The sequence below is a fragment of the Variovorax paradoxus genome (assembly GCF_024734665.1).
Lineage (GTDB): Bacteria > Pseudomonadota > Gammaproteobacteria > Burkholderiales > Burkholderiaceae_C > Variovorax.
On sequence record NZ_CP102931.1, the window covers coordinates 874,118 to 930,080 of the forward strand.

Consider the following 55,963-nt stretch of genomic DNA (forward strand, 5'->3'; position numbering starts at 1 on the left):
TTTCTTGACCGAGCGGCGACCGGGCAGCGTGGCCACGCGGCGTTCGGCGGCCGAGAGGTTGACGCGGATGTTGTCGAACCAGCCGGCGTCGAAGGGTTGCGCGGTGTTGCGTGCGATGGGGTGTGGCTTTTTGTCGTGCGTCGTCGCGGTGGCAGCGGCTGGAGGCGACGCAGTCGCGGCGGCCGGAATGGGGCGCGAGCGCACCGCGCCGCTGGCGCGAACGAGGGAAGTGGAAGTCATGGAGTGAAGGGCGCCGGGGCGCGCAGGCGCCGCGTGAGCGGCAGGCAGGCAAGGGGCATGTCTTTGTCTCCGATCGTTGTGCAGGCCGCCGTGCAGGGCCGGTGGCGCATTGGCGTGAATGTTATTTCAATAACATTTATCTGTGCAAGATGTTTTTTAAATAACATTTTCGATGCCCGATACTAGGGTGAATCGACATTCAAACGGGGCCGCGTTGGCCCGCTTTGCACCCGGATGCGCGAAGGGCGGCGCAGGCCAGAGTCATCTCTGGCCAAGCCGCCCGACAAAGCAGGCGGGTGCAAAGCGGGCCAACCCGAAGGGAAGGACGAATGCCGGGCGCAGTGCGGCGTTGCGGCTCGCTTGCGTAGCTAAGCTACGCGGCGCTCACCGCGCCTTGCACTGCACCCGGCATTCGTCCTTCGCGGCCCCGTTTGAATGTCGATTCACCCTAGGGCTTGTGGACCAGAGGAACCAGAACATGCGAAAGACCGCCGGCGCCGAGGCCCGGGCCTTGCGCCTTGCAAAGATGCAGGAGCTCGTCGAGGCCGGCGGACCGTTGCCGATCAAGCAGGCCGCCCAGCGGCTGGACGTGACGGAAATGACGATCCGCCGCGACCTGTCGGCCGCCGACTCGCCGCTTACCGCCCTCGGTGGCTACGTGCTTGCCACAACGCTGCCGGGCGCCGACAGGTACTCGCTCGACGAGGCCAGCGACCAGCACGCGGCGCACAAGCGCGTGGCCTGCGAACGCGCCGCCACGTGGGTGCAGGCGCACGACAGCCTGTTCATCGACTGCGGCACCACCATGGTCCATTTCGCGGAGGCCTTGCCGCCCGACATGCCGCTGAGCGTGGTGTGTTACTCCACGAACATCGCGTCGATCTTGAGCCGCCGGCCGAACACGCAGTTGATGCTGCTGGGCGGGCTGTACCACGCGTCGTCGGCCACGTTCTTTTCCGACGAGGGGCTGCAATATCTCAACCGGCTGGGCGTGAACAAGGCCTTCATTTCAGCCGGCGGACTGGACCTGGAGCGGGGCGCGAGCTGCTCCAATTTTCACGAAGTGCCGGTGAAGCAGGCGGCGATCCGCAGTGCGTCGCAGAGCTTCCTGATCGTGGATGAAAGCAAGCTCAACCGCCTGCGGCCCGCGTTCTTCAGTCCGCTCGATGCGTTTGCGCGCATCGTGGTGGGCGGGGCGCCCGTGCCGGGTCTGCGCAAGCAGTTCAAGGATTTGCCGATCGAGTTTGCGCGGCCCACAACCGCTTGAATCAAGACGCGCCCGCAGTCGGCCGCAACGCAAAAGGCGGCTACAGCCTGAAAGCCTTCGCCATCTCCACCGCCGCCTGCTTGTCGAAGGCATTGATCTCGTCGATCAGCTCGTTGGTGAACAGCCGGTTCGGATCGCCCAGCTCCTCGGCCAGTTTGGGGTTCTTGCTGCTCTCTGCGGTCATCTCGATGTTGGCCTTCCACTCGGCCAGCGACGACGCGCCGATGCGCTGGTCGGGATCGTCCGGCCGGCGCATCCAGCTGTTCTTGCGGTCCTTCAGGACGAACGCCAGTTCCTTGCGCACCTCTTCCTCGCTGCGGCCCTTGGGCCGGCTTTCGGGGTACACGGCCCAGTGCAGATCGATGCCGACATCGAGGTTGTTGTGCGCAAAGATCGTTGACTTCGCGATGCCGCGGAACAGCGCCACCAGCGCCTTGCGCTCCTCCTTCAGCAGCTTGCGCGGCACGCAGATCCAGCCGGACCCCACCTGGGCGAACTTCGGCGTGATCGGTACGTAGCGCAGCTTCGTGCCCATCAGCTCGATGCGCGCCGCGGCGGTGTCGAAGCTCACCACCACGTCGACGCGATCGTTGTCTATCGCAGCGCCGGCCGGCGCACCGTCGCCGATGGCGATGTATTCGCACTTGTCGTCCTTCAGGCCCAGTTCGGCGAGCATGGTCTTGGTGACCACGATGCCGCTGTCGCCCTGGCTGCGCACGCCGATGCGCTTGCCCGCCAGGTCTGCCGCCGACTTGATCGGGCTGCCCGGCTTCACCACGATCACGTTGGCATTGCGCGGCAGCCACTTGTACACGCTCACCAGGTCCAGCGTCGGGTCCTTGGCCATCGCCGGCAGCAGGATGCCGGGCACGGCGGGCCCGAAATCCACGTGGCCGCCGCGCAGGCTTTGCAGCGCCTGCGTCATGTTCGACATGTTGACGTACTCCACGTCCACGCCGCCGGGCTTGTAGAAGTTCAGCTTCGGATGCTGGCCCGCAGTCACGAAGCACTGCTGCGGGTCGTTGACCGCCGCGGTGTTCGCCACCTTCATCACGCGCAGGTTCTGCGCCAGTGCCGGCAGCCCGCCGGCGAGTCCGAGGGCACCCAGCCCCAGGCCGAAATCACGTCGCGTCAACATGGTCCACTCCTTGCCGGCACGGGGCCGGCCACGTTGGAAGAAAACAGTCGTTCGTGCGGCTGGAGGCGCCCGCCGCACAAGGGCGAGTCAAACGTTCACGGTGCGCTGCGAGGTGTCGGCAGGCATCCAGTGCAGCACCCGCCGCTGCACGCGGCGCAGCAGTCCTGTCAGCAGGATGCCGATGACCGAGAGCACGACGCATACCGCGAAGCTGCCGCCGGTGTCGGCCTGCGCCTCCATCTGCAGGATCAGCACGCCCAGGCCGGCCTGGGCGCCGACGAACTCACCCACCACCGCGCCCACCACGCTGAAGGCGGCAGCCATGTTCAGGCCGGCGAAGATGTAGGGCAGGGCACTCGGGAACTTGGCCTTGCGGAAGATCTGCCAGCGCGTGGCAGACAACGACCGCAGCAGGTCGATGCGGTCCGGATCTACTGCCTTGAAGCCCGCGATGCCGGTCACAAGCACCGGGAAGAAGGTGAGCAGGCAGATGATCACCACCTTGGAGCTGATCCCGAAGCCGAGCCAGACCACGATGATCGGGGCCACCGCCACCTTGGGCACGCTCTGCAGCGCGGCCACGTAGGGTTCCAGCAGCGCCTCCAGCTTCGGCATCTGCGAGACCACGATGCCGATCGCCAGGCCGATGCCGCTGCCGATGAAAAAACCCAGCAGGATCTCGGCGAGGGTCACGCCGCCGTGGTACCAGAAGCCGTCTTTCGCCATCGGCCCGGTGGCGAAGCCACGCCAGAGCGCGACTGCGATGTCGCTGACCGGCGGAACCAGGTGCCTGGGCAACTTGAACACCCGCACGGCCGCTTCCCACGAGCCGAGCAGCGTGATCAGCAGCAGGATGGATTGCACGCGCGTGGAGGCCAGCGGGTTGGCGCGGCGCGGGCGCGGCGTCTTCTTGGGCGGGGCGGCAACGGCGTCGGGCTGCGCGGTGGAATCGGAGGTCAACGTGGCGGTCGTCATGGCAGCGTCCTTTCAGTCGAATGAAGCGGCGTGCGAGAAGCGCTCGCGGATGGAGGCGGAAGCCGACGCGAAGGCCGGATGCGACATCGCCTCCATCGTTCGCGGCCGCGGCAGGTCGATGGGCAGCACGCGCTCCAGCGTGCCCGGGCGAGGCGACATCACGAACACCTTGTCGCCCAGGAACACGGCCTCGGGAATGGAGTGCGTGATCAGCACGACGGTCTTGCCGCTCTCCATCCAGATGCGCTGCAGCTCGAGGTTCATGCGCTCGCGCGTCATCGCGTCCAGTGCGCCGAAGGGCTCGTCCATCAACAGGATCTTTGGGTCGTGCAGCAGCGCACGCGCTATCGAGGCGCGCTGCTGCATGCCGCCGCTCAACTGGCGCGGCAGCTTGTGCTCGAAGCCGTCGAGGCGAACCATGTGCAGCAGCTGCATGGCGCGCTCGCGCGCCTTCTTCGTGTCCAGCCCGATCACCTCGGCCGGCAGCATCACGTTCTCCAGCACCGTGCGCCAGGGCAGCAGGATCGAGCTCTGAAACACCACGCCCACGTCGCGCCGCGTGCCCTGGATCGGCTGGCCGTCGAGCATCACGCTGCCGACCTGGTAGTCGAGCAGCCCGGCCAGGATGCGCAGCAGCGTGCTCTTGCCGCAGCCGCTGGGGCCGACGATGGTGACGAAGCTGCCCTGCTGGATGCTGCAGTCGATCTGCTAGAGCGCGAGCACGCCTTCGCTGCCTGCGCCGAAGTGCTTGGACAGCCCCTCGATCCGGATGTAGTCGGTGCTGTTCATGCCTTGGCTCCTTCAGGCTTCAGGAAGCGGATGAGGTGATGGGCAAGAACCTCCGGTGCCTGCATGGCTGCCACATGGCCGATGGCCGGCAGCAGCACGGCATCTGCTCCATGGATGCGGCCGGCCATGGCCAGCGTGACCGCAGCCGGCACCACGCGGTCGAGTTCGCCGGCCAGCACCAGGGTGGGTGACACGATGTCCGCCACGCCGTTCTCCAGGGCCGTTGCCACGGTGGCCGTTCGCCGCCGGGAGCGCGCCGACTCCGGCCGGGCATTCGCGAACACGCGCCGCAGTTCGGGCCGCTGCTGCAGATAGGCCTCGGGAAAGAACCAGGTCGCCAATTCGTCGGCCGTGCCGGGCAGTCCGTTGCGCAGTTCGGCCAGGCGGCGCGCCTCCGGGCACAGCTCTTCATACGGCCGTGGCAGCGGCCAGGTGCTGGCCAGCACCAGGTGGTCGATAGCCCGCGGATACAGCAGTGCCAGGGCCTGCGCCACCCTGCCGCCGAACGACGACCCGAACACGTGCGCACGCTTGAGCCCGAGCGCCTTGATGAACTGGTGTGCGTCGCCGGCCAGGTCCGCCAGCGTCGCCGTGCGCTCGGGCCCTTCGGTGTCGCCGCAATCGCGCTGGTCGTACGAGATCACGGTGAAGTGCTTCAACAGGTGCGGCACCAGCGCGGCGAACATTCCGCGCGTTGCTTCCGCGCCGTGCATCAGCACCAGCGCAGGGCCCTGTCCTTCGCGTTCGAAGGCGACACGCACTTCGCCGGCCTGCACGAAGTCGGTCATGCCGCACCGCCTTCTTCTTGATCCAGCCAGAAGGTCATCTCGATCTTCAGCCCGCGCGGGTCGTTCAGGAACAGCTGGTGAATGTCCCAACCGGGAATCGGCGCCTCGGTGTACGGCACCCCCAGCGCACCGAGGTGCTCGCGCATTTCCTTCAGTCCGCGCGACCGGAACGAGATGTGGTCGACGTGGCCCGTCACCGGCTGCCTCGCTGCGTCAGGCGTCGCAAGGTGCGCATACAGGTGAACGATCGGCTGGCCCTCCGCATAGAGCCAGGCCCCGGGCGCGGGGATATCCGGCCGCGCCCCGACCTGCAGGCGCATCACGCGTGTGTAGAAGTCGATCAGCGGCGGCAGCTCGTCCGGCGTGCAGCGGATCGTGTAGTGGTGCAGTGCGGTGACGGGCATGGCATCAGTCCAGCAGCCTGGCGAGAACGGCGGACAGTTCGGCGGTCGGGTCCGACGGCGTCCACGGCATGCGGAATGCCACGTGCCCGTCCGGCCGCACCAGCACCGCGCCGCGCAGGCCGAGCAGCAGCCCGTCCTTCTCGTGGGCGTCGTCCAGCTGGTGTGCCTGCACCAGGCGCCCGCTCTTGCCGGAAACGGCGCGCGCCGCTTCCATCCACCCGTCTGCCTTGGGCCCTGCGACCAGCACGAACTCCCGGTCGAACCAGTCGAGCGTGGTGTGGCGCCGTGCCAGGTCCAGCCACAGGTGCGGAAAGCGCGCACCCGGCCGGTCGGTGGGTTCGTACCAGCGCGGGCGCATCACATGCCTGCCCGTGCCGTCGGGAACGACCGCGCCGTCTTCGTAGCAGAAGCCCAGCGACTGCCCGATGCTGTGGATGTGGTTGTCGCTGTCGCGAATCCAGAAGTCGATGCGGTCCTTGTTGCCCGAGCGCAGCGCCTCGTCGCACTGGGTGAAGCGCGTCGCGTTGTGCAGGCTGAAGTCGGCATTCGATTCAGCGACGGGGCGGCGCTCCTGCTCATAGCTGTCCAGCAGGCGCGGGCTGGCGCGCCCCGTGAGCACGAACGCCAGCTTCCACGCGAGGTTGTGCGCGTCCTGGATGCCGGAGTTCATGCCGTAGCCGCCGTTGGGCGGAAAGCGGTGCGCCGAGTCGCCCACCAGCAGCACGCGGCCTTTGCGGAAGCTCGCGGCCACTTGGCGGCTCATGCGCCACACCGATCTGTTGATGACCTTCACATCGAGGTTGGGTACGCCGGAGACCGTGCGGGCGAGGCGCACGACTTCTTCATCGCTGCGCTCGCCGATGCGTTCGTCCACCTCGCGGCCCACGGGCAATAGATTGAGCCAGCGGTCCTTGCCGTTCGTGTTGAGCACGGTGGTGATGGGGTAGGGCGACTCCTTCGCGTAGACACGCCAGCCCGCGCACGTTTTGGCATCGCGCACGTGGGAGAGGTCGGCCTGCCAGAACTCGTTGGCCATCACGGCGAGCGTGGCCGGCCCGCGCATCTCGATGTCGGCCTGCCGGCGCACCGAGCTGGCGGCACCGTCCGCTGCGATCAGGTATTGCGCCTGCCAGGTGAGCATCTCGCCCGTGTCCAGTTTGCGGCTGCTCACGGCGATGCCGTCGGCGCCTTCTTCGTACTGCACGAACTCATGGCCGAAGAGGAACTGCCCTAGCTTGCTCTTGCGCGCATGGTCCAGCAGTTCCACCTCGACCGTGTCCTGCGACTGGATGATCTTCCAGCACGGCGAGTGGCCCACGTTGGGCTCGGGGTTGGTGCGGCCCCACTCGTGGCCGGTCATCGATTCGCAGAACGCGAAGAAGTCCGCGCCGTCGGGCAGCGCGTGCCGCTTCATCAGCCCGTCGATGCCCCACTGCCGGAAGATCTCCATCGTGCGCGTGTACGTGCCGCGTGCCTTGGGGTGGTCGGTGGTCGTCGGGCTGCGTTCGAGCAGCACGAATTCGATGCCGAAGCGCTGCAGGAGGATGGCCATCGACAGGCCCACCGGGCCGCCTCCGACGATCACGACAGGAATTTTTGTTGGCATGGTCAGCTCTCCATCGGCGAAGTGAAGGACATATCGGTGAAGCGGTACGCGAGCCCGGGCGCGGCCGGCACCCAGCGCGCCGCGGCCAGTGCCAGGAGGCGGATGCCCAGCACTTCGTGCGGCTGCCATTCGGGGCGTGTGCCGAAGACATTGAACGTGGCGTAGCAGACGGTGCCCCGGAGCAGGGGAACGTTGATCACGCTCTGCAGGCCATACGGGCGCATCTGCTCGAAGTCGTCGAAATGCGGTGCCACGGCCTCCGCGCCCTCCGCCACAAACACCCGGCCCTGCACGAAGAGGCATTGCGTCCACGGCGTGAGCGTCTTGCGCTTGGTGCCGCCCGCTGGATAGCGCTCGGCCTCGGACGAATAGAAGCGGCGCAGCCGGATCTCGCCCGCCGGGTCGTGCGCGGTCGTCACGTTCTGCTGGATGCTGAAGATGCCGTCGCCTGCGATCAGGCTTCGCATGCGGTCCACCTGGCGCAGGGCTGCATCGGCGCTGCGCGCCTCGGCGAGCAAGTCCAGCAGCTCGTTCGTGAGGGCCGTGGGCATCGATGCGGTGGCGATGGGCATGAAGAAAGTCTAGGCGCCGTAATTCACCGAAGTGCATTAAATTCTGATGACCCGATAACCTGGGAGTTATGGCCATGCCGACCGCCCGCGACCCCGCCGCCGACCTGCAGCACACACTGCTCTCCCGTCTGAAGCTGCGGCAGTTGTCGCTGCTGCAGGCCATCGATCGCCATCGCACGCTGGGCCGAGTGGCCGCCGAAATGCGGGTGAGCCAGCCGGCCATCACCAAGGCACTGCGCGAGGCGGAAGACATCTTCGGCAGCAAGCTCTTCGAGCGCACCAGCCGTGGCCTCGTGCCCACGCCGGCCGGAGAGGCCGTGCTGCACTACGCGCAGCGCTGGCTCGCGGAGCTGGAGGCCACCACGCGCGTGCTCACCTCACTGGAGGCGGGGCGCAGCGGCCGCCTGCGGCTGGGCCTCACGCAGCAGGTGCCGCAACAGCTGCTGTCCGCGGCACTCACCCATCTGCTGGATCGCACCCCGCGCATGGCGGTGATGACGCGCGAGGGCACGACGGACGAACTCGTCGCCGGCCTCGTTGCGCGCGAGCTCGATTGCGCGATCGGCCGCTCGTACGACGGCGATGCAACGGGGCTGGTGCAGGAGGCGATCTACCAGCAGGAGCCCTGCCTGGTGGTGGCCGCGAAGAGCGTCAAGCGGCTCTCGCGTGGGCCTCTTGACTGGGCGCGACTGGCGCAGCTCGACTGGATCCTGCCGCCGCCGAACACGCCCATGCGCAGGACCTACAACGCGATCTTCGTGGGTGCCGGCGTGCAGCCGCCAGTGCCGATGCTGGAGACCACGTCGATCCGCAGCATGGAGATGGTGCTGCGGACCGAGCCGAACGCGATCGCCATCCTGGCGCGGGACGTGGTGGCCGACATGGAGCGCGCAGGGCACTGGGCGGCGCTGCCCTACAGGTTGAACTGGAACCTGCCGCCGGTGAGCTTCTTCACGCTGAAGGAGCTGGAAGGGCATCCGATGGTGCAGTCGCTGAGGGACGTGGTGGGCAAGACCGCGCGGGAGATGCAGCGCAGGACGGGGTGAGGAAAGGAAAAGGAAAGGAGAGGCCCTGCAGACATTCGGCATCGGCGAGACAATTGCCGCGCCTTTGTCCGCCCGGCGGGCGGGCGGCAACAAATCCGAACCCTTCTGCGCATGTCAATCCCGCCCGCCGCTTCGACCTCTTCCCCCACGCCTTCGTTCTCCCTGTGGCGCATCGCCGTACCGGCCTTCGCCCCTTCGCTGTTGTTCGGATTGGGCGAGGGCGCCATCCTGCCGATCGTGCCGCTGACGGCGCGTGGCCTCGGTGCTTCCGTGCCCATGGCCGCGCTGGTGATCGCGATGATCGGCATCGGCTCGCTGCTCAACAACATCCCGGCCTCGATGATCACCATGCGCTGGGGCGAGCGCTGGGCCATCGTTGCGGCGGGGGTGTGGAGCGGTCTTGGCATGCTCCTGTGCGTGCTCACCTCGCATCTCGGCCTGTTCGCCACGGGGTGCTTCATGGTGGGCATGTCGCAGGCGGTCTACAACCTCGCGCGCCAGAGCTACATGACCGAGGCGGTGCCCATCGAATACCGCGCGCGGGCGCTGTCGACGCTGGGCGGCGTCATGCGCATCGGCATGTTCGCCGGGCCTTTTCTCGCGGCCGGGGCGGTGCACGTGTTCGGCCTGTCGGCGGCCTATGTGGTCGGCATCGTGGCGGTGATGGCGGCTGCGGCCATCGGCGCGCGCATTCCCGACCTCGAGGCGCCGCCGCTCCCGGCCGGGCAGGCGGCGCCGGCTTCGACGTCCGTTGTCTCGACGCTGCGGGATCACCGCCATGTGTTCCTCACGCTCGGTCTCGGCGTAGTGCTGGTCAGCGCGGTGCGCGCTTCGCGCCAAGCCGTGATCCCGCTGTGGGCCGACCACCTGATGCTTGCTCCCTCGGTGGCTTCGCTGATCTACGGCCTGGCCGGTGGTGTCGACATGCTGGTGTTCTACCCGGCCGGCAAGGTGATGGACCGGAAGGGCAGGCGCTGGGTCGCGGTGCCGTCGATGCTGATCATGGGGCTGGCGATGCTGCTGATGCCCCTGACTTCCGGCGTTCTCACGCTGTTGATTGCTGCACTGGCGATCGGTTTCGGCAACGGTATCGGCTCGGGGATGATCATGACCCTCGGCGCCGACCACTCGCCGCGGCACGGGCGCGCGCACTTCCTCGGCATATGGCGCTTGATGTCCGACATCGGCTCCTCGTGCGGCCCGGCGTTGCTGTCTCTTCTGGCGGGTGGGCTGTCCCTCGCTGCGGGAATCGCGGTGACCGGACTGATCGCCTTCGCTGCGGCGGGCACGCTGGCGTATTGGATTCCGCGGCACGGGCGCTGAATTCCATAAATTCGGCGGTGATCAATTGCATGACCCGCCAACTCGCACTAGACCTGAGGGTCTCTAATTCCGCGTCCGCAATCAGGTCGGGGTAGGGCCGTGCCTCAGAGGATTCATTGATTCCGTGAATCTATTGCTGCCGAAAAACGGCGCACTTGACGCAGCAATTTCCGTTCAGAACTCCACAGGCAGAACTCCATCTCCAATTTCCAGACAGGAAATTCCGGAGGCGAAGCCCTGCGCGAACCGATCTCCATCCGCGGGGTGGCAAGGCTGCAGTTCTACCTGCAAGCTGTCTTTCGAATTCCTTTCGAATTAGTTGCTAATCGTCTTCTAATTCCATGGTCAGCTTGAGGTCAGTTAATTCTGGAAGCAAAGAAATTACGGATCGGTACGTGCTCCGTGAATTGGACATTCATCGCTCTTTTGACACATGAATGTCACCCGTTATTTCTACATTCCTCCTCGATCTGGCGCTTCTTGTTGAAAAAGACGATGCCCAGCTGTGCCTTGCCGGTCGGTAAAAACCATCCATAACTCACTGCCCCAGGATATACATGCTCATTCTCAATAAAAAAGCTTTGCTCACGTCATTGACGACGGTTGCGGCTTGCGTGCTCGCCGCTTGCGGGGGAGGAAACGACGGGGGCGGCGGCTTCTTCCCGATCACCACTCCGCCCGCCGGCACTCCCACCAGCACCAGCACGACCTTCAGCGGCGTGGTGACCGCCAGCGGCTACGTGCCGGGCAGCACCACGGGCAACCCGACCCTGAAGCCTGGCTACTACCAGAAGGCCACGGTCTTCGTCGATGCCAACGGCAATGGCGTGCTCGACAGCGGCGAAGTCTCGACCGTCACCGATGCCAGCGGCAAGTTCACGCTGACGACCACGCAGACCGGACCGCTGGTGGCCGATATCGGCACCGCCGCGATCAATACCGCGACCGGCGCTACCGTAGCCAGCCACCTGATCCTGCGCGCTTCGGCCGCCCAGATCGCCGACCAGGGCGCGGGCAAGATCGTCATCAGCCCGCTGTCGAGCGAAGCGCAACGCCTGGTGGAAGCCAACGGCAGCAGCTACGCGGCCGAGAAGGCCAACCTCGTCGCACGCCTCAATGGGCCGACCTTCAATCTGGGTACGGCCGCGTTCACCGATCCGCTGGCAGACGTCAACGCCCTGGCCGGCGCGACCCAGTACGCGGCGCTGTATGAAGACAACCAGCTGACCAACCGCTACACCTACGCGACGACCAAGCTCGACCGCAAGGACCTGTTCCCCGACAACCTGGCCGTCGCGGGCGGCGACCCCCGCCTCGTCGGCCTGTCGAGCGTGACGCTCACCAACAGCGATGGCAGCAAGGCCACCCCCACGGTGCCGACGCAAAAGCAGACGCCCATCACCTTCGCGCAGGCGCAGCAGGCGGCCTTCAACGTGGAAGGCGTGCCGGCATACGACAACATCTTCGTCATCGTCGAGGAAAACAAGTCGACCGACGTGATCGTCGGCAACCCGCGTGCGGCCAACATCAACTACATCCTGAACAACTACAACCAGCTGAAGACGTACTACTCGACTGGCAACCCGTCCGAGCCGAACTACACCGCGCTGGGTGGCGGCGACGACTTCGGCATCACCGACGACAACTGGTTCGGTTGCGGCGCTGTCGCTCCCTACGACATCAAGGACGTCGCATTCGCCGGTGGCACGGCTTCTGACGGCCAGACCATGCCCGCTCAGGGCAAGCTCCCGCCGGCGAACAGCCAGAGCCGCTCCCATTACTCCGCAGCCGACGCGACTTGCGGTGATAACCCGACCGGCGGCACCGTGCACAACATCCCGGGCAGCAACCTGTTCACGGCGATGTCCAAGGCGGGCCTGACCATCCGCACCTACAGCGAGTCGATGAACCCCGGCCAGGACGTGCGCGCCGACAGCATCCTCGACAATGTCGTTACCGCCACCTACGACTCGAGCAAGCTCAAGGGCGCCACCAACCTCGACGGCTCCGCCCCGGCCACCCTCGTCGGCTCCCCCAACTTCCCCGCGCAAGGTGGCCTCTACAAGGTCAAGCACGGCCCGTCGATCGCCTTCCAGGGCGCCCGCAGCCTGCCCGATTTCGTGGCCAACAACCGCACCATCTTCGGCACGCAGTACCAGGAAGCGGACTGGCTCAAGTCATCGATCTTCCCGGTTCCGAGCGGCTGGATCTACGACCAGTTCGGCAAGGACCTGGACACGGGCGATGTGGGCAACATCAACTTCATCGTTCCGGACCAGTGCGACGACATGCACGGTGTCGGCTCCGACACGAGCTGCGCGAACACCAACAACGACGGCCAGGCCGCCGGCACCGTGCGCGCCGACATCTACCTGGGCATGGTGGTCAACAAGATCCGGAGTTCGGCGCTGTGGAAGAACCCGCACAAGCGCGTTGCGATCGTCGTGATGTACGACGAAGGCGAAGGCGGCAACAACGGCTCCTGCTGCGGCTGGAACGCGGGCGGCCCAGCTTCCGGCGCCGCGCCGGTGACCGTGGACGCGAACGGCAAGGCGACGGCCACCACCCCACCGGCCAACTACGCCGGAGGCAACTTCGGTCACGGCAACTCGATCTTCGGCATCATGTCCAACCAGCAAGACTTGGGCACGGCGAAGAAGCAGGTTGCAGACAGCGATGCCTACAGCCACTTCGCGTTCCTGCGCACGCTGCAGGACATGTTCCAGATCGCTGACCCGGCTGTGGATGCGTCGTACCTGAACCGCACCAAATACACGGAAGCGTTCATCACGGCCAACATCCTTGCGCTGCCGGAATACCAAAGCAGCGCGGACACGCACTTCGACTCCGTGCGACCGATCAACCATGCCTACGTGATCCCGGCCAACTACACCCAGAAGCTGTACGCGAATGACATCGTCGGCGTGCAGGACGCCGCTACGGGCAAGCTGGAAGGTCAGATCACCCCGCAAGTCGGTCCCGACGCGAGCCAGAACAACGTCTGGGCGACCAAGTAAGCCAAAGGCCGCCCCCCAGGCGTGCGGTGTTCCAGGCGGAATCCTTTGCGGGGCCCGCCTGGAACAGCTTTTTCTGGCCTTCGAGCTCGCGCAAGGCGAACTCATCCAAGGCGACAAGGCAGCTCTTGCGAGATGCAACGGTGAATGATGAATCTGGTAATGGACAAGACAGTCCCGCTCGTCATGGCGCTCTCGGTAGCGCTATTGGCTTTGGTGGCTTGCGACGGCAAGAGCACTGCAACGACGGCAGGCAGCACCACTGGCCCGCGCAAGCCGGCCCTGAGCCTGGGGGCCCAGGTCGGGCAATTGGCCTTCTTCGACAAGAACCTGTCGAGCGGCAAGAACATGTCGTGCGCGAGCTGCCATGACCCGCAATACGCCTACGGCCCACCGAACAGCATCTCGGTGCAGCTGGGTTCCGACATCACGCAGACCGGCGCGCGCGCCGTGCCCTCCTTGCGCTACAGGGCATCGACGCCGGCCTACAGCGACGACGCGCCGAACCCTGACGGCGTGACCACCAATTCGCCCGGTGGCGGTCTCATGTGGGACGGCCGCGCGGCGACGCTGGCGATACAGGCCGGGATGCCGCTGCTCAATCCGGTCGAGATGAACAACACCTCGAAGGAAGCAGTCGTGAAGGTGGTTCAGAACAGCACCTATGCAGGCTTGTTCAAACAGGCTTTCGGTGCCGATGTGTTCAACAACACCGACAAGGCCTTCGACGCCCTCGGCACCGCTATCCAGGCGCTGGAGACGGAAGACCTGAGCTTTCACCCGTACAGCAGCAAGTACGACCTCTATGTCTTCAACAAGATCGGCGGCACGCTGACGCCGGCCGAGCGGCGCGGCGAGGTTCTGTTTCACAGCACCGGCGTCACCAATTGCTCGGGCTGCCACTACACGGGCGCCAACTTCAATGGCAGCACCGGCCTGATGACCGACTTCACCTACCAGACCCTGGGTGCGCCGCGCAACGACAGATCGATCCCGAACAATCCGGACCCGATTCCGGCCAACGACGACCCGAAATACTTCGACATGGGACTGTGCGGTCCCTTCCGCACCGACCACATGCCCGCCATGCCGGACACGGCAAACCCGTACTGCGGCATGTTCAAGGTTCCGGTGCTGCGCAACGTGGCGACGCGGGGGGCCTTCTTTCACAACGGCGTGCTCCATTCGCTGGAGCAGGTCGTCAACTTCTACAACACGCGCGACACCAACCCGGAGTACTGGTATCCCGCCAACAACGACGCCGCCGGTGCGCCGCAGGCCAACCCGGGCTGGGCGCTGCAACCCACCCATGTGCCGGGCGCAGCGGTCAACAAGTACAACGACCTGCCGGCCTCGCAGCAGGGCAGCATCGACGAGGAAGTTCCGATGGGGACCGGCGAGGGCGGCGACAAGACGCTCGCCAGCGGCACGCAGCCACGCGCGCCCGGCTCCCCGCCGGTGATGACCCCGCAGCAGATCGCCGACCTGGTCTGCTTTCTGGGCACGTTCAGTGACGGCTACCAGCCTCCCTCCGCCGCACCGACCACGGGCAGGTGCGTGAAGTGAAGACGAACACAGCCTCAGCCCTTGCCCTGCGCATCGGCAGCGCCGTGTCCGTGCTGGCGCTGCTGGCCTCGCTGGCCTTGCTCGCCGGGTGCGACAACGAGCAGGCGCGCTTTCCGGACCGCGACAACTTCACGGCGACGGTCAACGACTATCTCGCGCAGCGCGGGCACGTGTGCCTTGCCAAATACGCCTGGCCGATCACGGTGCCGGCCGGATCGCACGAACCCGATGCGCAGCAGATGCCGGTGCTCGAGAAACTGGGCCTGGTTACCGGCAAGGATGTCGCCATCACCGTGCCGGCCCGCGAATACGCGCTGACCGATGCGGGGCGCAAGTACTACCTGCAGGTGCCCGTGGTGATACGCACCACGACGCAGACGGTCACGCACCCGGCCGACTTCTGCGCGGCCACCCTGAGCCTGGATCGCCTGATCGGCTGGGACCCGCCGCAAACACGCGATGGCCGCACCGCGACCTCGTTGCTCTTCACCTACCGCATCGCGCCCGATCCCTGGGCAACAGCGCCCGAAGTGCAGCAGGTCTTCCCGCTGTTGGCGCGCGCCATCCAGCGCGAAGGAACGATGCAGGTGCGGCTTGGCGTTCACCTCACGCGGCGCGGCTGGGTCGCGGACGAGCTGGATGCGCACTAGGTCCGCGATCGCCATGCACTGCTTGCTACCCGTAAATCAACCAGAGACCCCATGAATCTCCGCTCTATCAGCCTGAGCCGGCATACCCGGACTTCGATCAAGACCCTGACGGGCATCGCAATCGTCTGTGCGCTGGCCGCGTGCAGCGCCAGCCACGATGCCAAGGCACCCACCGCCGAGAACCTCGCGGCTGCACTGGATGACCACCTGGCCCAGCGTGGCGACATCTGCCTTTCAATGTTCGACTGGCCGATCGACCTGACCGAAGCCGAGGCCGGCTCCGGCGCACGCCACGCCATCCAGTTTCCGGTGATGGAACAACTGGGCCTGGTGCACAGCACCATCGTCTCCGTACCGAAGAGCAGCGAGAACCCGGACGGCGCGGTCAAACGATTCGAGCTGACCGACGCCGGCCGCAAGTTCTACAAGCCGCATCCGTACGCAAACCACGGCACCGAGCACGCCAACGACTTCTGCGTGGCGCATCTCAAGCGCGAGAAGATCGTCGACGTCAAGGTCGATGCATCCGACGCAAGCCATCCGCTGGCGGTGGTGAGCTACACCTACCAGATCGACACGGCGCCGTGGATGCAGAGCGCCGACGCGCAGCGCGTGTTCCCGATGATCACGCGCATCACGAATGGCGCGGGCGGGCAGCTGCAGCTTCGCCAGGGCTTCACGCTCGGCGACAAGGGCTGGGTCGCCCGGATGGAGCCGGTTTGACTCGCACCTGTGGTGACTCATGAGCACCGTCATCCGCTTCTCGCCTGATCTGGGCCGCTGGCTCACGCACAACCTCGATGCAGGCCAGGCGCCGCAGGCGCTGGTGGCCACGATGCTCAAGCAAGGCATGAACGAGCGCGCGGCGCAGGCCATCGTTGCGGCCTACGTCGATGCGCGCCAGCGTGGCGCAGCGATGCCGGCCGACGCCATCGAACTGCCGGACGAGGCTTCGTCCAGGCCCGTGGCACGACTCGCACCGGGCACGCGGATTTCGGCAGCCGACCGCGAGATCGTCGTGCACTCGCGCGGCGAAGACCCGGTCTTTGCTGCGCTCGGCAACGTCGTGGACGCCGACGAATGCAAAGGCATCATCGAAATGGCGCGCCCGCGCCTGAAGCCTTCCACGCTGGTCGATCCGATGAGCGGCCGCGATGTGGTGAGCGACAAGCGAGCCAGCTGGGGCATGTTCTTCCGCCTGGGCGAGAACGATCTGATCGCCCGTCTCGATCGGCGCCTGTCGGCGCTGATGAACCTTCCGCTGGAAAACGGCGAGGGGCTGCAGGTGCTGTACTACCCGACCGGCGCAGGCAGCGAGCCTCACTATGACTACCTGGCGCCCACCAACGTCGCCAACCGCGAATCCATCGCGCGAAGCGGCCAGCGCGTGAGCACCCTGGTGACCTATCTCAACGACGTGGCGGACGGCGGCCAGACCGTCTTCCCGCAACTTGGCCTGGCGGTTTCGCCGATTCGCGGCAATGCCTGCTACTTCGAGTACGCCGATGAAAACGGCCGCGTCGACACGCGCTCCCTGCACGCCAGCGCGACCGTGACCCGGGGCGAGAAGTGGGTCATGACCAAGTGGATGCGCGAGCGCCGCTTCGTGGCCGCCGGAGAAGTCGCGAGGCCCTTCGCGGGGCTTTGAAGATCATCTTCGTGCCCATCTGGATCTGGATTTCTGCAGGTCAGCGCAAGACCCGTTTCGAGGCACCAACGATCGTCAGCTCGACATAGCTCGATCCGTTGTGGCTGCGGTCGGAAAAGCGCACCACGTACCCGCCGAGATCGAGCTCGCGAAGCCCTTCGAGGCCTCGCACGAGGCTCTCGCGCGTCGGGGACGGGCCAGCCTGCTGCAATCCTTCGACGAGCACCTTGGCGGACACGAAGCCCTCCATGTGGTTGTAGCCGACCTCCACTGCCTTGCGGCTCGCAAGGTCGGAGAGCTCGCGCGCAAGCTTTGTGGCGTTGCCCCACGGGTAGGGCATCACCTGGGCGATGGCGACTCCCTTGCTGCGATCGCCAAGGGCCTGAATCAGTTGCTGGGAACTGACCACGGACAAGGCATAGAACTGCGCGCTGGCCCCGGACGATTGATAGGCCGCGATGAAGTCGCTCGTGACCTTGCCTGCCGTGGCCAGGATGATCACCGGCGGCCTGGAGCGCGCGAGGTCTTGCGCCGCCTCTTGCAGCCTACTGCCGTCGATCTCCAGCGGCGTTGCTGCCGCAAGTGCCACGCCGCGTTTGGCGGCCGCGCTTTTGACGGCATCGAGTCCTCCCGCGCCGAACGAGTTGTTCAGATAGGCCACGCCCACGCGATCGATGCCCAGGACGCCGAGGTGCTGCACGATCTTCTCGATCTCGTCCGCATAGCCCGCACGCACGTTGAAAACGTACTTGTCGAGGCTGCTGCGCAGGACATCGGTTCCGGTGAAGGGCGCGATCAGCGGCACCTTGTACTCCCGCAATACCGGCAGCGCGGCCAGGGTGGTCGGCGTGCCCGCGAGATTGAAGAGCGCGAAAACGCCATTCTTCTCGATCAGCTGCCGCACGTTTTCTGCCGTGCGCTTGGGGTCGTAGGCATCGTCGAGCGCGACGAGCCTGATCTGCCGCCCGTGCACACCGCCCTTGGCATTGACCTGCTCGAAGCACCACCCGGCGCCTTCCTGGAGTTCGCGCGTCAGCGGGGCGAGCGGGCCGCTCAGCTGGCACGACTGGCCGATCAGGATCTCGGTGTCTGCCTCGGCGCGTGGAGCCGGCGACGCCCATGGCGCGGCAACCAGCGCCGCCGCCCCAGCCCCCATGGCTTGCAAGGCCCGACGTCGCGTTGCCGTAGCTGCGGTCGTCACGGCGTGCAGGTGAAGCTGGCCGCAGAGTTGACGTCGCCCGTCCCGTTGTAGCGCGGATACTTCGGCGCCTCGCAGACCGGCATCGTGCGGGCCGTGGCGCCCACCCTGAAGTTGTAGGTCAGCTGATCCGGCGCCTTGCTGTTCTCTACCCAGTCGACGATGGCGCTGAGCCAGTCGACCTCGGCCAGGTTGCCGCCCGCCCCGTGGGTCGAAGCGGGAACGATGAACATGCGGGCGTTGGTGCGAGGGTCGGTCAGCCCGAACGTCTTGGCGACACCGGACATGGTGGTGAAGTTGCGAACGTGATCGTTGACCGACAGCAGCGGATCTCCTGCGTCGTGCCACGAGAGCAGCTTGCGGCCCGACGCCACGTAGGCCGCGATGGCGTTCTTGTCGTGGTCGGCGCCGATGCGTTGAAGGCCGCTGCTGAAGACGTAGTAGTCGCGGTTGATGTCGAAGCTTGCCAGGTTGGGGGCCGGCGCCGTGCCCGGGGGAGGCGCACCGAACCACAGGGGATCGTTCGTCGCCAGGAACGCGAAACCGCCGCCCAAGCCGCCATAGCTCGTGACGCCCAGCGCCGGCACGCCGGGAATGGCGGAAGCAGGAGCGAAGTTGGTCCAGTTGTACTTGCTGTACGCGGTAGCGCCGGTGGCCAGCGTCAGGTCGCCGAGCAGGCCCGCGAGCGTGGGAACCTGCGCAGCCGACAGGCACAGGGTGGGGTCGGCATTCGCGCCGGGCTGGCCGCATTGCAGCGACGCGGCGGGGAGGGTGCACGCGCCGGGGTTGGCGAGGTAGCCATCGGTCGCGCCGTCGCTGGCGTCGCAGGCTGTCACTGCGGCTGTGTAGGCGGCGGCGTACTGGGCAGGAGTGATTTCGGCTGGCGTGGCCACCTTCGCGGCCGTGTTCATCAGGCCAGTGACGGCCCCGCCCATGTCCATGGTTTCACAGCCGGCGACGATGCCATCGAACTCCTGGGGCCAGCGCTGCGCTGCGATGTAGGCGTTGCGGCCGCCGTTGGAACATCCGTTGAAGTAGCTGTGCGTCGGCGCCTTGCCGAAGAAGGCCCTGGCGACGGCCTTGCCGAAACGCACCGTGGTGCCTCCCGCGGCGTACGCGTAGTCGACGGCCGACTGCTGGCCATCGGGCGTGCCGCTTGCCCAGACGCCCGGCGCCGCCTGCGCAGGAACACTGGCCCGGTTGCCTCCGTTCGATGCCGCGTACACCGCGCCCTTCAGGGCGAGCGTGGGGTCGACCGCGGTCACGGCACCGCCCGCGTCCTTCGTCACAACAGAGGCGATGCGTCCGTCGAAGCCACCGCCGCCCTGCTGCCAGTAGCGTCCGGTCCAGTTGTCCGGCACATCGATCTCGATGTCGAGGAAGGGCGCGCGCGTGCCGAGCACTTGGCAAAAGCCCGACGAATAGATCGGCGCCTTCGCCTCGAAGCGCGCAGTGCCCGTGACGGTCACGCCCTCGATGACCTGTCCGGTGAGCGCGTTGCAGGTGGCCTTGAGTTGCTCGGCGGTGGGCCCCGCAGGCGGCGGCGGTGCAGGGGGCGCAGGAGCAGGCGCGGGCGCAGGAACGATCGGCAGAAAGCCACCGCCTCCTCCTCCCCCGCCGCCTCCGCAGGCTTGCAGGGCCAGGCCCGCAGCCAGCAGCAAGCCCTTCGGCAGCAGGGCTCGGGGGACACGTTTTTCGTCGCGCATGGTCGTCTCCAATGTTTGTTTTGTGCACCGGATATCCGGTGCCTCTCGTTGGGTCGGGTGATCGTCAAGATGCAGACCGACCGGTCGGTAATGGGTTGGGCGAGACTAACGCAGGAGCGCGAATACAGGCAAGCGGCGAAAGCTCGGGACTAACCCCTAAGATCGGCGATCGCGCTGCCGCCGCCTGGCGCAGGGCTCATCCATCCCGACCCATGACCGTTGACTCCCCCTCTTCCCGCCCGGGCGACCAGCGCAGCCTGATCGCCAGGAGCGCCGCCGAGCTGTTCGCCCGCAAGGGCTACGCAGCGACGTCGATGAACGAGATCGCCGAAGCCAGCCATCTGTCCAAGCCCGGCCTGTACCACCACTTCAAGGACAAGGCCGAGGTGCTGTTCTATATCGCGCACGGCCATGTCTCGCGCCTGGTCGACATCGTGACGGGCGTGGAGGCGCTGGACCTCGCCGCCGAGCAGCGGCTGCCCGAGCTGATCGAGGCGTTCATGCTCGAGTACGCGGAGGCGCAGAACGAGCACCGCGTGCTCACTGAAGACGTGCGCTTCCTGGACCCTGAGGCGCAAGCCCGCGTGCTCGACAAGGAGCGCACGGTGGTGCGGGTGTTTGCCGACGCCATCGCCGCGTCACGCCCGGACCTGCACGACGCGCAGCTTCACAAGCTGCTGACGATGTTCCTGTTCGGCATGCTCAACTGGATGTTCACCTGGTTCCGCCCCGAGGGGCGCTTCACCTACGAGCAGATGGTGCCGATCGCGACTCAGCTGTTCGTCAACGGCATCTCAGGGATGGACATCGAGCCACGGAAGACAACGCGCAAACAGTAGCGCGAGCAACTCGAGACCAATCTCTTCGGGATGCTGCACATGAGCCGGGCCTTCGCCGGATACGGCGTCCCGCCGTGACTCAATAGACATCGCGGCGATAGCGGCCCTGCGCGACCAGGTCGTCGAAGACCTGCTCACCCAGAGCCTCGCGCAGCGCCGAATCGACGCCCGGGGCCATGCCTTCGAGGCTGCCGCATACATAGATCACGGCACGCTCGGCAACCCATTGCCGCAGCGCATCGGCAGCTTCGCGCAACTGGTCTTGCACGTACCGGCGCTGGGCTTGGTCGCGAGAGAACACCAGGTCGATGCGCTCCAGCGCTCCGGCGGCCTGCCATTGCGCGATGTCCGTGGCGCAGAAGGAATCGTGTGCGGTGTTCCGCTCGCCGTAGACCAGCCAGTTGCGCCCGTGTCCCCGCCGCACGCGTTCGCGAAGATGCGCGCGCAGGCCTGCAAAGCCGGAACCGTTGCCGATGAAGATGCACGGCATCTCGTCGTCGACCAGCGCAAAACCGGGATTGGGCAGCAGGCGCAACTCGATGGCGGTGTCTGTCGGGGCCGAGGCGGTCAGCCAGCCTGATGCGATGCCAAGTCCGCCATCGTGGCGGACCTGGCGCACCAGCAATTGCACGCAGCCGTCCGCCGCAATCGATGCCACCGAGTAGCTGCGCGGCGCCAGCGGCACCAGTGTGTCGGCCAGCGCCTGCGCGGTTGCAGGGGGTGTTGCTGCCGCAAGCGTGCTGCGAGACAGGGCATCTTCGAGCGTGCACTCATGGCCATCGAAGCGGACGGGTGTTCGTCCGTCGATCCCGGCGTCGCGCAGGAACCGCTCGACTGCGGGGCCAGCCTGGCGCGGCAGCAGTTCGACGAGTGCGCCTGGCGCCCAGGTTGCCGAATCGGGGCGGGCCAGTTCGATCTCGAAGAGGGGCGCGCCTTGACTGCCTGCGTTGAGCAGCGTGCGACGCGCGAGGCGCCACGGCTCGAAGGGCGCCACCTTCGGCTGGTGCGTTTGCCATGTGTCGACCTGCACCGCGAACGCTTCGGCCAGCGACTGCTGCCAGCGCGCGAGGGCGCCGGCATCGCCGTTGCTCACCTCGATCATCGGGAACAGCGCCTGCGCGCCATGGCCGCGCAGATCGTGGTCGAGCGCTCTGCCGAAGCCGCAGAAGTTGGCGTAGTGCCTGTCGCCCAGAGCGAGCAACCCGTAGCGCACGTGCTGCAAGCCGGAACCGGTCTGTCGCGCGAACTGGCGTGCAAAGGCGCCCAGGCTGTCCGGCGGATCGCCGTCGCCGAAGGTGCTGGCCACCAGCAGCACCTTGCGGTAGCGCTGCAGCGCATCCACGCTCAGGCGAACCAGTGGCTGCAGCACCACTGCGACGCCAGCCGATTGCAGCACCGCCGCCGTCTGCAGCGCGATGCGCTCCGCGTGGCCGGTTTGCGTCGCGAAGGTGAGCAGCACGGGCTCGGCGCCGCGGCCGGCCGGTTGCAGGGTGGGGCTGAGGCGTGCGCGTTCGTCGCGCACTGCCCGCTTCGTGCGTCGGCGTCCGAGATAGAGCATCCATCCGGTGATCGCGAACAGCGACAGCCCCAGGCTGCTGAGCGTCATCACGATACGGCCGGGCAGGCCCCAGTAGGTTCCCATGTGCAGCGGATAGATGCTGTTGACCAGTCGGCCCGCCAACGGCTTGTCGGCATAGCGTTCATGCTGCGTGGCTTCACCGGTGACGGCATCGAGATAGAGACGGTTGCGCGCTCGCTCGTGTTCGGGGTTGGCACGCAGGTAGGTCGCTTCGATCTGCGTTGCGTTGCGCGTGGGCATGCGCAGCGTGGCCAGGCTCCAGTCGCCGTTGGTTTCCTGCAGGAAGGATTGCCACACCCGTTGCAGGTCGGGCTTGGGTGCAGCAGCCGTCTTGGCCTGTGCGCCGCCGGCCTGCATGCGTTGCGTGCGGACCATGCGACCTTCGCCTGCTGCGTTGTCGATCAGCGTTCGCACACCATCGAAGCCCCAGTAGAGGCCCGTCAGGCTGGAGGCCAGGTACGCCAGCAGTGCAATGGTGCCGACCACCGCATGCAGGTTCCAGAGGAATGCGCGACCGGTGAGTGCGAAGTCGAGCTTCAGCCAGGCCCGCCAGGCAAGCGGCCGGCGTGGCCAGCGCAGATAGAGGCCCGACAACGCCAGGATCAGCAGGCCCGTGGCCAGGGTACCGGTGACGGGCTTGCCCGTGTCGCTGGGCAGCAGCAGCCATCGGTGCAGGCTTTCGACAAACTCGAAGAAGGCGTCGCCTTTCGGCTCGGGCAGCAGCTCGGCCGTCCATGGATCGACCAGTCGCACTTCGCCCTGGCGCTGGCCTTCCGGTGGGGCGAAATTGACGCGTGCCGGCCGCCCGGGTTCGGCGAACACGGTGAGCGTGCCGATCCGGCGCTTTGGATGCGCCGCCTGCAACTGCTGCGCCAGTGCAGCGGGCAACAGCGCCACCGCACCGCTTGGGTTGGGTGCGTGGCGCAGTTCGGGATTGATCGCGTCGATGATCTCGGCGCGGAAGGAGAGCGTGGCTCCGGTCAGCCCGATCAGCACGAGCACGGACCCGGCTGTGATGCCGATGAACCAGTGGATCTGGAACCAGGCGCGCCTCAGGAGGGCCATGTCGAGAAGTGGGGTTGGAGCCGCCGTGGGGGCGGCCGGGTTGTTGTTGGTGTCAGAGATCGATCAGAGATCGATCTTCAGCGTTGCCTTGACCGAGCGCGGCGTTCCAACGGCCAGCCGCGTGCCGGCCGCCGCCCAGTAGCGCTTGTCGGCGACGTTGTCGATGTTGATCTGCCACAGGGTGCGCTTGCCGAACAGCTGCGTGACGTAGCGGGCGCCCAGGCCGAAGATGGTGTTTCCGCCGATGAACGCCTGGTTCAGGTCGTCCACCGGGCGCCGCCCCGTGTAGTAGGCCCCGCCATTGACCGACAGGCCCGGCACCGCCGCGATGTCGTACGAGAGGAAGGCGCTGGCCGTCTGCTTGGCGGTGTTCTCGGGCATCTTGCCGTTGTACTGCGCGTTGATGTCGCGGAACTCGGCGTTGAGCGATTGGGCCGAGAGCTGCCACGCGAGTGCACGGGTCAGGCGGCCCTGTGCCGAGAGTTCGAGGCCGCGGTAGCGCTGCCGTCCGTCGGCCACGAAGGTGTTGGCGCTGTTGGTGTAGGCGCCCGGGCGCTCGATGTCGAACAGGGCGCCGGACAGCAGCATGCCGCCACTGGTGAGCCAGCGCAGGCCGATTTCTTTCTGCTTGCTCACGCCGGGTGGCATGTGGGCGTTCTGGTTGGTGGTGCCGGCAGGCGCAATTTCGCCTTCCTCTACGCCTTGTGCGTATGACACGTAGCCCACCAGGTCGGGCGTGAACTTGTAGCTGAGCGCCGCGAGCGGCGTGGTCTTGCGCACGTCGAAGGCGATCAGGGGGATCGTGGCGCTCGCGCCCTGCGTGCTCTCGAAGTGCGTATGGCGCGCACCGACCACCAACTGCCATTGCGGCGAGAAGGTGATGCGGTCGAGTGCGTAGAGGCCCAGTTCCTTGCTGTCCTGTGCCCCGGTGGTGGGCCGCGTCGGGAGCGCGGTCAGCGGCAGGTAGCCGATGACGACCGGGTTGTACAGGTTCTGCGCGGTGCTCGCGCCGCCGTAGTTGCGCTGGTAGATCGGGTCCTGCGTTTTCTTGCTCTGCGCGGCGCCGATGGTGAGTTCGTGCTGCAAGCTGCCGGTCGAGAACGTGCCGAACAGCTCGGTGCGGAACAGGTCGGAGGTCTGCTTCAGGCTCTGGTCGTTGCCGGTGATGCGGCCTGCGCCGGTCCGCACGTTGTAGTTGCTGAAGCTGGCGAGTCTGCGGTCGCGCTCGGCTTCGGAGTGCCCGGCTTCCACCGTCAGCGCCCAGTTGTCGCTGAGCGAATAGTCGGCGCGCAACTGGGTGTTGGTGACTTCGGCGTCGAAGACTGCCCAGGCCGGGCCCAGCAGCTTGTTCGGGTCGGGCAGGGCGGGCAGGGTGATCACGCCGTTGACGGCCGCCGGCCTCGTGATGCCAGCCTGCTCGGTGATGCGCTTGCGGTAGTTTTCGACGTCGGCCTTGAGGGTGAGGCGGTTGTTGACGCGCCAGTCGAAAGCAGCCGACACGAACCTGCGGTTGCCGTCTATGCCGTCGATGTTGGAGCCGACCCGGCCGCCGGCCGCGTTGATTCGCACCCCGAACTGGTTCTGATCGCCGAACTGGCGCCCGATGTCGGTGGATGCCTGTAGCGAACCCTTGTCGTCGACGGCGAGGCCAACGGAGGTCACCGGTGTGCTGCCGGCGCGCTTGGTCACCAGGTTGATGATGCCGGCCGGCGTGGTGAAGCCGTAGTAGAGCGCCGAGGCCCCTTTCAGCACCTCGACACGCTCCTTGTTCTCCATGGGAATCTCGGAGACGTTGGGAATTGCGAGCGAACCGTTGAGCCGGTAGTTCGTCCGGTTTTCGACCGCGATGCCGCGGATCACGAGCTGGTCGAAGGTGTCGCCGCCGTTCTGCTGGCGCGTGACGCCGGCAGTGTTGCGCAGCACGTCGTAGATACCTGCTGCACCCTGGAGTTCGAACACGTCGCTCGTGACCGTGTTGACCGTCGCTGGAACCTCCAGGATGTTGGCGCCCCGGAATGTGCCGGCCTCCACGGTATTCGCGACGAACCCGTTGGTGGCACTGGATTGCACCGTGACTGTGCTGAGTTGCCCGGACGCATCGGAAGCGGAGTCGGGCGTCTGTGCGTGAGAGTAAGAAACGGCGCCCGCGAGCGCGAGTGGCGTTGCCAGAAAGAGCTTGTGCATGGGAGCGTGCGAGCCCGCGCCGCGTGGAAGCGCGCAGTACTCAAAGAGAATTCAGGCGAAGTTTATCTCATGCGTACGGATGAGAATCATTCTCTCTTTTGTGCGGGTGTCTTCGAGGCGGAGTTTGCTGCTAGAGCTCGCGCCACCAGCGCTGCCCCGTGTGCGGCTCGGCGAGCGACAGCTGCTCGCCCATGCCCGGTGTGGCCAGTGCGACGCCTGCCGCTTCGGCCAGCGCCTGGATGCGGTCGAAGGGCTCGTGCCAGGCGTGCATCGCCAGGTCGAAGGTGCCGTTGTGCACGGGCATCAGCCAGCGGCCCTTGAGGTCGAGATGGGCCTGCAGCGTTTCTTCGGGCTGCATGTGCACCTCGGGCCACTGTGCGTCGTAGGCGCCGGTTTCGAGCATCGTGACGTCGAAGGGGCCGAAGCGCTCGCCGATGGTCTTGAAGTCGGCGTGGTAGCCGGTGTCTCCGCTGAAGAACAGGCGCAGGTCGCCGGCCATGATCACCCACGACACCCACAGGGTGCGGTCGCTGTCGGTGAGGCTGCGTCCGGAAAAATGCTGCGCCGGCACTGCCACGAGCCGTACGCCCGCCACAGCCGTCTGCTGCCACCAGTCGAGCTGCTGCACCTTGGCCGCGTCCACGCCCCAGGCGATCAAACGGTCGCCCACACCGATGGGCGTGATGAACACATCCACCTTGGGCGCCAGCTTCATGATGGCTGCGTGGTCGAGATGGTCGTAGTGGTCGTGCGACAGGATCACGCCCTTGATCGGCGGCAGATCGTCGATGGCAATGGGCGGTGCATGAAAGCGCTTCGGCCCCATCCACTGGAACGGCGATGCGCGTTCGGAGAACACCGGGTCGGTGAGCCAGAACTCGCCGGCAAGCTTCAGGAGCAGGGTGGAATGCCCGAGACGGAACAGGCTTGCGTCGGGTGCGGAGGCCAGTGCTGCCGCGCTGAGGGGCTGCACCGGAATTGGCGCGCGCGGCACCGTGGTGTCGGGCTTCTGTGTCAGCACTCGCCAGGCAATGGCGAGCGTCTTGGCGAAACCGGGCTCCTCGCGTGGCACGACATTGCGGAACTTGCCGTCGAGCTGTCGCGGCGACGAGGCGCGAACGACGGGCTCGTTACGGCGAAGGCAGAGGGACTGGTTGGTCATGCGGAGCACTCCGATCAAGAGGGAGGATAAAAAGTACACCAGGCGGTGTAATTTTTCGGAGTGTACAGCGAATTCCGGAAAAGTAAACTCAGCGGTGTAAAATCCGCCCCATGACCCAGGCTATACGTCTTACCGACCGCAAGCGCGAGGCGATCGTCCAGGCCGCCATCGCCGAATTCCGCGCCAGTGGCTTCGAGGCTACGAGCGTCGACAAGATCGCCGCCCGCGCCGAGGTTTCGAAGCGCACGCTGTACAACCACTTTCCGAGCAAGGACGAACTCTTCGCCGAGATCCTGCGCGTGCTGTGGGAAAGCGCCGCGAGCCAGGAAGAGCTGCCCTATCGCGCCGATGCGCCGGTGCGCGAGCAGTTGCTGGCGTTGCTGATGCAGAAAATGTCCCTGCTGGCCGACGACAACTTTCTCGACCTCGCACGCGTGGCCATCGCGGCCGCCATCCATTCGCCCGAACGCGTGCAGGAGATGATGAATCGCCTGGGCCAGAAAGAAGGCGGGGTGCTCGGCTGGATTCGCGCCGCTCAGAAGGACGGCCGCCTGAAGGCAGGCGACGCTTCACTGGCCGCGCAGCAACTGGAGAGCCTGGTCAAGGGCGTGGCCTTCTGGCCGCAGGTCGCGCTGGGCCAGCCCAAGCTGGCGCCGCGTGCGCAGCGGCAGATCGCCAATGCGGCGGTAGACCTGTTCCTCAGCCACTACGAGGCATAAGCCGAGACTCGTGCTGCTGCACGAGAGTACGGCCGTCCGCGCCCGCAAGGTGCCGACGGCCGTAATTTCGTGCGTCACTTTCATCCCCTCCAACGCGGCTTTCGTCAACCCTCACGAGCGGAAAATAGCTTAGCTACTAAATACTTGACACTTAAACTATTGAGCCATAAATTTACGGCACCACGAGAGTTCGTGTGCGGCTTTCGGTGGCATCGCCCGTAACGCACTTGTTCAATCAGCAGCGCGCTGACGCGCGCATTCAGGAGTTGCAAATGTCCATGCTCAAGATCGCAAAGCTCTTCACCGCCGCTTTCGGCGCCGCAGTCATCGCAACGGGTGCGGCCAGCGCTGCCGCCGCCACGACGGCAAAGCCCGGCATCGTCCTGGTGCACGGTGGTTTCGTCGACGGCTCCGGCTGGGAAGGCGTCTACAAGATCCTCACGAAGGACGGGTACGACGTCACCATCGTCCAGAACCCGACCATCTCGCTGGCTGACGATGTCGCTGTCACGAAGCGTGCAATCGCCGCGCAGAAGGGGCCGGTCGTTCTCGTCGGCCACTCGTATGGCGGTGTCGTCGTCACCGAGGCAGGCAACGACGAAAAAGTGGCGAGCCTCGTCTATATCGCTGCGTTCGCTCCCGACAAGGGCGAGTCGGTCGACTCGCTGATCAAGAACCCGCCGCCCGGCGCGCCGGTGCCCCCGATCCTTGCGCCGGTCGACGGCTTCCTGATGCTCGACAAGACGAAGTTCGCTGCCTCTTTCGCAGCGGACGTGAAGGGCGAAACGGCCGCCTTCATGGCGAATTCGCAGGTGCCGTGGGGTGTTGCCGCCCTCGCCGGAGCGGTCAGCGAACCGGCATGGAAGTCGAAGCCGAGCTGGTACCTCGTGGCCAAGGACGACAAGATGATCCCGCCGCCTGCGCAGCGCAACATGTCCAAGCGCGCGGGTGCCACCGTGACGGAAGTCCCCGGCAGCCACGCCGTCTACGTTTCGAATCCCAAGGCCGTAGCTGCGTTGATCAAGCAAGCCGCGAACAAGGTGTCTGTCGCCGCTGCCAAGTAATGGATCCGGGTGCTGCCTGGTGCGACGCACCGGGCAGCGCCGTCAGTCAACGCTTGTGCTCGCGCGCCAACTCCTTCAGCGCAAGAAAGCCATCTTCCAGTGCAAGATCGAATTCGGGAAAGTTCTTCGGAGAGCGCGCCACCTGCACATCGATGATGTCCGTCTCCTTGCGCTCCATGAGCGTCCAGGAAAACGCGTGAGGTTCAACCTCGTCGATGATGACCCGCAGCTGGCTTGCCGGGACCATGGTGCGTTCCAAGGTGCGGCCTCCGGTGGTGTTTCAGTGTGCTGCCAGGACTTGCGCCTGATAGGACACATCCAGCAGCTTTCCTTTTCTCGCGTAGTAGCGGTCGATCCGCCACTCCTTCAGGATTTCCATCGCAAGACTGAAGGTGCCGAGGCTCAGCGTGTAGAGGCTGGCAAGAGGAAAGTCGCCCTCGGATTCCAGGGCCAGCACGAGTCGGGCCAGAGTCAGGGACTCCTCGCCGTTCGGGTCGGCCGTGATGATCTGGCGTGCTTCTTTGATCGCGTTCATCGGGGTCCTTTGTGGGGTCTCTCGAGCGCTGTCGCAGCGGCGAACCGCCGCCTGGGCCTACCGGCAGCCCCTTGGGCAATCTGTCTTGCCTTCAGGCCCGGCAGCAGGGCGTTCCGGTTGGAGCGGCGCAGTCTAGCACCGGCTTTTCGTCAAGGGGCACGTGCTTTCGCATGTTTCAAAGCGATGCGTCGTTCCTTTGCATACCGCGCTCTCCGGATTTTTATATTCTTTTTACAGCCCGCTCCCAAGATTTATCCCTGTTTTTACGCGCGCCTGCAGAGACTCACTGACTTGTTTCGTTTGCAGGAGTGATGAATGGACATCGTGTGGATTGCCGCCATTGCGGTCATGTGGGTCGTAGTGGCCGAACTGGTAGTCGGGCTGCACAAGCTCGATACGCCCAAGGGAGAACGGCCATGATCGGACTTGAAGTCCTTTACGGGTTCGCCGGGCTTATCGCCGTGATCCTGTTCGCCTACCTCGTCTTTGCGCTCATCTGCGCCGAGGAGTTCTGATCATGAGTAGCTCGGCCTGGGGGCTTCTGGCCCTCTATCTCGTCGTGCTGCTTTTGCTCGCATGGCCGCTCGGACGTTTCCTGGCGGCGATGTGCACTGGCCATATGCCGCGTTGGACTCAACGCGTCGAAGCACCGCTCTACAAGCTTGCCGGGGTCTCGCCCGACAACTCCATGCACTGGCGCACCTACGCCTTTGCGCTGCTCGCGTTCAACGCGGTCGGTGCACTGGCTGTCTATGGCCTGCAGCGACTGCAGGGCTGGCTGCCGTTCAACCCGGCGGGCATGACGGCCGTGTCGCCCGACTCGGCCTTCAACACCGCGGTGAGCTTCGTCTCCAACACCAACTGGCAGGGCTATGCCGGTGAATCGACCATGAGCTATCTCACGCAGATGCTCGGCCTCACGGTGCAGAACTTCTTCTCCGCCGCCACGGGCATTGCAGTGGCCTTCGTGCTGGTGCGCGGCTTTGCGGCGCGCCGCACCGACGGCAAGGGCTTCGTGGGCAACTTCTGGGTCGATGTCACGCGCATCACGACCTGGCTGTTGCTGCCGATCTCCTTCGTGCTCGCGATGTTCCTCGCGGGCCAGGGCGTGATCCAGAACTTCGATGCCTACAAGACCGTGGACACGCTCGAGACCACCGCCTTCCAGCAGCCGAAGAACGACGCCAACGGCCAGCCGCTGAAAGACGACAAGGGTCAGCCGGTGATGGAAGACGCCACCACCAAGACGCAGACGCTCGCCATGGGCCCGGTCGCTTCGCAGGAAGCCATCAAGATGCTCGGCACCAACGGCGGCGGCTTCTTCAATGCCAACTCGGCGCATCCGTACGAGAACCCGACGGCGCTTGCGAACCTGCTGCAGATGCTCGCGATCTTCGTGATCCCGGCGGCGCTGTGCTTCACCTTCGGCCGCGTGGTCGGCGACATCCGCCAGGGCTGGGCCGTGCTCGCGGCCATGACGGTGATCTTCGTCATCGCCGTGGTCGTGCTCACCCCCGCCGAGCAGGCCGGCAACCCGCTGCTGACGCCGCTGGGCGTCGACCAGATGTCGAGCGTGCTGCAAAGCGGCGGCAACATGGAAGGCAAGGAAGTGCGCTTCGGCATCGACGCCTCGGCCCTCTTCGCCGCCATCACCACGGCCGCCTCGTGCGGCGCGGTGAACGCCATGCACGACTCGCTCACTCCGCTCGGCGGCATGGTGCCCATGGTGCTGATGCAGCTCGGCGAGGTGGTGTTCGGCGGCGTGGGCACCGGGCTCTACAGCATGCTGATCTTCGCGATCCTGGCGGTGTTCATCGCCGGCCTGATGATCGGCCGCACGCCCGAGTACCTCGGCAAGAAGATCGAGGTCTATGAGATGAAGCTCACCTCGGTCGCCATCCTGGTGACGCCGATCCTGGTGCTGGCCGGCACGGCCGCTGCCGTGATCGCGGATGCGGGCAAGGCCGGCATCGCCAACCCCGGCGCGCATGGCTTCTCGGAAATCCTGTACGCGCTGACCTCGGCCGGCAACAACAACGGCAGCGCCTTCGCGGGCCTGTCGGCCAACACGCCGTTCTACAACGCGCTGCTGGCGGTCGTCATGTGGTTCGGCCGCTTCGGCGTGATCGTGCCGGTGCTCGCCATTGCCGGCGCGCTCGCCGCCAAGAAGCGCCTTCCGGTCACGGCCGGCACCATGCCTACGCATGGGCCGCTGTTCGTGACGCTGCTGATCGGCACCGTGCTGCTGGTGGGCTTGCTCAACTACGTGCCGGCGCTCGCGCTGGGACCGGTCGTCGAGCACCTGATGCTGTGGGCGAAGTGAGGCCCGGACCATGACTACAAAGACCAATACTTCCCTTTCGCTGTTCGATGCAGCGCTTCTGCGGCCCGCCCTCTGGGCCTCCGTCGCCAAGCTGAGCCCGCGGGTGCAGTGGCGCAACCCGGTGATGTTCATCGTCTACATCGGCAGCATCCTGACGACGCTGCTCTGGGTGCATGCGATGAGCTTCCCGGGCGACACCGGCATGAAGCCCGCCTTCGTGCTGGCCGTGACCATCTGGCTGTGGTTCACCGTGCTGTTCGCCAACTTCGCCGAGGCACTGGCCGAAGGCCGCAGCAAGGCGCAGGCCGCCTCGCTGCGCGGCCTGCGCAAGGACACCTGGGCCAAGAAGCTCAAGGAGCCTTTCCACGGCGCGGCGTTCTTGCCGGAACAGGCGCTCAACTTGCGCAAGGGCGACGTCGTGCTGGTCGAGACCGGCGACGTCATTCCGCTCGATGGCGAAGTGATCGAAGGCGTGGCCTCGGTCGACGAAAGCGCCATCACCGGCGAATCGGCGCCAGTGGTGCGCGAATCGGGCGGCGACTTCTCGGCTGTGACTGGTGGCACCCGCGTGCTGTCCGACTGGCTGGTGGTGCGCGTCTCGGTGAACCCGGGCGAGTCGTTTCTCGACCGCATGATCAGCATGGTCGAAGCCGCCAAGCGCCAGAAGACGCCCAACGAAATCGCGCTCACCATCCTGCTGGTTGCGCTCACGCTGGTGTTCCTGATCGTCACCGCCACGCTGCTTCCGTTCTCGATATTCAGCGTCGGTGCATCCAATGCGGGAACCGTGGTGTCGCTCACCGCGCTGGTCGCGCTGCTGGTGTGCCTGATCCCGACCACCATCGGCGGCCTGCTGTCGGCCATCGGCGTGGCCGGCATGAGCCGCATGATGCAGGCCAACGTGATCGCCACCTCGGGCCGCGCGGTGGAAGCCGCCGGCGACGTCGACGTGCTGCTGCTCGACAAGACCGGCACCATCACGCACGGCAACCGCCAGGCCACTTCGTTCCTGCCCGCACCCGGCATTCCGAAGGCCCGCCTGGCCCGCTCTGCGATGCTCGCATCGCTGGCCGATGAAACGCCCGAAGGCCGCAGCATCGTCGAGCTGGCCCGCCGCGACGGCCTCGACCCGGCAACGCCGGCCGAGGGCGCTCATTTCGTGCCCTTCACCGCGCAGACCCGCATGAGCGGCGTCGACCTGCCCGCCGCGCCGAACAGCCTCGACACCGACGCCGTCCAGCTGCGCAAGGGCGCGGTCGACGCGGTGCGGCGCCACGTCGAGGCGCTCGGCGGCAGCATGGCGCCCGAGGTGCTGCGCGCGGCCGAAGAAGCGGCCCGCCGCGGCAGCACGCCGCTGGCCGTGGCCGAAGGCAACCGCGTGCTCGGCGTGGTCGAGCTCAAGGACATCGTCAAGACCGACATCAAGGAGCGCTTTGCCGAGCTGCGCCGCATGGGCATCAAGACGGTGATGATCACCGGCGACAACAAGCTCACGGCAGCGGCCATCGCGGCCGAAGCCGGCGTCGATGACTTCCTGGCCGAAGCCACCCCCGAAGACAAGCTCGCGCTCATCCGCCAGTACCAGGCCGAAGGTCGCCTGGTGGCCATGACCGGCGACGGCACCAACGACGCCCCCGCGCTCGCGCAGGCCGACGTGGCCGTGGCCATGGGCAGCGGCACGCAGGCTGCGAAGGAGGCCGGCAACATGGTCGACCTCGACTCCAACCCGACCAAGCTGCTCGAAGTGGTGGAAACCGGCAAGGCGCTGCTGATGACGCGCGGCTCGCTCACCACCTTCTCGATTGCGAACGACGTGGCGAAGTACTTCGCCATCATTCCGGCGATCTTCGTGTCGACGTATCCGCAGCTGGGTGCGCTCAACGTGATGCGGCTCGCGAGCCCGTCGTCGGCCATCCTGAGCGCGGTGATCTTCAACGCGCTGGTCATCGTGTTCCTGATTCCGCTGGCATTGAAGGGCGTGCGCTACCGGCCCGTCGGTGCCGCCGCGCTGCTGCGCCGCAACCTTGCCATCTATGGCCTGGGCGGACTGGTCGTCCCCTTCATCGGCATCAAGTTGATCGACTGGCTTCTTGTAGCCGTCCATCTCGTCTGAGGAGTTCCCAATCATGAACAACAACGGCAATATCGTTCGCCCCGTGCTCGTGGTCTTTGCACTGCTGAGCGCACTCACCGGCCTGATCTATCCGATGGCCGTCACCGGCGCCGCGAAGGCGGTGTTTCCGTCGCAGGCGGCGGGCAGCCTGATCGTGCTCGACGGCACGACCGTGGGCTCCAGGCTCATCGGCCAGAACTTCAGCGACCCGAAGCACTTCTGGGGCCGCCCGTCAGCCACCGCGCCGCAGCCCTACAACGCAACCGCCTCGGGCGGCTCCAACCAGGGCCCGCTCAACCCAGCGCTGACCGATGCGGTGAAGGCGCGCGTCGAGGCGCTGCGCGCGGCCGATCCGGGCAACACCGCGCCGGTGCCGGTCGACCTCGTCACGGCTTCGGCCAGCGGGCTCGACCCCGACATCAGCCCCGCCGCCGCGCAATACCAGGCCGCGCGCGTGGCGCGCGTGCGTGGCGTGCCGATCGAGCAGGTCAACGCGCTGATTGCAAGCAACACCCAGGCTCCGCTGTTCGGCTTGCTGGGCGAGTCGCGCGTCAACGTGCTGTCGCTCAACATTGCCCTCGACAAGGTGAAGTAATGGGCGATCGGATAGCCCGAGCTGCACCATGGTGACTGACCTGTTCCACGTCCTCTGCGCGATGGCGGCGCTGTTCATTCCTCTGGGGTTCGCGTGGTTCATCGTGTCCCGTACTGCACGCCGGCATAAGCGTGGAGCCAGGCGCAAGGACCCCAAGCAACGCTAGCAGGCCTTGTTCATGCAAGATGCCACTCGCCCGGACCCCGACGCCCTGCTGGCCCAACTGCGAAACGACGAAGCGCGCGCATTGCGCGGCAAGCTGCGCATCTACTTCGGCGCCAGCGCCGGTGTCGGCAAGACCTGGGCGATGTTGAGCGCCGCGCAGCGCGAGCACGCCACAGGGCGCGACGTGCTGATTGGCGTGATCGAAACCCATGGCCGCAGCGAGACCGCTGCGCTGCTCACGGGGCTCGACACACTGCCGCTGCGCGAGCTGGATTACCGCGGTCGCACCCTCGCCGAATTCGATCTCGACGCCGCGCTCGCCCGCAAGCCCGCCGTGCTGCTGGTCGACGAACTGGCCCACACCAACGCCCCCGGCTCGCGCCACGCCAAGCGCTGGCAAGACGTGCAGGAGCTGCTGGCCGCAGGCATCGAGGTGTGGTCTGCGCTCAACGTGCAGCACCTTGAAAGCCTCAACGGCACAGTGGGCGCCATCACCGGCGTGCGCGTGCACGAGACCGTGCCCGACACCGTGCTCGACGAGGCCGACGAGGTGGTGCTGGTCGACGTCACGCCCGACGAGCTGACGGCGCGGCTCGCGGCCGGCAAGGTCTATCTGCCGCAGCAGGCCGAACGCGCTGCGCAGAACTTCTTTCGCAAGGGCAACCTGATCGCATTGCGCGAGATCGCGCTGCGCCGCACCGCCGAGCATGTGGAAGACGACGTGCGCGGCTGGCGCGTGGAGCAATCGGGTGCCGGCGGCAACGGGCAGGGCCGCGAGCTGCAGGCCTGGAACACATCGGGTGCGATCCTCGCCTGCGTCGGCCCGCATGAAGGCGCGGCGCAGACGGTGCGCACGGCGGCGCGTCTCGCGGGTCAACTGAATGTGCGCTGGCATGCGGCGTATGTCGAAACGCCGCGGCTGCAGCGGCTTGCTGCGGAGGAGCGCGATGGCATCCTCGCGGTGCTCAAGCTGGCGGAAGAACTGGGCGCCGTGACTGCGGTGCTGACTGGCGTCGACGTTGCGGCGGAACTTGCCGGACAAGCCCAGCGGCTCAACTGCGCAACGCTGGTCGTGGGGCGTGCCGAACCGGCCGAAGGCTGGTTGCGGTGGTGGCCTTCGGCCGTGCTGACGCGTGAGCTCGCCCGCCACGCTCCGGGCCTCGACATCGTCGAGGTCGCGCGAGCCGAAAGCTCCCGGCGAATCGCGCATGGGCGTCCCGGCCGGCTTGCCGACGACAACGTGGAAGACACAGACCGGCCAAGGGCGCGATGGCCCGGCTATGCCTTTACCGCGGCGATCAGCGTGGGCATGACGCTGGTTGCCATGCCGCTGTCGAATGTGCTGGAGCTGACCAACATCGTGATGCTGTTCCTGCTCGGTGTGGTCGGTTCGGCGCTGCGCTTCGGGCGTGGACCGGCGGCTTTCGCCGCGTTGCTCAACGTTGCGGCATTCGACTATTTCTTCGTGCCGCCGCGGCTGTCCTTCAGCGTCAGCGATGTGCAGTACGTCCTGACCTTCGTCGTCATGCTCGGCGTTGGCCTGCTGGTGGGGCAACTGACCGCCGGGCTGCGCTTCGCGGCCGGCGTTTCGGCAAGCCGCGAGCGGCGGGCGCAATCGCTGTTCGAACTGACGCGCGAGTTGTCGGCTGCGCTCGAGAGCACGCAGGTCGTCGAGCTCGGAACGGCGGCGGTCGAGGGCCATTTCGGCGGCCGCGCGCTGGTGCTGGTGACGGACGCGAACGACCGCCTCGTGATGCCGTCGCAGGCGCCCAAGGGATTCGACGCCTCCGTCGCCGATTGGTCGTTTCGCCAGGGCCAGCCGGCCGGACTCGCAACCGCCACGCTGGCGGCGCAGCCCTGGCACTACGTGCCGCTGCAGGCGCCGATGCGCATTCGCGGCGTGCTCGCGCTGTCGCCGGCGCAGCCTCGATGGCTGCTGATTCCCGAGCAGGCGCAGCAGCTCGAGACGCTGGCGCGGCAGATCGCCATCGCGCTGGAGCGCGTGCACTACGTCGAGGTGGCCCAGCAGGCGGTGGTCGAAATGGAATCGGAGCGCCTGCGCAACGCCTTGCTCGGAGCGATTTCGCACGACGTACGCACTCCGCTCACCGCGCTGATCGCACTGGCCGAATCGCTGCAGAGCCTGCCATCTGGCGAGCATGTGGAGGCCGCTCGCGCGATCGTCTCGCAGGCACACCAGCTCCACGCGCTGGTCAGCAATCTGCTGGACATGGCGCGCCTCGAAAGCGGAATTACCGGCGGCGCGGTGAATTTGCGGCGCGACTGGCAGTCGGTCGAAGAAGTCCTCGGGTCGGCGATCCGGGCGGCCGAACCGGCGTTGGGCGGCGTGCACGTGCAGACGGTGCTTCCGGTCGATCTGCCGCTCGTCGAGTTCGATGCCGTGCTCATCGAGCGCGTGCTCGTCAACCTGCTGGAGAACGCCGCGAAATATGGCGCGCCGCCGATCGTGGTGAGCGGCGCTGTCACCAGTGACGCCCTGGTGCTCACGGTGCGCGACCACGGGCCCGGCCTGCCCGCCGTCGTAAAGGGCCACGAGCAGACGCTGTTCGACAAGTTCACGCGTGGCCAGGCGGAATCGGCCACGCCTGGCGTCGGCCTGGGCCTTGCCATCTGCAAGGCCGTGGTCAATGCGCACGGCGGAGACGTGACTGCCTCGAACGCGCAGGACGGTGGCGCCGAGTTCGTCGTGACATTGCCGCGGCGGGCCCCGCCGGTATCCATGGAAGCCCAACTCTGAAGAACATGTCCTCTCACACAGCCGTTGTCATTGAAGACGAGCCGCAGATCCGGCGGTTCGTGCGCGGTGCTCTCGAAACCGAAGGCTGGCAGGTGCACGAGGCCGGCACGCTGCGCGAAGGCCTGACGGCCGCAGGAACCCGCAGGCCCGACCTGCTTGTTCTGGACCTCGGGCTGCCGGACGGCGACGGCGTATCGCTCATCCTCGACGTTCGTCGCTGGTCCGCCGTGCCGATCATCGTGCTGTCGGCGCGCACCAGCGAGGCCGACAAGATCACCGCGCTGGATGCCGGCGCCGACGACTATCTGACCAAGCCCTTTGGTGCCGGCGAGTTGCTGGCGCGTGTGCGGGCCACGCTGCGCCGGCCGCGCCCGATCAGCGGTGCGGAGGAGGCCGAAGCCGTCTTCCGCTTCGGCGAGGTGGAGGTCGACCACGTTGCCCGGGTGGTGCGACGCGCCGGTGTCGAAGTGCACCTCACACCAACGGAATATCGCCTCCTGTCGGTGTTGATTGCCAACGTGGGGCGCGTACTGACGCAACGCCAGTTGCTGATCACCGTGTGGGGGCCGGCGCAGACGGAGCAGAACCACTATCTGCGCATCTACATGGGGCATCTGCGCCAGAAACTGGAAGCCGACCCTGCGCAGCCGCGCCATCTGCTGACCGAGACGGCGGTGGGCTACAGGCTGTCCGTCTGACCAGGTCCGGCAGCGCCGGAGCATGAAGCCGCGATGAAATCTTTATGCGCACGGCGCTACTTTTTACAAGGCTTTTATGAGGTGGCTTCTAGGCTATGCGCTTCCGTTTCTCTAACTTTTGCCTCATGAAAAAAATCCCCAGCAGGGCCGCTTCCACCATCGCAGTCAAGCATGCGCTCGTGTTGATCGCCGCGTTCGCAGCTTCGGGCGCAGCCCTGGCGCAGACAGCAACGACGGATGCCGCAGCAGCACCGGCAGCCGCTCCTGCCCCGAATCTCACGGGCAACGTGTCCATCACCACGAACTACAAGTTCCGTGGCCAGGACCAGGACATGATCGGAAAGAGCGGCTACGCCAAGACCAAGGGCTTCAAGCCCGCCATCCAGGGCGGCCTGGACTACGCCTTCGGCGACAGCGGCTTCTACGTGGGCAACTGGAACTCCAGCGTCAACTGGCTCACGGGCAACAGCATCGAGATGGACGTGTACGGCGGCTACAAGTTCAAGGCCGGCCCGCTGGACATGGACGTGGGCGCACTCAGCTACATCTACCCGGGCAACTCCGCGGGCAACACCACCGAGCTGTACGTTGCGGGCACCTACGCCAACGAAACCCTCGGCTCGTTCACCGCCAAGTATTCGCACACTGTGTCGAAGGACTACTTCGGCTACGCGGGCAACAAGGCCGGCTCGGGCCTGAAGGGCACCAACACCGGCTACCTGAACCTGTCGTACAGCAAGGAAATCGTGCCCAAGGTCACGCTGAAGGCAGCCGTGGGCTACACGAACATGTCCAGCGACATCCGCAGCCTGGGCTACAAGAGCTATGTCGACTACAACGTCGGCGCGAGCTACGACTTCGGCAACGGCCTGTCGCTGACCGGCTCGGTGCAGGGCGCCAACAAGAAGAGCTCGTACCTCGCGGTGGCCAACCCGGGCGTCGACCTGGGCTTCGGCACCTTCGGCCAGACGACCTACTCGCCGAACAAGGCGCGCTTCATCCTCACGCTGACGAAGACGCTCTGATCCTCAAGGCGACAGGCGGGCCGCGGCTCGCCTTCGTGCACACCATGCTTCCAGGAGCAACGCTCTGGTCTCGCGCTGCGGCGTGGGTTCGGGCGGCTCGTGCCTTGCCTGACATGAGCCTGCATTGGTCCTGCTGCGGCACGCCCATGCTCAGCCCCGTGCAGGAGAGCCTGGGAAGCCATGACGGCGCCGAAGTTCTCCTGGCTTCCTGCGGTCATTGCGGAGCGCGTTGGTTGAGCGTTGTTCCGCAAGAGGGCTGCCCGGGTTGCTGGGAAATCTCTTGCTCGTCCACGGCCAGTTCCAGATCGGGCCAGCGCTGAAGCCAGCATATTTACGCGGCATTTCCACCGCAGGGTGCATTGTTTACACCGTTTTCACACGCGCCTGCCGATACTGAAGCCGTGTTCTTTTCCATTGCAGGAGTTTCATGGCTTACGCCGCTTATCGGGAATACGCAGGCACTGTGCGTGCCAAGAGCGAGACGGTTTTCAAGGTGCTCGATGTCACGGTGCCGTCGGTCGACGCGTGCCGCGTGCGGCGCGGCATCGCCGCATGCAAGGGGGCCGGCGTGCTGCGCTGCGAGCCCCTGACGCGCGTGAATGCAACGTGTGCAAATGGCGCTCCGCGCGCCCGCCTCATGATTCGTCTGCCCCTGGAGAGCTATGCCTCCGTGGTGCACTGTCTGCTCGAATGCGCGCCCGATGGCGAGATCGGCCACCTCACAAGCTGGCGCGAGCATCTCCGGCGTTGTGGTCTGGCCAATGGTGGCTGACCTGGAGAGCGCGGTCGCGGATGCGGCGGCCGGCTACGGCAAGACCTTTGTCCGCGATTGCCTGAGTCGGCCGGCGCTCTTGCGGCAACCGCCGGAGATCCTGCTCGGCCAGGACATCGACGTGCTCGAACGCATCCTGGAACCGGGCATCGACCTGGCACTGTGGCGGCGCGAACCGCAGGCTCCGATTGCTGCATGGCTGGACGCCTTGCCTCCGGCCAGGCATCCCACGGCGCAACTGCAATTGCGTGCGGCCGATGTAGCGGCTGCGCTGCACGCAGCGTGCAAGACCTCGCGCACGCCGCGTGGGCCCGGGCGAGACGCTTTGCTGGCAGACATCGACATGCTCGCCACACGCTTTGCGCTGATAACCGGAAGCCCCCGGATGAGCCTTACGCTGCAGGTTCGCGGCTGCGGCATCGATGAGAACTGGCACCTTGACCATGCCGGACTGCATCTGCTGTGCAGCTACAGCGGCCTGGGCACGGAGTGGGTGGCATCTCCGCACGCAGACACGGCACTGCGGATGCCTAAGGGCTTTACTGGGCCCTTCGAGCGCATGCCGCTTCAGGCCGTTGCGCTCCTTCAGGGCCGTGGCGTGGATACGCAAGGCAGTGATCGAGGGTTGGTGCACCGTTCGCCGCAACTGCGCAACCTCGGGTCGCATCGCTACGTGTTGCGTCTGGATGAACTGCGGTAGAGGCGCGCTGACCGGGCGCATATTCTTGTTGCGGCGACGGCAGTACTTGTCGTTCTGCCGATGCGCCGCGGCTCAGTACGCCCCGCGCGATTCAGGCGGCACGGGGGTGGCAACCGGCGCGCCGAGGAAGTCGGCCGCCAGCTTGCGCGCAGCGCCCGCGTACAGCAGCACGTCGACGCCAACGGCGACGAAGGTGCAGCCGAGTTCGAGATAGCGGCGCGCCAGCTTCGGATCTGAAGTCAGCGTGCCCGCGGCCTTGCCGGAGGCCACGATGGTCCGCATCGCACCTTCGATGGCCGCCTGCACCTCGGGGTGGCCGGGCCGGCCGCGATGGCCCATCGAGGCTGCGAGATCTGCGGGGCCGATGAACACGCCGTGCACGCCATCGACCTCGCAGATCGACGCGAGGTTGCCCAGCGCCTGCACCGTCTCAGCCTGCACCAGCAGGCAGACTTCGTCGTCGGCCGCATCGAGGTAGTCGGTGCGCGCACTCCACTGCGACGCGCGTCCGACCGCGCTGCCCACGCCGCGAATGCCGCGCGGCGGATAGCGCGTGGCCGATACCAGCGCACGCGCCTGCTCGGCGGTGTCGACCATCGGCACCAGCAGGTTCTTCGCTCCGATGTCGAGCAGCTGCTTGATGAGCGCGGTGTCGCCCTGCACGGCGCGCACCACGGGCTGGGCCCGATGCGGCGCCACCGCCTGTAACGCGGCGAGCGTCGAGCGCAGGTCGTTGGGGGCGTGTTCGCCGTCGATCAGCAGCCAGTCGAAGCCGGCGGTTGCGCTGACCTCGGCCATGTATGGATCGGCCATCGAAAGCCAGAGGCCGACCTGCGACTGGTTTGCGGCCAGGGCCGCCTTGAAGGGGTTGTGAGCGGGCATGTGGGATCTGTCGAAGAGTGGTGATGAATTGGCGCCGGCCGTCAGTCCAGCTGCCCCTGGCACGCGTACTTGGTGTGCAGGTAGTCGTCCAGCCCGTGGACCGAACCCTCGCGGCCGTAGCCCGAGTCCTTCACGCCACCGAAGGGCGCAGCCTCGGCTGCCAGGGCACCTTCGTTGATGCCGACGATGCCGGTCTCCAGCGCATCGGCCACGCGCCAGATGCGGCGCACATCGCGTGAATAGAAATACGCGGCCAGGCCGAAGGGCGTGTCGTTCGCCTGCGCGATCACCTCGGCCTCGCTCGAGAAGCGCGTCAGGGGCGCGACCGGGCCGAAGGTCTCTTCGCAGGCGCAGGCCATGGTGGCGTCGGCATCGGCGAGCACGGTTGGCGCGAAGTAGTTCGCGCCGAGTTCGGGCAGCCGCGTGCCGCCGGTGAGCACGCGCGCGCCGCGCGCCACAGCGTCCTGCACGTGGCGCTCGATCTTCTCGACCGCGCGTGCGTTGATCATCGGCCCGATCTGCGAGGCCGCATCGCTGGCCGGGCCAACGCGCAGCGCCGCCACGCGTGCAACCAGCAGTTCGGCAAAACGCTCGTGCACTGCCTCGTGCACGAAGACCCGGTTGGGGCACACGCAGGTCTGGCCGCCGTTGCGGAACTTGGCGGCCATCAGGCCTTCCACCGCGGCTTCGATGTCTGCATCTTCGAACACGATGAACGGCGCATTGCCGCCGAGTTCGAGCGAAAGCTTCTTGAGCGTGTCGGCCGAACGGCGTGCGAGGTGCTTGCCCACCGGCGTGGAGCCAGTGAAGGTGATCTTGCGCACGCGCGCATCGTCGAGCCAGGCATCGACCACCTCGGGCGTGTGCTCGCGCGATGCCGTCACGATGTTCAGCACGCCCGGCGGCACGCCGGCTTCGGCGGCCAGCGCCACGAGGGCCAGCGAAGTCAGCGGCGTGTCCTCGGCCGGCTTGCACACCACGGTGCAGCCCGCGGCAAGCGCCGGAGCGATCTTGCGCGCGATCATCGCGGCCGGAAAATTCCACGGCGTGATCGCCGCGACCACGCCGACCGGTTCGCGCAGCGCGAACATGCGCCGGCCCGGCACGGGCGCCGGAATGACGTCGCCGTTGGCGCGCGTGGCTTCTTCGGCAAACCATTCGATGTAGCTGGCCGCATAGGCAACTTCGCCGTGGCCCTCGGCCAGCGGCTTTCCTTGCTCGCGCGAGATGAGCCGCCCCAGGTCTTCCTGATGCGACATCACAAGGTCGTTCCAGCGCTTGAGGATTTGCGCGCGCTGCTTGGCGGGCGTCTTGCGCCAGGCGGGGAAGGCGGCATGCGCGGCATCGACGGCCGCGCGCGAGTCGATTGCATTGGAGTCGGGCACCTGCGCGATGAGGGCGCCGGTGGCCGGGTCGGTCACATCGAGCGTGCGGCCGGAAGCGGAGCGCAACCATTCGCCGGCGATGAAGTTGGCCGTGCGTTGCAGGTTGGGGCGCGAGAGGGTCAGGGGCATGGAGAGAAGAAGAAAGGAGGAAAGAAGGCAGTCAGCTCACGATGCCCAGGTGCCACGGCACGAACTCGTGGTCGCCCAGGCCCAGCGTCTCGCTCTTGGTCGGCTCGCCCGAAGCGTGGCGCAGGATCTGCTCGAAGATCTGCTGGCCCAGTTCGGGCACGGAGAGTTCGCCATCGATCACCACGCCGCAGTTGATGTCCATGTCTTCCTCGAGGCGGCGGAACATCGGCGTGTTGCTCGCGAGCTTGATCGTCGGCGCGGGCTTGCTGCCGAACATCGAGCCGCGTCCGGTGGTGAAGCAGATCAGCTGCGCGCCGCTGGCGATCTGCCCCGTTGCGGCCACCGGGTCGTAGCCCGGCGAGTCCATGAAGACGAAGCCGGGCTCGTCGATGGGCTCGGCGTATTCGTACACCGCGCGCAGCGGCGTGGTGCCGCCCTTCATCGCGGAGCCCAGCGATTTCTCGAAGATGTTGGCCAAGCCGCCGGCCTGGTTGCCGTGGCCCACCACGCCGTTGAATTGCGCGTTCTGGCCAGCCGCGTAGCGCTCCCACCATGCGAGCCGGTCGAGCAGCTTCTGCCCGACCTCCGGCGTTGCGGCGCGGCGCGTGAGCATGAATTCCACGCCGTGGATCTCGGGCGTCTCCGACAGGATGGCCGTGCCACCGTGGCGCACCAGCACGTCCATCGCCGCGCCCAGAGCCGGGTTGGCGGTGATGGCCGAGAAGCCATCGGAGCCGCCGCATTCGAGCCCGATCTTCAGGTGGTGCGCGCCCACGCGCGTGCGCCGCGCGGCGTTGGCCTCGGGCAGCATTTCTTCGATGGCGCGGATGCCGGCCTCGATGGTCTGGCGCGTGCCGCCCACCTCCTGCATCACCAGCGTGCGCATCAGTCGGCCCGCTTCGAGCCCTTGCGAATCGACCAGCGCATCGACCTGGTTGCGCTCGCAGCCCAGGCCCACGATCAGCACGCCGGCCAGGTTCGGGTGTCGCGCATAGCCCGCCAGTGTGCGGCGCAGCACGTCGAAATGCTCGCTCGGCGACGACATGCCGCAGCCACTGGTCTGCGCGAAGGCGGCCACGCCATCCACGTTGGGAAAGGCAGCCATGCGCTCGGACGTGAAGTGCGCGGCAATGCGCTTGATGACCGTGGCCGAGCAGTTCACCGACGACAGGATGCCGATGAAGTTGCGCGTACCGACCCCGCCGCCGGCTCGCTCGAAGCCCATGAAGGTCGCGCGCTCGGCAACTGGTACGAAGTCCACCGGGCGCACGTCCTGGCAGAAGGCCGGATCGCGGTAGCTGTCGACCAGCGTGAGGTTGTGGCTGTGTACGTAGTCGCCGGCCTGCAGGTCGCGCGAAGCCACCCCGATCACCGTGTCGTACTTCTTCACTTCCTCGCCGGCCGCAATGGCGCGCGACGCGATCTTGTGGCCGGCGGGAATCTGCGCCCTGGCGCGCACGCCGAATTCGGCGATGGTCTCGCCCAGGGCAATGGCGCTCTTGGCGACCAGCACGTTGTCGTTCGGGTGCAGGCGAAGCAGGGGGCTGTCGTTCATGGCGTGGCGTGGGGTTGCTTCGAGCAGGTTCGGATGCCGGTGGGCGAAGGCTTCATCAGCCCTTTTCCATCAGCTCCTTGAGGTTGAGCTTGCGGATCAGGTCGGTCTCTTGCCGGTACACGGTCTGCACGTACTTCTGGTAGTCGGGGCCGTCCTGGTACATGACGGGCGCATCGATGCTTTCCGCCACCTTGCGGAATTCTTCGCTGTTGACGGCTGTGCGGAACGCATCGCGCAGCCGCTTCTCGACTGCGGGCGGCAGGCCTTTGGGCGCACCGATACCGTTGGGCGCTTCCACCACCACGTCGAAGCCGAGTTCCTTGAGCGTGGGCGTGTCCTTGAAGCGCGGCGTGCGCGCCTCGCCCCAGGTGGCGAGCAGGCGCAGCTTGCCGCTTTCGACGTGCGGCGCCCACGAGCTGCTGTCGGCCAGCATGTCGACCTGTTCGCCCAGCACGTCCTGCAGCGCGGCCGAACCGCCCTTGTAGGCGATGGCGTTGAACTTCACGCCGGCGGCCTGCGCGAACTGTTCCATGCCCACGTGCGTGGCGCCGCCGATGCCGGCATGCGCATAGGTGATGGTGCCGGGGTGGGCCTTGGCCTGCGCCACCGCGTCGCGCAGCGACTTGAATGGTGAGCGCGCCGGCACGGCAATGCCGAAGGTCTGGCCTGAAGTGCGCGCGAGGTAGGTGAGGTCTTTCAGCGGATCGAGTTGCACGGTGCCGATCTGGGAGAAGCGCGTGACCGAGATCGGTATCTGGCCGATGGTGTAGCCGTCTGGCCGCGCCGAGGCCAGGGCCTTGGTGCCGATCATTCCCGAGGCACCTGCGCGGTTTTCCAGCGCAATGGGCTGCCCGAGTTCGCGTGCGGCGATCTGGCAGATGATGCGCATCGACCGGTCGGCCGTGCCGCCCGCGGGCCACGGGCAGATGAATGTGAGGGGGCGTTCGGGGTAGTCGGCGGCCAGCGCGCGAGCGGGGGCGGTGGCGAGCGCGGCGGCGCCAAGACCGCCCAGCACGAGCTGACGCCGCGCCATGTTGCGAGGGGTTTTCATCGTTGTCTCCAGAAATCGTTGTTCGGCAAGCACAGCGGATTCTTCCGGAGACAATCATTGCCATCCAATGAAATAGCGGACTCTCTTCATGAGCTCCAGGTTATGAAGAAGAAAGCCCGCTCAAAACCCCTGCGACCCCATGAGCCAGATCGACCGCGTTCTTCGTTCCAACCTCAAGCTGCGTCATCTGCAACTGCTGGTGGCGTTGGATGAGTTCCGCCACCTCGGGCGGGTTTCGGAGTTTCTTTCGATCACGCAGCCGGCCGTTTCGAAGATGCTGGCAGAGATCGAGCGCATGTTCGATCTGAAACTGTTCACGCGCTCCACGCGCGGCACCGAGCCCACGCCCTTCGGCGTCACGGTGGTGCGCTTTGCGCGCTCGGTGCTGGCCGACTACCAGCGCACGCGCGACGAGATCGACGCCGTGGCCAGCGGCGGTGCCGGCCGCACCAGCGTGGGCGCGATGGTGGTGGCCACGCCGAGCCTGCTCGTCAAGGCCATCCAGCAGCTCAAGAAGCAGTCGGCACTGACCACCGTGATGGTGGAAGAGGGCGACCTCACACGGCTGCTCCCCCGCCTGCGCGTGGGCGAACTCGACCTGATCGTCGGCCGGCTGGAGCCCGGCTATGCCTCGCCGGACCTGGAGACCGAGGCCCTCTACACAGAGCCGATGTGCATCGTGGTGAGCCCCGGGCATCCGTTGGCGCAGGCTGCCAGGCCGAGCTGGAAGATGCTCGCCGAACTGCCCTGGGTGGTGCCCCCGCCGTGGGCTTCGTCACGCTCGAAGCTGGCCCAGATGTTCTACAAGCACCGCCTCGTGCCGCCGGCGGACATCGTCGAGACCGCTTCGTTTCTCGTCACGTTGTCCGTCATGCATGAGCGGCCGGCCGTGGGGTTCCTCGCGCGAAGCGTCGCCCGGCACTTTGCGAAGCAGGGGCAGCTGTGCATCCTGAAGATCAACGTGCCGATCGAGCTTCCGCCGGTGGGCATCATCACGCTGCGGGGGCGTTCGCAGACGCCCGCCAGTCAGCTCCTGATGGAGTGCCTGCGAAAGGTTGCGCCGTCGCGTTAGCGCAGCACCAGCACCGGAATGTGCGAGTGCGTCAGCACATGCAGCGTCTCGCTGCCCATCAGCAGGCGCGCCAGGCTGCGCCGTCCGTGCGAGGCCATCACGATCAGGTCGCACTGCTGGTTCTTTGCGGTCGTGATGATGGCCTCGGCCACCTGGTTCGACTTCATGACGATGGCCTGCGGGTTGCGAACGCCCTTGGCGCCCGCAGTGGCCACGACCTTGTCGACCAGTTGCTGCGCGGCGCGGTCCGTATGCTCCTGAGTGGCCTGGATGTCCCGCTGGCTCAGCATCATCGAGCCTTCGAAGTAGCCGACTGGCTCGATGTGCGCGACGGTGACGCTCACCAGTTCCGCGTTGGTCAACAGGGCCAGGTCGACGGCGGCGTTGACTGCTTGCTCCGACAGCGCGGAGCCGTCGGTTGCGACAAGAACACGCTTGTACATGGCAGGCTCCTTGGCCCCCGGCACCGCGGGTGCCCTCATGTTCAGTCTAGTTCGCGATCGCGGTCATGCAAGGCCCTTCAGTTTTCGCCTCGGCTGCCGATAACCCTCTTGAGGACACAACAGAGGACCCAGATGCTGAATGCCATCAGTGCGACCGGCAGCGCCAGAAGCGGAGGCGACGTCAACGCCGAAATCGCGAAGATCCAGCGCCAGATCACGACGACTCAGAAGCAGATCGCGGAAACGCAGGGTCAGCTGCTCGGCACACCCGAGGGCGATGCACGCGATGCGATCCGGCTGCAGCTCGACGCGCTGGCGGCCCGGCTTGCCATGCTGCAGCAGCAGATGAATGCGCTGCGCACGGCCAGCGTTCAAAAGAGCGCGATGGCTTCGATGGACGAGAGCGACAGCAGCAGTGGCAGCACATCGCAGCGTGTCAGTGCCGGTGGCGCTGGCGGCACTTCGATCGGCAGCATGCTGGACGTGAAGGCCTGACTCAGCCTCCGCGCTCCGGCCACCGGTGCCGCGTGCCCCCCGAGCGCCGGTCCGCCTTCTCCATGACGACGCCCTGCACGAGCAACTGCTCTCCGCGTTGTTCCAGGTGCTGCAGGCAGCGAAGAAAGACATCGAGATCCGCAGGCTCGATGCCTTCGAGCAATTCGGTGTTCAGCCCCGCGATCCGGGGGAACAGCCTGCCGAACAACTGCTGGCCCGAAGCGCTCAGCCGCACGTGCACTTCGCGGCGGTCCTGAGCGTCCTGTCGCCGCACCACCAGCTTCTTGTCGACCAGGCTGCGCAGTCCGCGCGAAGTGCGCACGCGGTCCAGGTGCAGGTGCGTGGCCAGCGTCGACGAAGTCATCTCGCCCTCCTGCGCCAGCGTGGCAATCATTCCCCACTCGCGGCGCGTGATGCCGAAGCCTCCTTCGACCAGGCGGGTTGCCATGCCGTTGCCCGAGCGCATGGCTCGTGCCAGGCGGTACAGCAGCAGGTCGTTCAGGGAACGGGGCGCGCGCAACGCTGCCGCATCGGGAAAAGCTTGTTGCATACGGATGAAAAGTGGGATGGGGAGTGTGGTTCGCCCGCCTCGGAGCACCGGTAGTTGATTAGATCAACTGTTTGCCCATACGTATAAACCGGTAACAAATTTGAACGAACAGAAACATTCTTGGCGCGCGATTTTCGCCGTGAAAACTCGCGCGCGCCCGTTCACGACAACCGCTCGCAGGAGATCCGATGCCCGCATTTCTTTCCAGGCGCAAGCTCATCATGGCGTGGGGCATTGCCCTGGCTGCTTGCGCTCCCATGGTCCACGCCCAGGCGCCCGCCGCGCTGGACGGCGGGCCGATCACCCTCGTGGTCGGCTATGCGCCGGGCGGCAGCACCGACCGCATCGCGCGCCTGATCGCCGAGCGGCTGACGCCCAAGCTCGGCGTTCAGGTGACCGTGGAAAACCGCCCGGGCGAGGGCGGCCGGCTTGCGGCCAAGGAAGTGAAGCGCACCCCCGCTGGGCAGAACGTGCTGATGCTCGGCAACCCCGCCGTGATGGTGGTCGCGCCGCTGGTCTTCAAGGACGCGGGCTACGACCCCGACAAGGACTTCGTGCCCGTGTCGCAGGTCAGCAGCTACGACTTCGCACTCGCGGTCGGCAACAAGCTCCAGCTCGACCGCGCGATGTTTCTCGTCAGCCGGCTATGGGCGCATCCGGAAGAAGCGATTTTCGGCGTGCCCGCCACCGGCAGCCTGCCCCACTTCTTCGGCCTGATGGTGGGCGATGCGCTGAGCGTGCAGCCGCAGATCAAGGGCTACGGCGGCTCGGCGCCGCTGGCGGCCGACCTGAGCGGCGGCAGCCTGCCGATTGCCATCGACACGCTCGATTCGCTCTATCCCCAGCACGTGGCCGGCAAGATCCGCATCTTGGCTACCTCGGGCAAGAAGCGCGCGAGCTTCGCGCCCAACATCCCCATCTTCCGCGAAGCCGGCATGAAGATCGATGCCGACGGCTGGAACACCTTCTTCGCGCCCAGCACCATGCCGCCCGCCAAGGTGCAACTGCTGGCCAACGCGATCCGCGACGTCATGAAAGACCCGGGCCTGCAGAAGGCGGCCGACGCGCTCTACATCACGCCCGTGGTCAGCAATGCGGCCGAGACTGCGCAGATGCTCAAGGCCTTTCGCGCGCAATGGGAGCCCGTTGTACGGCGCTCCGGATTTCAGCCCTGAGACCTTCTTTCGTCAGGCAGCAAGCGCCCGCATCTCCGCAATGAGATCGGCCTTGCCCTCGAAGCCGATGCCCGGCAGCGGCGGCAGCGTGACGTAGCCGTTGTCCACCTTCACGCCATCGGGGAAGCCGCCGTAGGGCTGGAACAGGTCGGGGTAGCTCTCGTTGCCGCCGAGCCCGAGGCCGGCCGCGATGGCTAGCGACATCTGGTGGCCGCCGTGCGGAATGCAGCGCGAGGGTGACCAGCCGTGCGCCTTCAGCATGTCGAGCGTGCGCAGGTACTCCACCAGCCCGTAGCTCAGCGCGCAGTCGAACTGCAGCCAGTCGCGGTCGGGGCGCATGCCGCCGTGGCGGATGAGGTTGCGCGCGTCCTGCATCGAGAACAGGTTCTCGCCCGTGGCCATGGGGCCGGCGTACACCTCGCCGAGTTTGGCCTGCAGTTCGTAGTCGAGCGGATCGCCGGCTTCCTCGTACCAGAACAGCGGGTACTGCGAGAGCGCGCGGCCGTAGTCGACGGCGGTCTTCAGGTCGAAGCGGCCGTTGGCGTCCACCGCCAGCTGCTGGCCGGGGCGGAGGATCTTCAGCACCGACTCGATGCGCTCGCAGTCTTCAGCGAGCGTGGCGCCGCCGATCTTCATCTTCACCACCGAGTAGCCGCGCTCCAGGTAGCTGGTCATCTCGCGCTGCAGCCCATCCACGCCTTTGCCGGGGTAGTAGTAGCCGCCCGCTGCATAGACGAACACGCGCGGGTTCGGCGTGCCGTTGCCGTAGCGCTCGGCCAGCAGCTGGTACAGCGGCTTGCCCGCGATCTTGGCGGTGGCGTCCCACACCGCCATGTCGATGGTGCCCACGGCCACCGAGCGCTCGCCGTGGCCGCCGGGCTTCTCGTTGATCATCATGCGGGCCCAGATCTTGTGCGGATCGAGGTTGTCGCCGGTCTCGTCGAGCAGCGACGCGGGCTCGGCTTCGAGCAGGCGCGGCAGGAAGCGCTCGCGGATCAGCCCGCCCTGGCCGTAGCGGCCGTTTGAATTGAAGCCATAGCCGATGACGGGCTTGCCGTCGCGGATCACGTCGGTGACAACGGCCACGAGGCTCAGGGTCATCTTCGAGAAGTCGATGTAGGCGTTGCGGATGTCCGACTTGATGGGGCGGGTGGATTCGAGGATATTGACGATTTTCATGGTCGGGTTCGGGGGATGGAGAAAGCAAAAGACGTTCAGCGGTGCAGCGACGAGCCGCCGCAGATGGCGACGTCCTGCCCCGTGATGGCCGCCGCCGGTGGCGACAAAAGAAAGCCCACCAGCGCGGCGATTTCCTCGGGCTGTATCAGCCGGCCGATGGGTGGCATGCGCGGTGCGCTGCCCGCGCGGGCCGGGTCCTGCAGCATCGAGGTCTGCGTGGCGCCCGGCGACACCACGTTGACGGTCACGCCCTGAGCCGCGACCTCCGCGGCCCAGCTGCGCGCGAGCGCGATCAGCGCCGCCTTGGTCGCGGCGTACTGGCCACGACCGGGCAGGCCTTGTGCGACGCGACTGCCGACGAACACGACGCGGCCATGGCCGCGCGCGGCCATCGCGGGCACGAGCGCATCGGCCAGCCGCGTGGCCGCGTCGACGTGCAGGCGCCACATCAGCTCGCCGCCCGCGTGGTCGAGCGAGCCCAGCGGGCCGACACGCAGCACGCCGGCCGCGTGCACCAGCGCATCGGCGTCCTGAAGCGCGGCGGCTGTGCGCGCGATGGCATCGGCATCGCACAGGTCGACAGCCACATGCGCGAAGCGCGCGTGAGACGACAACGTGGGCGCTGCCAGGTCGAGTCCGCTCACGCGCCAGCCCGCTTCCAGCAGGTGCGACGCGATGGCACAGCCGATGCCGCCGCTGCTGCCCGTCACCACCGCATGCGGTGCCGTGGCGGCTTCATTCGACATGGATGTTGCCCTCCACGATGATCTTCTTGGAGCGCGCCATGTCGTCGGCCTGGAACTTCACGAAGTCCTCGACGCTGCCCGGCGTCAGCAGCAGGCCCTGCACACCCAGCGTCTCGCGCATGTCGGTGCCCAGCGCCTTGTTGACCTCGGCATTGAGCCGCTGCGTGACGGCGGCCGGCAGCTTCGCCGGCCCCCACAGGCCATACCAGCTGTAGAACTCGTAGCCCGGAATGCTCTCGCTCACCGTGGGCACGTTGGGCAGGCTGGTGGCGCGCGTGGCGGAGGTCACGGCAATCACCTTCAGCATGCCGCTCTTGTGGTACTGCAGCGAGCCGAGGATGGGGTCGATGAAGCCGTCGATCTGCCCGCCGATCAGGTCCTGGAACGCGGGCGCCGTGCCCTTGTACGGCACGATCAGGTAGTCGAGCCCGCCGCCCGCGCGCTTGAGCAGTTCGGTCGACAGGTGGCCCGCCGATCCGATGGAGCCAACCGCGAAGGTCATCTTGCCGGGGTGGGCCTTGGCGTACGCGATGAGCGACTTCACGTCGCTTACCGGCAGGTTCTTGTTGACGGCCACCGACAGCGGCGCCTTGGCGACCAAGGCTACCGGCGTGAAGTCTTTCACCACCTCGTACGGCACGGCCTTCATGGTCATCGGCGCCGTCGTGAAGGTCGATGCGTTGAACAGCAGCGTGTAGCCATCGGCCGGCGCCTTCGACACCACGTCGGCGCCGATGACACCGTTGCCGCCTGCGCGGTTCTCCACGATGAAGCTCTGGCCCGTCTGCTCGCCGAGCTTCTGCGCCAGCAGGCGGCCGATGGTGTCGAGCGTGCCGCCGGGCGGAAACGGAATCACCATGCGCACCGGGCGGCTGGGCCAGGTCTGGGCGAAGCCGGTGGCGGACACCGCGGCCAGCGCTAGGGCGGCCAGCGTGGCTCGCAGGAAATGGTTGCGTTGCATGTCTCTTGTCTCCTTGTGGTTCTTCATCGGGGCATCGCGGGTGTCGCGGCCCCGTGGGCTCAGCGCTTCGACAGGCCAGCCTGCTGCACGGCGGCGTGCAATGCATCCATCTCGCGCGCGTTCGGCGCTTCCGTCGGCGGGCGCACGGTGGCGTTGTCGAGCACGCCGGCCAGGAACATGCCGCCCTTCATGCGCGCATGCGCCTCGCCGGTCGGCTCGCCGCCGCCGTACACCGCGTCTTTCAGCGGCGTGATGAGCGCCTGCACCGCCATCGCCTTCTTCAGGTCGCCGGCCTTCACCGCGTTCCACAGGTCGATGATCAGTTGCGGAATGAAGGTCGCGAAGCCGACCAGCGCGCCGTCCACGCCCTGCACCATCGAGGCCAGCAGGTACTCGTCGTGGCAGGTCAGGATGGCCTTCGACGCGTCGGCCTCGCGGATTGCCTGGATGTCGCGGGCGTACTTGTTCATGTCGCGCTGGCCCACCTTGAAGGCCTGCAGGTAGGGCAGGCGCGCCAGCTCGGCCAGCAGCTGCGACGAGTAAGAGGCGCGCGTCCAGGCCGGGTACACGTGGCAGACCAGGTCCAGCTCCGGCGCGGCGCGGTGGATGGCCTCGAAGTACTGCAGCGCATGGCCGGGCGTGAAGCCGAAGCGCAGCCAGTGGTGTGGCGGCATCACGTCGAGCGCCACCGCGCCGGCGGCCTGCGCGGCGCGTGCATGCTCGGCGGCCTCGGCCAGGCCTTCGCACACGATCGACGAAATCACCGGCGTGCGGCCGCGCAGCTCGTCGGCGACGATGCGCGTCACCTCGGCGCGCTCCGAAGGCGTCAGCGAAAACACTTCGCCGGTGTGGCCATTGGTCATGATCGCCACCACGCCGTCATGGCCGGCGAGCCACGAGGCCAGCTTGCGCAGCGCCGGCTCGTCGATGCGGTGGTCGGCCGTGAAGGGGCAGGAAATGGCGGGGATGATCCCGCGATAATTCGCGATGGAAGGCATGCTGTGTCTCCGTTGTGGTTCAAGGTGCAGGAATGAGTGCATCTTTTGCCGGCGGGGCGCGAGCCGTCCAATACTCGAATCGCATACAACTATTCAACTGCGCTGCGCATGGGCCCCGGCAACCGACCCCTCGACCTCGAATGGCTGGAAGATTTCCTGGCCCTGGCCGAGTCCGGCAATTTCTCGCGTGCCGCGCAGGCGCGCTCCATTGCGCAGCCCGCCTTCAGCCGCCATATCCGATCGCTGGAGGAGTGGGTGGGGGTCGACCTGTTCGACCGCAGCGGGCACCCCACCGCGCTCACGGCGGCGGGCAAGCGCTTCCAGCCCCTGCTGCAGGAAGTGCTCGCCGATCTCGAAGCCGCCCGCATCAAGGCCCGCGCCGCGCACGACCTGGATGCCGCCAGCCTCAGCTTCGCCGCCACGCACGTGCTGTCGCTCACATTCTTTCCGCGCTGGCTGGGCAGCGTGGAGTCGCGCCTGAGCATGGGCCCGATCCAGACCGTTTCCGACAGCTCGTACGCCTGCGAAGACCTGATGCTGCAGCGCCGCGTGCAGTTCGTGCTGTGCCACGGACACGCAGGCGCGCCGGGGCGGCTCGACGACACCGGCTACCCCGTTCAGCGTTTGAGCGAAGACGTGCTGGTGCCCGTGAGCGCGCCCGATGCAAACGGCGCTCCGCTGCATGCGTTGGGCGCAGGCCAGTCGCCTTCCGTGCTGGTCTACAGCGATGCCTCAGGGCTGGGCCGGATCATGCGGGCCATGCAGGACAGCGAGTTCGGCAAGGACTTCGCCGCATCGCTGTCGATCGTCTTCACGGCCCACCATGCCGCGCTGCTGCGCACCATGGCACTTGAAGGCCGCGGCCTCGCATGGCTGCCGATGAGCCTGGTGGCTGATGACCTGCGCAGCGGCACGCTGGTCGATGCCGGCGCGGGCGGCTGGCGCGTGCCGGTGGACATCCGGCTGTATCGCCAGCAGGCGCACATGGCGCCGGTGGCGGAAGCGCTGTGGGCGCTGGTCAGCGAAGGCGCCTCAGGCGCCTGACCGCTACCAGTTTCAATTCGCGCAGCGTGCCTCGAGAGCGTCGAGGAAGGAGCGGTCCCAGCGGCCTTCCTTCATCGCCTGGATCGTGCGCGCTTCCGTTTCCAGGTGCGCGCGGGCCTTCTCGATCAGCAGCTCAGCCTCGTCGGGCGAGAAGGCGAGCAGCCCGTCCTGGTCGCCCACCACGATGTCGCCCGGGTTCACGATCATGCCGCCGACCGACACCGGCACGTTGATCTCGCCGGGGCCATCTTTATATGGGCCGCGATGGTTCACGCCGCGCGCGTACACCGGGTAGTCGCGCTCGCGGATCTCGGCCACGTCGCGGATGGCGCCGTCGAGCACCAGGCCTGCGGTGCCGATGGTCGCGGTATAGAACGACAGGATGCCGCCGATCACGGCGTTCGTGATGTCGCCGCCCGCGTCGATCACCAGCACGTCGCCGGGCCGGCAGAACTCGAAGGCGCGCATCGGCGTGAGGTTGTCGCCGCCGCGCGTCTTCACGGTGACGGCAGTGCCCGCCATGGTCTTGTGTCCGGGGCGGTGGTAGGGCTGCAGGCCGACGCTGCCGATGTTGCGGTGCAGGTTGTCGCTGAGCGCGGCCACCGGAATGTCCTGCAGCGCGGCGATGATGGCCGGCGCCACTTGCGGGGCCGACGGGTTCTTGCGGATGGCTTTGTAGGGCATGACTGGTCCTTGTGAGTTTTCAGCGCGCGTCAGCGCAGTGCGGCCACGGCACGCGCGATGCGCGTGCAGCCTTCTTCCAGCGTCTCGATCGACGTGGCAATGGAAAGACGGAAGTAGGGCGACAGGCCGTACGCAGTGCCCGCGACCACGGCAACGCCTTCGCTTTCGAGCAGGTACATCACCACGTCGCCGTCCTCGTTCAGGCGCTTGCCCTCGGGCGTGGTCTTGCCGATGAGGCCGCCGCAGTTGATGTACAGGTAGAAGGCGCCGGGCGGCGTGGCGCAGCTCAGGCCGGGAATGTCGTTGATGAGTGCCAGCGTGCGGTCGCGCCGCTGCTTGTACACGGCCACGCTCTCGGCCACGAAGCCCTGGTCGCCGTTCAGCGCCGCGGCCGCGGCTGCCTGGCTCACCGAGCAGCAGTTGCCGGTGGACTGCGACAGCAGCGTGTCCAGCGCCTTGATCAGGTCCACCGGCCCGGCCGCATAGCCGATGCGCCAGCCGGTCATCGCATAGGTCTTGGAGACGCCGTTCACGATCAGCGTGCGATCGCGCAGGGCCGGTGCCACCGAAAGGATGTGCGGCAGCGGCTCGCCGTCGAAGCGGATGTGCTCGTAGATCTCGTCGGTCATCACCATCACGTGCGGATGGCGTTCCAGTACCTCGGCCAGCGCGCGGTATTCGGCCGCCGTGTAGCTCGCGCCGGTCGGGTTGCTCGGCGAATTGATCAGCAGCCAGCGCGTGCGCGGTGTGATGGCGGCCTCGAGCTGCGCGGGCGCGAGCTTGAAGCCCTGGGATTCGGGGCAGGCCACGGTAACGGGCGTGCCCTCGCAGGCGAGCACCATGTCGGGGTACGACACCCAGTAGGGTGCGGGAATGATCACCTCGTCGCCCGGCTCCAGCGTGATCGCGAAGGCGTTGTAGATCGCACTTTTCGCGCCGCTGGTGGCAATGATCTCGTTCATCGCGTAGCGCAGGCCGTTCTCGCGTTCGAGCTTGGCGACGATGGCTTCGCGCAGCTCCACCGTGCCCGCCATCAGTGTGTAGCGCGTGGCACCGCGCTCGATGGCGGCGGCCGCGGCCTGGCGGATGTGGGGCGGCGTGTCGAAGTCGGGCTCGCCCACCACGAGGTTCACGATCGACTTGCCCTGCCTGCGCAGTTCGTTGGCGCGGTCGGCGGCCGAGGTGCTGGGCGAGGGCTTGATGCGCCGCACGCGGGCGGCAATGCGGGAGGTAGTGGCTTGCATGGACCGAACGGTACGCACATCGAACAGCCGAGGCCAAGACGACTTTTCACTGGTTGTATAGGCGCAGCTTATGGTGAGCCCCGATACCGGCCGCGCAGGGCCGGTGCTAGGCTTGGCTTTTGCTTGGGGACAAGGCGTGAACCT

The 55,963-nt window shown here is 66.6% G+C and carries 52 protein-coding genes (2 of these 52 cut by a window edge); 25 read left to right on the forward strand and 27 right to left on the reverse strand.

Annotated elements, in window-relative coordinates:
* Positions 1–240: the beginning of a deoxyribose-phosphate aldolase gene (gene deoC / locus NWF24_RS04140; protein WP_258353103.1), read on the reverse strand. The gene continues 831 nt to the left of window position 1, outside the view; only the first 240 of its 1,071 coding nucleotides appear in the window; the start codon lies at positions 238–240; the stop codon falls past the left edge of the window.
* A 478-nt stretch (positions 241–718) separates the two neighbouring features.
* On the opposite strand from deoC, the gene NWF24_RS04145 reads away from it, so the two are divergent.
* On the forward strand, positions 719–1,507 hold the full coding sequence (locus tag NWF24_RS04145; protein WP_093059624.1) for a DeoR/GlpR family DNA-binding transcription regulator: 789 nt from the start codon (positions 719–721) through the stop codon (positions 1,505–1,507).
* 40 nt (positions 1,508–1,547) lie between these two features.
* On the opposite strand, the gene NWF24_RS04150 is transcribed toward NWF24_RS04145, so the two are convergent.
* The 7 genes from NWF24_RS04150 to NWF24_RS04180 all read right to left on the reverse strand — a co-directional run bounded on the left by NWF24_RS04150 (position 1,548) and on the right by NWF24_RS04180 (position 7,779).
* Positions 1,548–2,645 (reverse strand): ABC transporter substrate-binding protein, encoded by a 1,098-nt coding sequence (locus NWF24_RS04150; RefSeq protein ID WP_258353104.1) that lies wholly within the window; start codon positions 2,643–2,645, stop codon positions 1,548–1,550.
* A gap of 87 nt (positions 2,646–2,732) precedes the next feature.
* The gene (locus tag NWF24_RS04155) at positions 2,733–3,620 is read right to left on the reverse strand and encodes an ABC transporter permease (protein WP_258353105.1); all 888 of its coding nucleotides are present in this window, start codon (positions 3,618–3,620) and stop codon (positions 2,733–2,735) included.
* A gap of 12 nt (positions 3,621–3,632) precedes the next feature.
* Positions 3,633–4,325 (reverse strand): ABC transporter ATP-binding protein, encoded by a 693-nt coding sequence (locus NWF24_RS04160; protein WP_309148879.1) that lies wholly within the window; start codon positions 4,323–4,325, stop codon positions 3,633–3,635.
* A gap of 80 nt (positions 4,326–4,405) precedes the next feature.
* On the reverse strand, positions 4,406–5,197 hold the full coding sequence (locus NWF24_RS04165) for an alpha/beta fold hydrolase (RefSeq protein ID WP_258353106.1): 792 nt from the start codon (positions 5,195–5,197) through the stop codon (positions 4,406–4,408).
* A complete protein-coding gene (locus NWF24_RS04170; protein ID WP_258353107.1) occupies positions 5,194–5,601 on the reverse strand; it encodes a VOC family protein in 408 nt (135 codons plus the stop codon). Before NWF24_RS04170 ends, NWF24_RS04165 begins: the two co-directional genes overlap by 4 nt.
* A gap of 4 nt (positions 5,602–5,605) precedes the next feature.
* Complete coding sequence (locus NWF24_RS04175; RefSeq protein ID WP_258353108.1) at positions 5,606–7,207, reverse strand: FAD-dependent monooxygenase; 1,602 nt, start codon at positions 7,205–7,207, stop codon at positions 5,606–5,608.
* 2 nt (positions 7,208–7,209) lie between these two features.
* Positions 7,210–7,779, reverse strand: coding sequence for a GAF domain-containing protein (locus tag NWF24_RS04180; RefSeq protein WP_258353109.1), 570 nt, complete (start codon positions 7,777–7,779; stop codon positions 7,210–7,212).
* 74 nt (positions 7,780–7,853) lie between these two features.
* On the opposite strand from NWF24_RS04180, the gene NWF24_RS04185 reads away from it, so the two are divergent.
* From NWF24_RS04185 to NWF24_RS04215, 7 genes are all read left to right on the forward strand, one after another.
* A complete protein-coding gene (locus NWF24_RS04185; protein ID WP_258353110.1) occupies positions 7,854–8,825 on the forward strand; it encodes a LysR family transcriptional regulator in 972 nt (323 codons plus the stop codon).
* Positions 8,826–8,936: 111 nt separating this feature from the next.
* Entirely contained in the window at positions 8,937–10,148 is a 1,212-nt protein-coding gene (locus NWF24_RS04190; protein ID WP_258353111.1) for an MFS transporter, read from the forward strand.
* Between the two features lie 557 nt (positions 10,149–10,705).
* A complete protein-coding gene (locus NWF24_RS04195; protein ID WP_258353112.1) occupies positions 10,706–13,165 on the forward strand; it encodes an alkaline phosphatase family protein in 2,460 nt (819 codons plus the stop codon).
* 159 nt (positions 13,166–13,324) lie between these two features.
* Positions 13,325–14,728 (forward strand): cytochrome-c peroxidase, encoded by a 1,404-nt coding sequence (locus NWF24_RS04200; RefSeq protein ID WP_258353113.1) that lies wholly within the window; start codon positions 13,325–13,327, stop codon positions 14,726–14,728.
* Positions 14,725–15,378 carry a hypothetical protein gene (locus NWF24_RS04205; RefSeq protein ID WP_258353114.1) on the forward strand — a complete coding sequence of 218 codons (654 nt, stop codon included), beginning with the start codon at positions 14,725–14,727 and terminating at the stop codon, positions 15,376–15,378. The genes NWF24_RS04200 and NWF24_RS04205 overlap by 4 nt, the downstream gene beginning before the upstream one ends.
* A 51-nt stretch (positions 15,379–15,429) precedes the next feature.
* Entirely contained in the window at positions 15,430–16,101 is a 672-nt protein-coding gene (locus NWF24_RS04210; RefSeq protein ID WP_258353115.1) for a hypothetical protein, read from the forward strand.
* Between the two features lie 19 nt (positions 16,102–16,120).
* On the forward strand, positions 16,121–17,026 hold the full coding sequence (locus tag NWF24_RS04215) for a 2OG-Fe(II) oxygenase (RefSeq protein ID WP_258353116.1): 906 nt from the start codon (positions 16,121–16,123) through the stop codon (positions 17,024–17,026).
* 40 nt (positions 17,027–17,066) lie between these two features.
* Here the strand turns inward: NWF24_RS04215 and NWF24_RS04220 are convergent, their stop codons facing one another.
* Positions 17,067–18,227, reverse strand: coding sequence for an ABC transporter substrate-binding protein (locus tag NWF24_RS04220; RefSeq protein ID WP_258353117.1), 1,161 nt, complete (start codon positions 18,225–18,227; stop codon positions 17,067–17,069).
* On the reverse strand, positions 18,224–19,930 hold the full coding sequence (locus NWF24_RS04225; RefSeq protein ID WP_258353118.1) for a tannase/feruloyl esterase family alpha/beta hydrolase: 1,707 nt from the start codon (positions 19,928–19,930) through the stop codon (positions 18,224–18,226). The genes NWF24_RS04220 and NWF24_RS04225 overlap by 4 nt, the downstream gene beginning before the upstream one ends.
* Before the next feature lie 212 nt (positions 19,931–20,142).
* Between NWF24_RS04225 and NWF24_RS04230 the strand changes: the two genes are divergently transcribed.
* Positions 20,143–20,769 (forward strand): TetR/AcrR family transcriptional regulator, encoded by a 627-nt coding sequence (locus NWF24_RS04230; RefSeq protein WP_258353119.1) that lies wholly within the window; start codon positions 20,143–20,145, stop codon positions 20,767–20,769.
* 79 nt (positions 20,770–20,848) lie between these two features.
* On the opposite strand, the gene NWF24_RS04235 is transcribed toward NWF24_RS04230, so the two are convergent.
* The 3 genes from NWF24_RS04235 to NWF24_RS04245 form a co-directional block, all read right to left on the reverse strand.
* On the reverse strand, positions 20,849–23,413 hold the full coding sequence (locus NWF24_RS04235) for a sulfite reductase flavoprotein subunit alpha (protein WP_258353120.1): 2,565 nt from the start codon (positions 23,411–23,413) through the stop codon (positions 20,849–20,851).
* Between the two features lie 63 nt (positions 23,414–23,476).
* A complete protein-coding gene (locus NWF24_RS04240; RefSeq protein WP_258353121.1) occupies positions 23,477–25,597 on the reverse strand; it encodes a TonB-dependent siderophore receptor in 2,121 nt (706 codons plus the stop codon).
* A gap of 130 nt (positions 25,598–25,727) precedes the next feature.
* Positions 25,728–26,759 (reverse strand): MBL fold metallo-hydrolase, encoded by a 1,032-nt coding sequence (locus NWF24_RS04245; protein ID WP_258353122.1) that lies wholly within the window; start codon positions 26,757–26,759, stop codon positions 25,728–25,730.
* Between the two features lie 110 nt (positions 26,760–26,869).
* On the opposite strand from NWF24_RS04245, the gene NWF24_RS04250 reads away from it, so the two are divergent.
* Positions 26,870–27,478 (forward strand): TetR/AcrR family transcriptional regulator, encoded by a 609-nt coding sequence (locus NWF24_RS04250; protein WP_093059556.1) that lies wholly within the window; start codon positions 26,870–26,872, stop codon positions 27,476–27,478.
* Between the two features lie 272 nt (positions 27,479–27,750).
* Positions 27,751–28,542: an alpha/beta fold hydrolase gene (locus NWF24_RS04255; RefSeq protein ID WP_258353123.1), complete on the forward strand. Its 792-nt coding sequence runs from the start codon at positions 27,751–27,753 to the stop codon at positions 28,540–28,542.
* Positions 28,543–28,588: 46 nt separating this feature from the next.
* Here the strand turns inward: NWF24_RS04255 and NWF24_RS04260 are convergent, their stop codons facing one another.
* Together NWF24_RS04260 and NWF24_RS04265 are read right to left on the reverse strand one after the other, a co-directional pair.
* Positions 28,589–28,801 (reverse strand): hypothetical protein, encoded by a 213-nt coding sequence (locus NWF24_RS04260; protein ID WP_093081869.1) that lies wholly within the window; start codon positions 28,799–28,801, stop codon positions 28,589–28,591.
* A 21-nt stretch (positions 28,802–28,822) separates the two neighbouring features.
* On the reverse strand, positions 28,823–29,077 hold the full coding sequence (locus NWF24_RS04265) for a hypothetical protein (protein ID WP_258353124.1): 255 nt from the start codon (positions 29,075–29,077) through the stop codon (positions 28,823–28,825).
* A gap of 416 nt (positions 29,078–29,493) precedes the next feature.
* Between NWF24_RS04265 and kdpF the strand changes: the two genes are divergently transcribed.
* The 9 genes from kdpF (at position 29,494) to NWF24_RS04310 (ending at position 40,226) form a co-directional block, all read left to right on the forward strand.
* The gene (gene kdpF / locus NWF24_RS04270) at positions 29,494–29,592 is read left to right on the forward strand and encodes a K(+)-transporting ATPase subunit F (protein ID WP_093059552.1); all 99 of its coding nucleotides are present in this window, start codon (positions 29,494–29,496) and stop codon (positions 29,590–29,592) included.
* Positions 29,593–29,594: 2 nt separating this feature from the next.
* Positions 29,595–31,400 (forward strand): potassium-transporting ATPase subunit KdpA, encoded by a 1,806-nt coding sequence (gene kdpA, locus NWF24_RS04275; RefSeq protein WP_258353125.1) that lies wholly within the window; start codon positions 29,595–29,597, stop codon positions 31,398–31,400.
* Positions 31,401–31,410: 10 nt separating this feature from the next.
* Positions 31,411–33,513, forward strand: a complete 2,103-nt coding sequence (kdpB, locus tag NWF24_RS04280) for a potassium-transporting ATPase subunit KdpB (protein WP_258353126.1) — start codon at positions 31,411–31,413, stop codon at positions 33,511–33,513.
* A gap of 13 nt (positions 33,514–33,526) precedes the next feature.
* Positions 33,527–34,108, forward strand: coding sequence for a potassium-transporting ATPase subunit KdpC (gene kdpC / locus NWF24_RS04285; RefSeq protein ID WP_093059546.1), 582 nt, complete (start codon positions 33,527–33,529; stop codon positions 34,106–34,108).
* Positions 34,109–34,286: 178 nt separating this feature from the next.
* Entirely contained in the window at positions 34,287–37,031 is a 2,745-nt protein-coding gene (locus NWF24_RS04290; RefSeq protein ID WP_258353127.1) for a DUF4118 domain-containing protein, read from the forward strand.
* Positions 37,032–37,036: 5 nt separating this feature from the next.
* Positions 37,037–37,729, forward strand: coding sequence for a two-component system response regulator KdpE (kdpE, locus tag NWF24_RS04295; protein WP_258353128.1), 693 nt, complete (start codon positions 37,037–37,039; stop codon positions 37,727–37,729).
* A gap of 125 nt (positions 37,730–37,854) precedes the next feature.
* Positions 37,855–38,754 (forward strand): TorF family putative porin, encoded by a 900-nt coding sequence (locus NWF24_RS04300; RefSeq protein ID WP_258353129.1) that lies wholly within the window; start codon positions 37,855–37,857, stop codon positions 38,752–38,754.
* 427 nt (positions 38,755–39,181) lie between these two features.
* Positions 39,182–39,526 (forward strand): hypothetical protein, encoded by a 345-nt coding sequence (locus NWF24_RS04305; RefSeq protein ID WP_258353130.1) that lies wholly within the window; start codon positions 39,182–39,184, stop codon positions 39,524–39,526.
* A complete protein-coding gene (locus NWF24_RS04310; protein ID WP_258353131.1) occupies positions 39,516–40,226 on the forward strand; it encodes a DUF1826 domain-containing protein in 711 nt (236 codons plus the stop codon). The genes NWF24_RS04305 and NWF24_RS04310 overlap by 11 nt, the downstream gene beginning before the upstream one ends.
* 72 nt (positions 40,227–40,298) lie before the next feature.
* Here NWF24_RS04310 and hpaI read toward each other — a convergent pair whose 3' ends face one another.
* From hpaI to NWF24_RS04330, 4 genes are read right to left on the reverse strand one after another with little or no spacing between them, the layout of a single operon-like run.
* Positions 40,299–41,108: a 4-hydroxy-2-oxoheptanedioate aldolase gene (gene hpaI / locus NWF24_RS04315; protein ID WP_258353132.1), complete on the reverse strand. Its 810-nt coding sequence runs from the start codon at positions 41,106–41,108 to the stop codon at positions 40,299–40,301.
* Positions 41,109–41,149: 41 nt separating this feature from the next.
* The gene (locus NWF24_RS04320; protein ID WP_258353133.1) at positions 41,150–42,622 is read right to left on the reverse strand and encodes an NAD-dependent succinate-semialdehyde dehydrogenase; all 1,473 of its coding nucleotides are present in this window, start codon (positions 42,620–42,622) and stop codon (positions 41,150–41,152) included.
* 31 nt (positions 42,623–42,653) lie between these two features.
* A complete protein-coding gene (locus NWF24_RS04325; RefSeq protein WP_258353134.1) occupies positions 42,654–44,177 on the reverse strand; it encodes a UxaA family hydrolase in 1,524 nt (507 codons plus the stop codon).
* A 55-nt stretch (positions 44,178–44,232) separates the two neighbouring features.
* Entirely contained in the window at positions 44,233–45,228 is a 996-nt protein-coding gene (locus tag NWF24_RS04330) for a tripartite tricarboxylate transporter substrate binding protein (protein ID WP_258353135.1), read from the reverse strand.
* Positions 45,229–45,367: 139 nt separating this feature from the next.
* On the opposite strand from NWF24_RS04330, the gene NWF24_RS04335 reads away from it, so the two are divergent.
* The gene (locus tag NWF24_RS04335) at positions 45,368–46,300 is read left to right on the forward strand and encodes a LysR substrate-binding domain-containing protein (RefSeq protein ID WP_258353136.1); all 933 of its coding nucleotides are present in this window, start codon (positions 45,368–45,370) and stop codon (positions 46,298–46,300) included.
* Here the strand turns inward: NWF24_RS04335 and NWF24_RS04340 are convergent.
* Positions 46,297–46,743: a universal stress protein gene (locus tag NWF24_RS04340; protein ID WP_258353137.1), complete on the reverse strand. Its 447-nt coding sequence runs from the start codon at positions 46,741–46,743 to the stop codon at positions 46,297–46,299. The genes NWF24_RS04335 and NWF24_RS04340 overlap by 4 nt on opposite strands.
* A 132-nt stretch (positions 46,744–46,875) precedes the next feature.
* Between NWF24_RS04340 and NWF24_RS04345 the strand changes: the two genes are divergently transcribed.
* Positions 46,876–47,238 (forward strand): FlxA-like family protein, encoded by a 363-nt coding sequence (locus NWF24_RS04345; protein WP_258353138.1) that lies wholly within the window; start codon positions 46,876–46,878, stop codon positions 47,236–47,238.
* 1 nt (position 47,239) lies between these two features.
* Here NWF24_RS04345 and NWF24_RS04350 read toward each other — a convergent pair whose 3' ends face one another.
* Positions 47,240–47,788 (reverse strand): MarR family winged helix-turn-helix transcriptional regulator, encoded by a 549-nt coding sequence (locus tag NWF24_RS04350; protein WP_258353139.1) that lies wholly within the window; start codon positions 47,786–47,788, stop codon positions 47,240–47,242.
* 188 nt (positions 47,789–47,976) lie between these two features.
* Between NWF24_RS04350 and NWF24_RS04355 the strand changes: the two genes are divergently transcribed.
* Positions 47,977–48,963 (forward strand): tripartite tricarboxylate transporter substrate-binding protein, encoded by a 987-nt coding sequence (locus NWF24_RS04355; protein ID WP_258353140.1) that lies wholly within the window; start codon positions 47,977–47,979, stop codon positions 48,961–48,963.
* Between the two features lie 12 nt (positions 48,964–48,975).
* Here NWF24_RS04355 and NWF24_RS04360 read toward each other — a convergent pair whose 3' ends face one another.
* Genes NWF24_RS04360 through NWF24_RS04375 form a run of 4 tightly spaced genes read right to left on the reverse strand, consistent with a single transcriptional unit; the run spans position 48,976 to position 52,847 of the window.
* The gene (locus NWF24_RS04360; RefSeq protein WP_258353141.1) at positions 48,976–50,142 is read right to left on the reverse strand and encodes a mandelate racemase/muconate lactonizing enzyme family protein; all 1,167 of its coding nucleotides are present in this window, start codon (positions 50,140–50,142) and stop codon (positions 48,976–48,978) included.
* Between the two features lie 35 nt (positions 50,143–50,177).
* Positions 50,178–50,888: an SDR family NAD(P)-dependent oxidoreductase gene (locus NWF24_RS04365; RefSeq protein WP_258353142.1), complete on the reverse strand. Its 711-nt coding sequence runs from the start codon at positions 50,886–50,888 to the stop codon at positions 50,178–50,180.
* A complete protein-coding gene (locus tag NWF24_RS04370; RefSeq protein WP_258353143.1) occupies positions 50,878–51,849 on the reverse strand; it encodes a Bug family tripartite tricarboxylate transporter substrate binding protein in 972 nt (323 codons plus the stop codon). The genes NWF24_RS04365 and NWF24_RS04370 overlap by 11 nt, the downstream gene beginning before the upstream one ends.
* Before the next feature lie 59 nt (positions 51,850–51,908).
* On the reverse strand, positions 51,909–52,847 hold the full coding sequence (locus NWF24_RS04375; RefSeq protein WP_093057350.1) for a dihydrodipicolinate synthase family protein: 939 nt from the start codon (positions 52,845–52,847) through the stop codon (positions 51,909–51,911).
* Positions 52,848–52,955: 108 nt separating this feature from the next.
* Between NWF24_RS04375 and NWF24_RS04380 the strand changes: the two genes are divergently transcribed.
* Positions 52,956–53,891, forward strand: a complete 936-nt coding sequence (locus NWF24_RS04380; RefSeq protein ID WP_258353144.1) for a LysR family transcriptional regulator — start codon at positions 52,956–52,958, stop codon at positions 53,889–53,891.
* Positions 53,892–53,903: 12 nt separating this feature from the next.
* On the opposite strand, the gene NWF24_RS04385 is transcribed toward NWF24_RS04380, so the two are convergent.
* Positions 53,904–54,575 carry an RraA family protein gene (locus NWF24_RS04385; protein ID WP_097198134.1) on the reverse strand — a complete coding sequence of 224 codons (672 nt, stop codon included), beginning with the start codon at positions 54,573–54,575 and terminating at the stop codon, positions 53,904–53,906.
* Between the two features lie 29 nt (positions 54,576–54,604).
* Positions 54,605–55,819 carry an aspartate transaminase gene (locus NWF24_RS04390; RefSeq protein WP_258353145.1) on the reverse strand — a complete coding sequence of 405 codons (1,215 nt, stop codon included), beginning with the start codon at positions 55,817–55,819 and terminating at the stop codon, positions 54,605–54,607.
* A 136-nt stretch (positions 55,820–55,955) separates the two neighbouring features.
* Here NWF24_RS04390 and nac point away from each other — a divergent pair, with 136 nt between their 5' ends.
* A protein-coding gene (gene nac, locus NWF24_RS04395; protein ID WP_176928866.1) for a nitrogen assimilation transcriptional regulator NAC crosses the window boundary here: on the forward strand, positions 55,956–55,963 show its start. 931 nt of this gene lie beyond the right edge of the window; 8 of the gene's 939 nt are visible here — the first part of the coding sequence; the start codon lies at positions 55,956–55,958; its stop codon lies off the right edge, out of view.

What these genes read in the sequence shown, in the direction of transcription:
- NWF24_RS04265 (WP_258353124.1), bottom strand. Translation starts at nt 29,077, where the DNA reads ATGAACGCGATCAAAGAAGCACGCCAGATCATCACGGCCGACCCGAAC.
- NWF24_RS04155 (WP_258353105.1), bottom strand. Translation starts at nt 3,620, where the DNA reads ATGACGACCGCCACGTTGACCTCCGATTCCACCGCGCAGCCCGACGCC.
- NWF24_RS04230 (WP_258353119.1), top strand. Translation starts at nt 20,143, where the DNA reads ATGACCGTTGACTCCCCCTCTTCCCGCCCGGGCGACCAGCGCAGCCTG.
- NWF24_RS04180 (WP_258353109.1), bottom strand. Translation starts at nt 7,779, where the DNA reads ATGCCCATCGCCACCGCATCGATGCCCACGGCCCTCACGAACGAGCTG.
- NWF24_RS04240 (WP_258353121.1), bottom strand. Translation starts at nt 25,597, where the DNA reads ATGCACAAGCTCTTTCTGGCAACGCCACTCGCGCTCGCGGGCGCCGTT.
- NWF24_RS04200 (WP_258353113.1), top strand. Translation starts at nt 13,325, where the DNA reads ATGGACAAGACAGTCCCGCTCGTCATGGCGCTCTCGGTAGCGCTATTG.
- NWF24_RS04310 (WP_258353131.1), top strand. Translation starts at nt 39,516, where the DNA reads ATGGTGGCTGACCTGGAGAGCGCGGTCGCGGATGCGGCGGCCGGCTAC.
- NWF24_RS04185 (WP_258353110.1), top strand. Translation starts at nt 7,854, where the DNA reads ATGCCGACCGCCCGCGACCCCGCCGCCGACCTGCAGCACACACTGCTC.
- NWF24_RS04375 (WP_093057350.1), bottom strand. Translation starts at nt 52,847, where the DNA reads ATGCCTTCCATCGCGAATTATCGCGGGATCATCCCCGCCATTTCCTGC.
- NWF24_RS04210 (WP_258353115.1), top strand. Translation starts at nt 15,430, where the DNA reads ATGAATCTCCGCTCTATCAGCCTGAGCCGGCATACCCGGACTTCGATC.
- NWF24_RS04365 (WP_258353142.1), bottom strand. Translation starts at nt 50,888, where the DNA reads ATGTCGAATGAAGCCGCCACGGCACCGCATGCGGTGGTGACGGGCAGC.
- NWF24_RS04360 (WP_258353141.1), bottom strand. Translation starts at nt 50,142, where the DNA reads ATGAAAATCGTCAATATCCTCGAATCCACCCGCCCCATCAAGTCGGAC.
- NWF24_RS04390 (WP_258353145.1), bottom strand. Translation starts at nt 55,819, where the DNA reads ATGCAAGCCACTACCTCCCGCATTGCCGCCCGCGTGCGGCGCATCAAG.
- NWF24_RS04250 (WP_093059556.1), top strand. Translation starts at nt 26,870, where the DNA reads ATGACCCAGGCTATACGTCTTACCGACCGCAAGCGCGAGGCGATCGTC.
- hpaI (WP_258353132.1), bottom strand. Translation starts at nt 41,108, where the DNA reads ATGCCCGCTCACAACCCCTTCAAGGCGGCCCTGGCCGCAAACCAGTCG.
- kdpA (WP_258353125.1), top strand. Translation starts at nt 29,595, where the DNA reads ATGAGTAGCTCGGCCTGGGGGCTTCTGGCCCTCTATCTCGTCGTGCTG.
- NWF24_RS04340 (WP_258353137.1), bottom strand. Translation starts at nt 46,743, where the DNA reads ATGTACAAGCGTGTTCTTGTCGCAACCGACGGCTCCGCGCTGTCGGAG.
- NWF24_RS04325 (WP_258353134.1), bottom strand. Translation starts at nt 44,177, where the DNA reads ATGAACGACAGCCCCCTGCTTCGCCTGCACCCGAACGACAACGTGCTG.
- kdpE (WP_258353128.1), top strand. Translation starts at nt 37,037, where the DNA reads ATGTCCTCTCACACAGCCGTTGTCATTGAAGACGAGCCGCAGATCCGG.
- NWF24_RS04320 (WP_258353133.1), bottom strand. Translation starts at nt 42,622, where the DNA reads ATGCCCCTGACCCTCTCGCGCCCCAACCTGCAACGCACGGCCAACTTC.
- NWF24_RS04195 (WP_258353112.1), top strand. Translation starts at nt 10,706, where the DNA reads ATGCTCATTCTCAATAAAAAAGCTTTGCTCACGTCATTGACGACGGTT.
- NWF24_RS04350 (WP_258353139.1), bottom strand. Translation starts at nt 47,788, where the DNA reads ATGCAACAAGCTTTTCCCGATGCGGCAGCGTTGCGCGCGCCCCGTTCC.
- NWF24_RS04290 (WP_258353127.1), top strand. Translation starts at nt 34,287, where the DNA reads ATGCAAGATGCCACTCGCCCGGACCCCGACGCCCTGCTGGCCCAACTG.
- NWF24_RS04345 (WP_258353138.1), top strand. Translation starts at nt 46,876, where the DNA reads ATGCTGAATGCCATCAGTGCGACCGGCAGCGCCAGAAGCGGAGGCGAC.
- NWF24_RS04175 (WP_258353108.1), bottom strand. Translation starts at nt 7,207, where the DNA reads ATGCCAACAAAAATTCCTGTCGTGATCGTCGGAGGCGGCCCGGTGGGC.
- NWF24_RS04330 (WP_258353135.1), bottom strand. Translation starts at nt 45,228, where the DNA reads ATGAAAACCCCTCGCAACATGGCGCGGCGTCAGCTCGTGCTGGGCGGT.
- NWF24_RS04385 (WP_097198134.1), bottom strand. Translation starts at nt 54,575, where the DNA reads ATGCCCTACAAAGCCATCCGCAAGAACCCGTCGGCCCCGCAAGTGGCG.
- NWF24_RS04170 (WP_258353107.1), bottom strand. Translation starts at nt 5,601, where the DNA reads ATGCCCGTCACCGCACTGCACCACTACACGATCCGCTGCACGCCGGAC.
- NWF24_RS04305 (WP_258353130.1), top strand. Translation starts at nt 39,182, where the DNA reads ATGGCTTACGCCGCTTATCGGGAATACGCAGGCACTGTGCGTGCCAAG.
- NWF24_RS04300 (WP_258353129.1), top strand. Translation starts at nt 37,855, where the DNA reads ATGAAAAAAATCCCCAGCAGGGCCGCTTCCACCATCGCAGTCAAGCAT.
- NWF24_RS04215 (WP_258353116.1), top strand. Translation starts at nt 16,121, where the DNA reads ATGAGCACCGTCATCCGCTTCTCGCCTGATCTGGGCCGCTGGCTCACG.
- kdpC (WP_093059546.1), top strand. Translation starts at nt 33,527, where the DNA reads ATGAACAACAACGGCAATATCGTTCGCCCCGTGCTCGTGGTCTTTGCA.
- NWF24_RS04150 (WP_258353104.1), bottom strand. Translation starts at nt 2,645, where the DNA reads ATGTTGACGCGACGTGATTTCGGCCTGGGGCTGGGTGCCCTCGGACTC.
- NWF24_RS04335 (WP_258353136.1), top strand. Translation starts at nt 45,368, where the DNA reads ATGAGCCAGATCGACCGCGTTCTTCGTTCCAACCTCAAGCTGCGTCAT.
- kdpB (WP_258353126.1), top strand. Translation starts at nt 31,411, where the DNA reads ATGACTACAAAGACCAATACTTCCCTTTCGCTGTTCGATGCAGCGCTT.
- NWF24_RS04225 (WP_258353118.1), bottom strand. Translation starts at nt 19,930, where the DNA reads ATGCGCGACGAAAAACGTGTCCCCCGAGCCCTGCTGCCGAAGGGCTTG.
- NWF24_RS04380 (WP_258353144.1), top strand. Translation starts at nt 52,956, where the DNA reads ATGGGCCCCGGCAACCGACCCCTCGACCTCGAATGGCTGGAAGATTTC.
- kdpF (WP_093059552.1), top strand. Translation starts at nt 29,494, where the DNA reads ATGATCGGACTTGAAGTCCTTTACGGGTTCGCCGGGCTTATCGCCGTG.
- NWF24_RS04145 (WP_093059624.1), top strand. Translation starts at nt 719, where the DNA reads ATGCGAAAGACCGCCGGCGCCGAGGCCCGGGCCTTGCGCCTTGCAAAG.
- NWF24_RS04235 (WP_258353120.1), bottom strand. Translation starts at nt 23,413, where the DNA reads ATGGCCCTCCTGAGGCGCGCCTGGTTCCAGATCCACTGGTTCATCGGC.
- NWF24_RS04255 (WP_258353123.1), top strand. Translation starts at nt 27,751, where the DNA reads ATGTCCATGCTCAAGATCGCAAAGCTCTTCACCGCCGCTTTCGGCGCC.
- NWF24_RS04245 (WP_258353122.1), bottom strand. Translation starts at nt 26,759, where the DNA reads ATGACCAACCAGTCCCTCTGCCTTCGCCGTAACGAGCCCGTCGTTCGC.
- NWF24_RS04370 (WP_258353143.1), bottom strand. Translation starts at nt 51,849, where the DNA reads ATGCAACGCAACCATTTCCTGCGAGCCACGCTGGCCGCCCTAGCGCTG.
- NWF24_RS04165 (WP_258353106.1), bottom strand. Translation starts at nt 5,197, where the DNA reads ATGACCGACTTCGTGCAGGCCGGCGAAGTGCGTGTCGCCTTCGAACGC.
- NWF24_RS04355 (WP_258353140.1), top strand. Translation starts at nt 47,977, where the DNA reads ATGCCCGCATTTCTTTCCAGGCGCAAGCTCATCATGGCGTGGGGCATT.
- NWF24_RS04190 (WP_258353111.1), top strand. Translation starts at nt 8,937, where the DNA reads ATGTCAATCCCGCCCGCCGCTTCGACCTCTTCCCCCACGCCTTCGTTC.